Here is a 55,953-nt window from a genome sequence, read left to right as displayed (position 1 = left end):
GGCCGGCCCCGCCACCCGCGGGCCGTCCGGTCCGCAGACGCCCACGCCGCCGCCCGCGCCGTCTCCCGCGCCCGCGGCTCCGCCGGCCGCGCCCGCCGCGTCGGCTCCGCCTGTCATGCCGCCCACCGGGGCCACGCCCGCGCCGGCCTCGGCCGCTCCCAAGGCCGCCCCGGCTCCGGAGCGGAAGGCCGCCCCGCCCGCGGCGTCGCCCGGCGGGACGACCGACGAGTCGTGGCCCGACGCGCCGTCCGACGACTACGACGCGCCGTCCCCGGCCCCGCGATCCACGCCGAGCCCAGGCCTCGCGGCGGCGCGCTCGGCGGCCAGGGCCGCCGCCCAGACCGGCCCCCGGCAGGCCTGGCCGGAGACGGTGCCCGGCCGTACGGGCGGGGCCTCCCGTCCGGACGACGACGTGGACCCGCTCAACGACGACGACGCGGACGTCAGCGAGCTGTCCGGCATGGCCCTGATCCAGCGCGAGCTGGGCGGCCGTGTCATCGAGGAGATCGATCACTCCTGACCGCCTTCCCCGCTCGCGGGACGGCCGCCGCATGGACGGAGACTGGTGGGGTAACCGGTGTCCGTCCGCCCGCGACCGGCGCGGAACACGCACGCCGCGCCGGTGCGGAAACCGGGGCGGACGCCGTAGGCTCGGTCGCGACGAACATGTCGCTGGACGCTGAGGAGCGCAACCATCGTGAATCCAGGGGATGTCAACCTCCAGCAGTTGCTGGAGCAGGCTCAGCTGATGCAGCAGCAGCTCGTCACCGCGCAGCAGGAGCTCAGCGACGCCGAGGTCGAGGGCAGTGCCGGAGGCGGCCTTGTCGTCGCCACCGTGAACGGCAGCGGCGAGCTTCTCGAGCTCGAGATCAGCCCGCTTGCCATCGACGCGAGCGACCCGGAGGAGACCGCGCAGACGATCGCGGACCTCGTGCTCGCCGCCGTGCGGGACGCCGTACGCGCCGCAGGGGAGCTGCAGCAGGAGAAGCTGGGCCCGCTCGCGCAGGGACTCGGGGGCGGCCTCGGCGGCCAGCTGCCGGGGTTCTAGAGCATGTACGAAGGGGTCGTCCAGAACCTGATCGACGAGCTCGGGCTGCTGCCCGGCGTCGGTCCCAAGAGCGCGCAGCGGATCGCGTTCCACCTCCTCGCGGCCGACCCGGCCGACGTCAAGCGGCTCGCACACGCGCTGCTCGAAGTGAAGGAGAAGGTGCGCTTCTGCCGTGTGTGCGGAAACGTGGCCGAAGAGGACCAGTGCCGGATCTGCCGGGACCAGCGGCGCGATCCGCACGTCATCTGTGTGGTCGAGGAGTCGAAGGACGTGGTGGCGATCGAGCGGACCCGCGAGTTCCGCGGTCGCTACCACGTGCTCGGCGGGGCGATCAGCCCGATCGACGGCATCGGCCCGGACGACCTGAAGATCCGCGAGCTGATGACCCGGCTGGCCGACGGCCAGGTGACCGAGCTGATCCTCGCGACCGACCCGAACCTCGAGGGCGAGGCGACGGCCACCTACCTGGCCAGGCTCGTCAAGCCCCTGGGATTGAAAGTGACCCGACTGGCGAGCGGTCTGCCTGTGGGCGGTGATCTCGAGTACGCCGACGAGGTCACCTTGGGCCGCGCTTTCGAAGGACGGAGGCTGCTGGATGTCTGACGAGTGGAACGACCTGGCCGCACGCGTCGCCGGACACGCGCAGAACTTCATCGACGGCCTCACCCGCCTGGCCGGCGGTGAGGGCGGCGACGCCACGCTGCCGCTGCTCCTGGTGGAGGTGGCCCAGGTCAGCCTCGCCGGCACCCAGCTCGGGGCCGCCCAGGACGTGATCCTGCAGGGGAACGTCGAGCCCGCGCTGAGCGAGGACCCCGACATCGACCCCCTCCGTACGGCTCTCGCCGCCCGCCTCGGCCCGGTGGACGACTACGCCGAGGTGTTCGACCCCTACAAGGACACCGTGGTCACCCCCTACCGGCTGTCGGACGACCTCACGGCGGTCGCGGCCGACCTCATCCACGGCCTGCGGCACTACCAGGCGGGCCGCCCGCTCGAGGCGCTGTGGTGGTGGCAGTACTCCTACTTCAACACCTGGGGCAACCACGCCGGCGCGGCGCTGCGGGCCCTGCAGGCGCTGGTCGCGCACACCCGGCTGGACGTCGTGGAAGAGGGCACGGCGGTCTGATCAGGCGGCGGGCCGTCCACATGCTGGTCGCGTCCGGTCTCGGTTTGGGACGTCCAAGTACACTGTGAGCTCCACGTCCTGATTCGTTGGAGATTCCAGTGGCGCTCGTTGTGCAAAAGTACGGTGGTTCCTCCGTAGCCGACGCGTCCTGCATCAAGCGGGTCGCCCAGCGGATCGTCGCGACGAAAAAAGCGGGCAACGACGTCGTCGTGGTGGTCTCCGCGATGGGCGACACCACCGACGAGCTGCTCGACCTGGCCCAGCAGGTGTCGCCGCTGCCGCCCGGCCGCGAGCTCGACATGCTGCTGACCTCGGGTGAGCGGATCTCGATGGCGCTGCTCGCGATGGCGATCGCCAACCTCGGTCACGAGGCGCGCAGCTTTACCGGCTCGCAGGCCGGTGTCATCACCGACTCGACGCACGGCAAGGCGCGCATCATCGACGTGACGCCCAGCCGCATCCAGGAGGCCGTCGACGCCGGTCAGATCGCGATCGTGGCGGGGTTCCAGGGCGTCTCCCAGGACAGCAAGGACATCACGACGCTGGGCCGGGGTGGCTCCGACACCACGGCCGTCGCCCTCGCGGCGGCGCTCGGCGCGGACGTCTGTGAGATCTACACCGACGTGGACGGCATCTACACCGCCGATCCGCGCATCGTCCGTACGGCGCGGCAGATCCCGCGGATCTCCTACGACGAGGCCATGGAGATGGCGGCGTGCGGGGCGAAGATCCTGCACCTGCGCTGCGTGGAGTACGCCCGCAGGTTCGACCTGCCCATCCACGTCAGAAGCTCGTTCAGCACGAGGGAAGGCACCTGGGTCGTCTCCGACCCCTACAGCGAAGGAACCGAAGTGGAGCAGCCCATCATCTCCGGGGTCGCGCACGACCGGAGCGAGGCCAAGATCACTGTGGTCGGGGTGCCCGACAAGGTCGGCGAGGCGGCCGCCATCTTCCGCACGCTGGCGGACGCCGAGATCAACATCGACATGATCGTGCAGAACGTGTCGGCCGCGGCGACCGGTCGCACCGACATCTCCTTCACGCTCCCGGCCAACGACAGCCAGACGGCCCTCACGGCGCTGAAGAAGATCCAGAACCAGGTCGCCTTCGAGTCGCTGCTGTACGACGACCAGATCGGCAAGGTCTCCCTGATCGGCGCGGGCATGCGCTCGCACCCGGGTGTCACCGCCAAGTTCTTCGGCGCGCTGGCCGACGCCGGGGTGAACATCGAGATGATCTCGACCTCGGAGATCCGCATCTCCGTCGTCGTGGGACAGAACGAGGTGGACACCGCGGTCGCCGCCGCCCACCGCGCGTTCGACCTCGACGCCGACCAGGTCGAGGCCGTTGTGTACGGAGGTACCGGACGATGAGCCGCAAGCCCACCCTCGCCGTCGTCGGCGCGACCGGTGCCGTCGGCACCGTCATGCTGGAGATCCTGACCAACCGCACCGACCTGTCCGAGGCGTACGGCGAGATCCGGCTCATCGCCTCGCCGCGCTCTGCGGGCAAGGTGCTGAGCGTGCGCGGCGAGGACGTCGTCGTCCAGGCGCTGTCGCCGGAGGCGTTCGACGGCGTCGACATCGCGATGTTCGACGTGCCGGACGAGGTCTCCGCCGAGTGGGCGCCGATCGCCGCCTCGCGCGGCGCGGTGGCCGTGGACAACTCGGGCGCCTTCCGGATGGACCCGGACGTGCCGCTCGTGGTGCCCGAGTGCAACCCCGAGCAGGCCCGCAACCGGCCCAAGGGGATCATCTCCAACCCCAACTGCACCACGCTGTCGATGATGGCCGCGATGGGCGCGCTGCACCGCGAGTACGGCCTGCGCGAGCTGGTCGTCGCCTCCTACCAGGCGGTGTCCGGCGCCGGGGTGGCCGGGCCCGAGCGGCTGTACGCCGAGATCGAGGCCGTCGCGGGCGACCGGACGATGGGCACCGTGGCGGGTGACGTGCGCAAGGCCGTGCCCGACCTGGCCGACTCGCCGTTCCCCGCCCCGCTGGCGCTCAACGTGGTGCCGCTGGCCGGCTCCCTCAAGGACGGCGGCTGGACGTCGGAGGAGCTGAAGGTCCGCAACGAGTCGCGCAAGATCCTCGGCATCCCCGACCTGAAGGTCTCGGCGACCTGCGTCCGCGTCCCGGTGGTGACCACCCACTCGCTGGCCGTCCACGCGACGTTCGAGCGGGAGGTCACGGTCGAGAGCGCACGGGCCATCCTGGACGCCGCGCCGACCGTCGTGGTGCTCGACGACCCCGCGAACGGCGTGTTCCCCACGCCGGCGGACGTCGTGGGGACCGACCCGACCTATGTCGGCCGGATCCGCCAGGCGCTCGACTTCCCGAACACGCTCGACCTGTTCCTGTGCGGCGACAACCTGCGCAAGGGCGCCGCGCTCAACACGGCCGAGATCGCCGCGCTGGTCGCGACCGAGTTCGCGTAAGGGTCACCTGAACAGCACGTCCCAGTGGGTGGGCTCGTCCGCCCACACGTCCGACGGCGCGGCGCGGTACAGCGCCGCGCCGTCGGCGCGCGTGCGCCAGTAGCGGTAGGTCCGGGTGACGTACGCGTCGAGGCACGGGTTGTGCGCGAGGTCCACCTTGTAGCCGTTGCCGTGGCTGTAGCGGCCGTCGGCGTGCCCGGTCTCGGTGCCGCCGGTGACCGTCACCGGGCAGCCGCTGTCTCGCCGCAGGTCGATGGTGCGCATCAGCGTGCCGTATCGGATGGCCTCCAGTGACGTGCAGTAGGGCCGGCGGCGGGCGGCGCAGCCGCCGGTCGACCTCCAGCGCACCCCGGCGTCGAGCAGCAGGCCGGCCGCCCGCGCGTGGCCGATCCGCTCGTCCGCCGCCGTGGTGTCCCAGGTCTTCACCGTGGCGATGAAGGTGCCGGCCAGCAGCGGCGGAAGGGAGACCTCGCCCTTCACCTCGACGCCGGGATCGGCCGCGGGCGGCGGTGACGGCGGCGGGACGGGGTCCCTGTCGTGCTGCATGGGCAGGGAGATCAGTACGGCGGTGCCGATGCCGGCCAGCCCCCGCCATGACGGGCGGACGTCCACGTGCCTCGTTTCCTCGGTGCTTCCTCTGTCGACGACGGGGGCTGAGGTCTTCAATGCCACACGCGGGGGCCGGCCCGCCCGCTGGCACGAGGCGGTTTGCCGCGACCCGTGGATCATCTTGTCGGTTCATGACCGGACACGGGCCCGAGCCGTACAGTGACGAGCGTGGCGGAGAGTACACGGGAGCTGATCGTCGAGACGGCCCTCCGGCTGTTCAGGGATCGGGGGTACGAGGCGACCACCATGCGTGCCATCGCCGCGGAGGCGGGCGTGTCGGTGGGCAACGCCTACTACTACTTCAGGTCCAAGGAACAGCTGATCCAGGCGTACTACGACCGGGCGCAGGAGACGCACGAGGCGGCGTGCCGTGAGGTGTTCGCCGCCGAGCGGTCGTTCGCCGGACGGCTCGGAGGCGTGCTGCGGGAATGGGTGCGGATCTCCGAGCCCTACCACGAGTTCGCGGTGAAGTTCTTCAAGCACGCGGCGGAGCCCAGCAACCCCCTGAGCCCGTTCAGCGCCGAGTCGGCGCCCGCCCGCGAGTCGGCCATCGCGCTCTACCGGGAGGTGGTCGAGGGATCGGCCGGACGTATGGACGACGAACTGCGCGAGGAGCTTCCCGAGCTGCTGTGGCTGCTGTGGATGGGGGTCGTGTTGTTCTGGGTCCACGACAGCTCGCCCGGCTGCGCGCGCACCTACCGGCTGATCGACCGGGTCGTCCCGCTCGTCGACCGGCTCGTCGGCCTGTCGCACCTGCCCGGGATCAAGGGCGTGGCCAGGGAGGTCATCGAGGTGGTCCACGAACTTCGGGCGTGACCGCGACTCCATACCGTCCGGTTGGTATGGTCGGGGTCGAGACCTAGGAAGGGGTGGCCGTGGACCGCTGGGGCATGACGATTCCGTTCTTCGGGCAGACGCCGGTCGAGTCGAAGGAGCTCGTCGCGGAGTTGCCCGCGCTGGGCTACACCGACGCGTGGTCGGCCGAGGTGGGCGGCACGGACGGGTTCGTCCCGCTGGCCCTGGCGGCCGAGTGGGCGCCGTCCCTGCGCCTGGGCACCGCGATCGTCCCCGTCTACACCCGCGGCCCGGCCCTGCTGGCCATGTCGGCGGCCACGCTGGCGGACCTCGCGCCCGGCAGGTTCGTGCTCGGCATCGGCGCGTCGTCCCCGGTCATCGTGGGCAACTGGAACGCCGGCGAGTTCGACAAGCCGTACGCGCGGGTCCGCGACACCCTGCGCTTCCTGCGGGCGGCGCTGGCCGGGGAGAAGGTCGGCGAGAGCTACGAGACCTTCACCGTGAAGGGCTTCCGGCTGGAGAAGGCCCCCGCGACGCCGCCGAAGATCGTGCTCGCCGCGCTGCGGCCGGGGATGCTCCGCCTGGCCGCCCGCGAGGCCGACGGCGCGATCACCAACTGGCTGTCGCCCGGGGACGTACGGAAGGTCAGGGGCGAGCTGGGACCGGAGACCGAGCTGATCGCGCGGCTGTTCGTCGTGGTGACCGAGGACGCGGCGAAGGCGCGCGAGATCGGCCGCCGGCTGCTGGCCGCCTATCTCACCGTGCCGGTGTACGCGGCGTTCCACGAGTGGCTGGGCCGGGGAGAGCTGCTGCGGCCCATGCGGGAGGCCTGGGCGGCCGGGGACCGGAAGGCCGCGCTCAAAGCGATCCCCGACGAGGTGGTGGACGATCTCGTCGTGCACGGCGACGCGGCGACCTGCCGGGCCCGGGTGCGGGAGTACGTGGCCGCCGGGCTGGACACGCCGGTGCTGGCCCCGCTGCCGGGCGGCGACCTGCCGCTCGCGGACACCGTACGGGCGCTCGCGCCCGGCGCCTGAGGAACCGGCCGGACGCCGCCGTACGTTAACCAGAGGGCAAAGCGGGCAGAGGTGACCCCCTGGAGGTGTCCTCATGGTGAAGGCAGGACGTGCGGCGGCCACCTGGCGCGCCTACCGCGAGGTCTCCAAGCCCGGCTCGCCGGGACTCGGGGCCCGGCTGCGGGCCGTGCCCCGGATGCTCCGCGCCGCGGTGAAGGGCGACTACCCGGGCCTGACCAAGGGCAAGCTCGCCATGCTCGGCATGGCCGTGGCCTACATCGTGTCGCCCATCGACGTGGTCCCCGACTTCCTCCTCGGCCTGGGCGTGGTCGACGACTTCGGCGTGTTCCTGTGGATGGCGACCGCGCTGCTCGGCGAGAGCGGCCAGTTCGTCGAGTGGGAGCACGGCCGCAGGCCCGCCCACACCGTGCCCTCTCACATCGGCAAGGGCCGGCGTTAGAGCTGCTCCTGCCGCAGCCAGGCCCGCGAGGGCAGCGGGTGGCCGAACAGGCGGGCGGCGTTGCCGTACGAGACCCTCGCGATGTCGGCGGGCGGCAGGCTGCCGAGGTTGCGGGCCACATCGCGCTGGGTGTCGGGCCACGTGGACTCCGCGCGGGGGTAGCCGGCCTCGAGCAGCACACGCTCCATACCCACGGCGAGCCGCACCGAGCTCAGCGCGCTGTCGTCGAGCGTGCCGAAGAAGAAGTTGCGCCGCAGCACCTCGCTGGGCTTGAGGCCGCCCTCCCAGCTCGGCTCCCCGGCCACGGGGTGATCGAGCGCGTAGTCGGCCCGCTCGGCCAGCATCGGCAGCCATCCGACGCCGCCCTCCACGATGAGGATGCGCAGTTTGGGGAAGCGCAGCGCCACCCCCGACCACAGCCAGTCGGCGCAGGCGAACATCGCGCTCGCCGGGATCAGCGTGGTGATCGCCTCGACCGGGGTGTCGGGCGAGGGCACCGGCGCCCAGGAGGACGCGCCGGTGTGCAGGCACACGACCGTCCCGGTCTCCTCGCAGGCGGCGAAGAACGGATCCCAGTGGCGGCTGTGGATGGACGGCAGCCGCAGCCGGGTGGGGAACTCGGGGAACACGACGGCCTTGAAACCGCGTGACGCGTTGGCCCTGATCTCCTTCGCCGCGATCTCGGGGTCGGGGAGCCAGGGAAGCTGGAGCGCGATCATGCGCTCGGGGTAGGTGCCGGCCCACACGTCGACGTGCCAGTCGTTCCAGGCCCGTACGAGCGCGAGCCCGAGGTCCTGGTCGCGGGTGCGGCCGAACGCCACCCCCGCCTGGCTCGCCAGCATGCCGGGGAAGCACAACGCCGCCCAGATCCCGGCCCGGTCCATGTCGCCGATCCGGGCCTCGATGTCGTAGCAGCCGGGCCGCATGTCCTCGAAACGGACGGGGTCGAGCGTCCACTGTTCCTTGGGCAGGCCCGCGCCCACGTCCAGCCCGGCGCAGGGATAGGTGGCGCCGCCGTACCGCCAGACCTGGTGGCCCGAGTCGGTCTCCACGACCTTGGGCGCGAGGTCCTTGTACTTCTCCGGGAGGCGGTCCTCGAAGAGATCGGCCGGCTCGATCAGATGATCATCGACCGAGATGATCACGTAGTCCCGCCGCCTCGGCTCTGGGTCGGGATGCAGCGGCGTAGTCACGGTAGTAAACGGTAGGGCCAAGGGATAACACGGTACAAGCTGCGAGGTCTCCGGTTGGTATCCGTTCGCTCACCTTGCGGCGCGTACGGTCACACCCTGTGACCCCTGCTCCGTCCGGAGGTCACGGGCCTCCCGGCGCACCAGCAGCACCCAGCCGCCCACCGCGATCCCGATGAACAGCCACCACTGGACGGCGTACGCCAGGTTGAGCCCGCCTCCGGCGCCCACGTCGGGCGGGGGCAGGAGTTCGGGCGCGGGACGGCCCTGCGGCTGCTGCGCGGTGAGCTCCACGAACCCGCCGAAGACCGTGTACGGCAGGCCCTTCGCGATCCGGGGCGTGTCGATCAGCAAGATCTGGCCGGACGGCAGCCCGGACCGGTTCCTGATGCCGGTGTTGTCCTGCGTCTCGGCAGGGCGGAGGCGTCCGGTGACCGTCACCTCTCCCGTGGGCGGCGCTGGCACCTGCGGCGGGGTGTCGGCGGTCGCCCCGGCCGGGACCCAGCCCCGGTTCACCAGCACGGCGCCCTGCGGCGTGACGAGCGGGGTGATCACGTAGAACCCGACGCGGCTGTTGAGGGTGCGCCTGCGCACCACGAGCTCGTGGGCGGGGTCGTACCGTCCGGTGGCGGTGACGAGGCGATACCTGTCCTTCTCCGGCACGGTCGCGCCGGGCCGGTCCAGCCGGTCGAGCGGCACGGGCGCGGCGGCGAGGTTGGCGGTGATCATGGCGCTGGTGGCCGACCGCTCCTCGAACCGCCCCCACTGCCACTTCCCCAGGAAGAAGAAGGCGGGGATCAGCACGAGCACGAGCAGGTGCAGGCCGACCCAGCGGCGCGAGAGGAGGAACCGGTACACGCCACCAGCCTAGGCAGCCACCGGGGTGGTATGGATTTCAGGCTGGGGTGCCGAGGCGGGCGCCGGGGCCGGGGCGGGGGGTCACCTCGCGCGGGCCGTCGATCTCGTGGCCCTCCTCGCACGTCAGGTGCAGCGCGACGGGTGCGCCGCAGTCGCGGTGGGTCACCACGACCGGCGGCCCCTCGGGATCGGCCAGATAGCGGTCGCCCCAGTGCATGAGCGCGATCATGATCGGGTAGAGGTCGAGGCCCTTCTGGGTGAGCCGGTACTCGTCGCGCTGGCGCTGGCCGGGCTCCTGGTAGGGCACCTTGCGCAGCAGGCCCTCGTCGACGAGCCGGGACAGCCGCGCGCTCAGCACCTGCCGGGGGGCGCCGGTGCGCGTCTGAAGGTCGGCGAACCGCCGGACGCCGTTGAACGCCTCCCGGAGCACCAGGAACGTCCACTTCTCGCCGAGCACGGCGAGGGTTCGCTCGATGGAGCAGTTGTCCACCCGATAACGCCGCATGTCGCGCATCGTAACCACAACCTCCTCCCAGCATCTAAGTCTACTTGACAGACTCAGCACGTCCCGGAGAAGCTGAGTCCATGTTGGGAACTCAGGCGAGGCCCCTTGTGGACATCCGTGCCGCGCGTCCGGGCGACGACGAGGAGCGGGTGCGGCTCTTCGTGGAGGGCCTGTCGCGGGCCACGCTGACGAACCGCTTCTTCGTCGGCCCGGGCCGGCCCAGCGCGAGCCTGATCCGCGCCATGGTCGCGCGCGACGACAGGCGGGACGCGCTGCTCGCGCTGCACGGCGACGCCGTGATCGGGCACGCCATGAGTCACCTGGCAGAGGGCGAGGCGGAGATCGCGGTCGTGGTGGACGATCGGTGGCAGAACCTCGGTGTGGGCTCGCGGCTCGTGCGCACCCTCCTGCGGCGGGCGTCCGTACGCGGCGCGGTCGTCGTCGGCATGGACGTCATGACCGAGAACCGGCGGGTCCTGTCCATGGTGCGCAGGGCCTGGCCCTCTGCCACAATCGACACTCAGGGCACATCCGTCGAGATCAAAGCCGACCTCGCATTTGCAGAACAAGGTTCTGTTGGTTCACCATTGACTATGTGAAGAACGCGAAGAGCGGGCGAGACGGCAGGGCCAGGATCATCGAGGGCGCCCTGCGCAGGTTCAGCCAGAGCGGGGTGTCGGCCACGACCCTGGCCAGCCTTCGGCAGGAGAGCGGCGTCAGCGTCGGCAGCTTCTATCACCACTTCACGAGCAAGGAACACGTCTTCGGCGTGCTCTACGCCGAGATCCTGGAGATGTACCAGGACGCCTTCGTGGGTGAGCTCGTCCGCCACGAGGACGCCCGCGCCGGCATCGAGGCCATCGTCGCGATGCACATGGCCTGGTGCGGCGAGCACCCCGAGCGCGCCCGCCTGCTGATCAGCGAGCGCCCGCCCCGGCGCAACGAGCCCGGCGGGCCGGAGGTCGCCGAGTCGAGGCGGGAGTTCTTCCGGCAGGTCGCCGACTGGTGGCGGCCGCACATGAAGGACGGCGTGCTCCGTCCCGTCCCCGCCACCATGTGCTACGTGCTGTGGCTCGGCCCGGCGCAGGAGATGTGCCGCCTGTGGTTCAGCGGTGCCCACCAGCCCACCGAGGAGGAGATCCGCGAGCTGGGCGAGGCCGCCTGGAACAGCCTCAAGATGCCCTAGCCCCGCGATAGATTCGATGCGTGGACGCCCCTTCTGACCTGGTCCGGCGGCTTCGCGACAGATTCGTGGAGACCGGATACACGATCGACGGCGTGCGTGAGCGGCTGGGCGACATGGCCGCCTCCGCACTGGCCCGTGAGGAGGTCGTGCCCGCGCTGCGCGCCACCAGGGACGCCGACCCCCTCGCCACGCTGATCCGCCTGTGGTGGCTGGGCGCCCCGGTCAGCATGGCCGCCGCCGACCTCCCGGTGCAGGACCTCATCGAGGCCGGGCTGCTGGTGCGCCTGGGCGACTCCGTACAGGCCACCGTGCACCTCCAGCCCTGGGACACCGGGACGGGCGACCCGGCGTACGTGGTGTCCGACCGCAAGGTGCGGCCCGGCGACCCCTCCCTGCGGCCCGACCACGTGGTGGGGGCGGGCGGCGCCTCGGCCAACCTCGCCCAGCTCGGCTGGACCGCCCCGGTCGGCCGGGCGCTCGACCTCGGCACCGGCTGCGGCGTGCAGGTGCTGCACCTGGCGCCCAGGGCGGAGCACGTCGTCGCGACCGACGTGAACCGCAGGGCCCTGCGGCTGGCCCGCCTCAGCTGGGGCCTGTCCGGCGTGACCGGCGCCGAGGCGCGCGAGGGCTCGATGTACGACCCGGTGGACGGCGAGCGGTTCGACCTCGTGGTGTCCAATCCGCCGTTCGTCATCGCGCCCGAGGCCAGGTACACCTACCGGGAGGCCGGGCGGCGCGGCGACGAGTTCTGCCGCGACCTCGTACGGCGCACGCCCCGGCACCTCGCCCAGGGCGGCCAGGCGCGCTTCCTCGCCAACTGGCTGCACGTCAAGGGCGAGGACTGGCAGGACAGAGTGGGCGGCTGGCTCGCCGAGACCGGCTGCGACGGCTGGGCCGTGCAGCGCGACGTGCAGGACCCGGCCGAGTACGTCGAGCTGTGGCTGCGGGACTCCGCGGAACACGGCACGTCGGCCTACCGGGAGCGCTACGACGAGTGGCTCGGCTGGTTCGAGTCGATGGACGTGACCGGTGTCGGCTTCGGCTGGATCGCCCTGCACGACTCCGGCTCGCTGAGCCCGCTCGTGCGGGTGGAGGAGATGACGCAGCCGGTCGAGCCCCCGTCCGGCGCGCTGGTCGAGGAGGTCCTGCGCGCGGCGCGCACCGCCCACGAACTGTCCGACGAGGACCTGCTCGACGCGCGGCTGAAGGTGGCCGAGGGCGTCGTGGAGGAGCGCGTCGGCCCGCCCGGCGCCGACGACCCCTCCCGCATCGTCCTGCGGCAGACCCGGGGCGCGCGCCGTACGGCCGCCGTGGGGACGGTGGAGGCGGCCCTGGCGGGGGTGTGCGACGGTGATCTGCCCACGCGCCCGCTGCTCGCCGCGATCGCCGAGCTGACCGGTGAGGACCCGGCCGCGGTGCTCCGCGACGCCCCCGCGGCACTGCGTCCGCTGATCGCCGAGGGCTTCCTGACGGTTGCAAACCCCTGTTGATCGGAGTTTGAACGGCCCGCGCGACAGTGGTCCTGCGGGCTTCGGGGGGGTTCGGAGCCCGCGCAGAAGCCCGGCCGGTCGTCAACGTGAGGCGGCGAGTCGCCACGGGGCGCACCGGAAGGATCCGGGCCCCTGCGCGCCCCATTGGCGACGGGCGGCCGGCCGGGCGGTTCCAGCCCTCGCACGCGAAGATCGGTGATCGATGTGATCAACCACGTCCGGATGAGCCGGCTCGACGACGACCTGCGACTCGAGTCAGGTCTCGACCTGTTCGCGCAGGAGCGTACGGATGTCGTCGGCCTCGGGCGAGCCGAGCCGGGTGAAGATGTCGAGGGCCTTGACCAGGGCGTCCCTGCCCCGGCCGGTCTCCCCGAGGCCCGCGAGGGCCTTGCCGAGGGCGGCCAGTGACTGCGCCTCGCCGTACGGGTGGGTGATCTCGCGGCTCACGGTCAGCGCCTGCTCGGCGTGCCGGGCGGCCTCGGCGAACCGTCCGGCGGCGATGAAGGTGGCGGCGAGCCGGTAGCAGACCCGCTGCTCCCAGACCCGCTGGTTGCTCGCGCGGAAGAAGGCCAGGCACTCGGCGTGGTGGACGACGGCCTCGTTGAGCCGCCCGACATACGACAGCACGTTGCCGAGGTGGTAGCGGGCGCGGGCCACCCCCGCGCCGCTGCCGATCTCGGAGAAGACCGCCAGCCCGCGCTCGGCGGCGGCGATGGCGTCGTCCGGCCGCCCGAGGCCCAGGTGGTCGCGGGCCGAGTAGCACGACGCCAGCGCCTCGCCCGCGGGGTTGCCCGTCTCCCTGTGGACCGCCGTCGCCCGGTCGAACCATTCGAGCGCCTCGGTGTGGCGGCGCCGCCGGCCGGCGACGACCGCCAGCGCGTTGCACGTCTCGCCCAGCACGATGTGGTCGCCGGTCTCCTCGCCCAGCGTCCGCGCGGCGAGGAAATGGGCCTGGGCCTCGGCCAGCCGGTTCGCGCCGAACAGCACCCGGCCCAGCACGTAGCGGCAGCGCAACTCGCCGCGCCGCTCACCCGCCCGGCGCGTCGCCGCCAGCAGGGCCGAGGTGCGCTGCTCGAACTCGCGCTGGTTGGTGCCCGACTCCAGTAGCGGCTCCATCGCCAGCAGCAGATCGGCCGCCGCGAGCAGGTCTCCGTCCGACTCATACGCCTGGGCCACGGCCCCGAACATGTCCTCGGCCTCTGCGGACAACCAGGCCACGGCCTCGTCCGCCGAGGAGAAGGCGTGGCCGAGCGTGCCCAAGCCGGTGAGGTTGTCGGCGATCGCGCTGCCCTCGTACGCCAGCCGGTGGGCCGCGCCCGCCGACGCCAGGTAGAAGCCCAGCAGCCGCCGCAGGGCGAGCGCGCGGGCCGCGGGCTCCTCGGCGTCCTCCGCCTGCCGCCGGGCGAACAGCTTGAGCAGGTCGTGGAAGCGGTAGCGACCGGGCGCGGGCGCCTCCAGCAGGCTGGCGTCGACCAGCGACTCGATCACGTCCTCGGCCTCGGCCGGGGTGAGGTCGAGCACGGCCGCCGCCGCGAAGACCGAGATGCCCGAGCCCGCCGGCAGCGACAGCAGCCGGAACGCCCGCGCCTGCCGGGCGTCGAGCTGGCCGTACCCGAGGGCGAACGTGGCCGAGACCGCCAGATTTCCGATCTTCATCTCGTCGAGGCGGCGGCGCTCGTCGGCGAGCCGGGGGACGAGCGAGGCCACCGTCCACGACGGGCGGGAGGCGAGCCTGGCCGCGACGATCCGCACGGCCAGCGGCAGGAAGCCGCAGGCGGCGACCACGTCCATGGCGGCGGCCCGTTCCGCGGCCACCCTCTCGGGTCCCGCGACCGCCGCGAACAGCGACAGCGCCTCCTCGGGCTCCATCACGTCGAGGTCGACGAGCCGGGCCGCCGGCAGGTCGGCCAGTTTGCCCCGGCTGGTGATGATCGCGGCGCAGCCTGCCGAGCCGGGCAGCAGGTGCTCGACCTGCTCGGCGTCGCGGGCGTTGTCGAGCAGCACCAGCATCCTGCGGTCGGCGAGCAGCGAGCGGAACAGCGCGGAGCGCTCGGCCAGGCCGTCGGGGATCACGTCCATCGGGATGCCGAGAGCGCGCAGGAACGCGACCAGCGCCGTCTCGGGCGCGGTGGGCTCGGCGCCGTATCCCCGCAGGTCGGCGTAGAGCTGCCCGTCGGGGAACAGGTCGTCGGCGAGGTGGGCCACGTGGACGGCCAGGGTCGTCTTGCCCACGCCGCCGATGCCCGACATCGCCGCGATCGGCACGCCCTCTCCCGCCCCCTCTCCGCGGAGCAGCGCGAGCAGTCTCCGCACCAGGCCGGCGCGTCCGGTGAAGTCCGGCACGGCGGCCGGGAGCTGCGCCGGTCTCGGCATCTCGATCGCGGGGCCGGTCTCGGCCGTCGCGGCGTCATCGCGGACGTCCTGAGGCGAGAGCCGTACGGGAGGGGGTGTGGGGGCGAGGGAGGGGTCGGCGGCGAGGATCCGCCGGTGCAGGTCGGCCAGCTCGGCCCCGGGCTCGATGCCGAGCTCCTCCACCAGCGCCTGCCGGGTCTCGGTGAAGACCGACAGCGCCTCGGCCTGCCTGCCGCACCGGTAGTAGGCCAGCATGAGCTGGGCGCGCAACCGCTCGCGCAGCGGGTGTTCGGCGGCGAGCGCGACCAGCTCCGAGACGATCTCCGCGTGCCGGCCCAGCTCCAGGTCGAGCTCCATGAGCGTCTCGACCGCGCCCATCCGGCGCTCGGCCAGCCGGTCGCGCTGGTGCTCGGCGTACGGGCCGACCGCGCCGGCCAGCGGCTCGCCCGACCACAGGCGCAGGGCCTCGCGCAGCCGCCGGGCGGCCTCCCCGGCCCGGCCCGTACGGCGGTCGGACTCGGCGGCCGTGCACTCGCGCTCGAAGACGGCGAGGTCGAAGCGGGCGGGATCGAGCCGCAGCGCATACCCTCGGCCGACGGAGGTCAGCAGCCGCGGCGGGGTCCTCGGGGAACGGTCCGGCTCCAGGACCGTGCGCAGGCGGGAGACGTAGGTGCGCAGCGCGCCGAGCGCGCGCGGCGGCGCGTCCTCGCCCCACACGCCGTCGATCATCTCGTCCGGCGTGACCGCGTGCCCCTGCCTGAGCAGGAGCATCGCGAGAATGGAGCGTTGCAAGGGCGTGCCGAGGTCGAGCTCGACGCCGTCACACCACGCCAGGACGGGTCCCAGCACGGCAAAGCGCAGGCCGTCCGCGGCGGCGTGATCAGGCATGTGACCTGTCTCCCAATGGCAAGTTTTCCTACCAAATGATAGATCGTGTCTCGCTGCGGCAGTAGGACCGAGCGTGCCGGTTCAGTGTGCGTTCAGGTGCTTGAAAGCAGCCTGCAAACCACGGTGAGAGCGCTGAAAGCAGGTTGCAGGCGGGCGGGCCTATCACTGAGGTGCAACCCCGACAGCACCCCGCATCGGGGGATCGTCCTCGAACAGGAGAACCGAAATGCGACGCTCCATCACCCTCGGTCTCGCCGCCGCCACCGCAGTCGCCGCCCTCGGGCTGCCGGCCCTCGCGACCGCCGCCAACGCCGCCCCCTCCTCCGCCGCCTCCGCCCCCCACCACGACGACTGGGACTACGACGGCTGGTGGGGCACCTACTGGTCGTCCAACCACCTCGCCAAGGCCAGGGGCTACGTCGACGTGAACTACGACGACGAGGAGTCGAACCGGGTCCACGTCACCGGCAAGCTGTACGACAACGACAACCGCACCTACGGCGAGGGCGGCAAGTGCGCGTACATCAAGTTCCGCGTGTCGTCCTGGGACGACGATGAGGACGACTGGTCCTCCACCGTCAAGTCGTACAAGTACTGCGGCGCCGGCGGCTACAAGCAGATCAACTTCTGGCGCTACGACGTCGCCCAGGTGCAGGCGAAGGTCTGCCAGATCGGTCTGTACAGCAGCTACCCCGTCAAGTGCGGCTCCTGGCACGACATCTACAACGCCTACGAGGACGACTTCGGCTACGACGCCTGACGACCGTCCCTCTCCCGGCACCCCCGCATGACGCGGCCCGTCCCTTCCGGGACGGGCCGCTTTCTCTATGGGCTGATCCTTATGGACTGATCACGCTGCTTCCGACGCCGTTTCCAGAAGGCCCAGCCTCACGCGCAGGCGATCGCGTACGGCGGGCCACTCGGGACTCAGGATCGAGTAGTAGGCGGTATCTCGGACCGTGTCGTCGGCGCCTCGGCTGTCCGCTCGTCGCACACCGTCCAAGTGCGCGCCGAGGGCCTCGATGGCGACCCGGGATCGGGTGTTGCGTACGTCTGCCTTGAGGGTGATCCGGTGAACCTGCCAGGTCTCGAAGGCCAGGGAGAGCATCAGATACTTGCTCTCCCGGTTGACACCGGTGCCCTGGGCCGACGCGGCGAGCCAGGTGTACCCGATGTCCGCGACGGACGGGACCTCGCCCACCGCGCCCTTCGTCCCCGGCGGCCAGGGCATCGGGCCCTGCCAGTACTCCAGGTTCATCAGACGGGTGGCACCGACCACGCGGTCGGTGTGCAGCCACCGGATGGCGAAGGGCAGCGTGCGGCCCTCCGCCTGCTCAGCCAAGGCGGCCTCCACGTAGGAGACCATCTCATCCCGGCCAGCGGGAACGCGAGTGAAGGCGTACGTCGAACGGTCTTCACTCGCCGCGGCGACGAGGTCGTCGAGCACCGCGAGGCTGAGCGGTTCCAGGCGCACGGAGCGCCCGGACAGGGTGACAAAAGCGGGCATGAGCACATGATGGGGGCTGCTGACCACAGGTGATACCAAATGACACGAGACATCTTGGCGGGGTGTTGGTTAAGGGGTGTGCCCGGAGGAGAAACCGCAGGTCAGAGCCCTGATTCGGGTCGTGCGCGGCGGGCGGCGCAGGTAAAGATTTGGCCAAAGATCCACGTCGCCCGGCGAACGGTTCAGCCGAGGGCGGCGGGGACGTCCGCGGGCGTGCCGAACCAGGTCTCCAGCGCGTCCGCGAACCCCTCGGCATCGAGGTCGTGAGGGCCCTGCGCCCACGCGACGACGCCGTCCGGGCGGACGAGCATCGCCCCGGGAGCGTGCGGGTCGCGTATCGCCGCCGTGACGGTGGCGATCCGGTCTCCGTAGCCGTCCACCGCCGCGCCGACGAGTCCGGATCCGCCCTGGCGGACGAGCAGGCCGCGGCCGTCGTGGAGGTGGTCGGCGAGCCGTGAGCCGTCCTCGAACTCGTAGTCGGGCGCGCTGCGTCCCACCAGGGGATGCCCGCTGCCGCCGGGCATTTCGTACCGCTGCCAGACGCCGGAGATCTTCTTCACGAAGTAGGTGGTGCCGCTGACCGTCTCGATCAGGTCGGAGACCACCGCCCGCGCCGCACGAGCGTGGGCGTCGGGGCGCATCAGGGCGATCTGGGCGCGGGTCCAGTCGAGCACCCAGGCGCCGATCGGGTGCCGCTCCCGGGTGTAGGTGTCGAGGAGCCCTTCCGGCGCCTGCCCTCGTACGACCGCCGCGAGCTTCCAGCCGAGGTTCACGGCGTCGCCCAGCCCCAGGTTCAGCCCCTGCCCGCCGAACGGTGAGTGGACGTGCGCGGCGTCGCCGGCCAGCAGCACCCGGCCGAGCCGGTAGGTCGTCGCCTGCCGAGCGTTGTCCGTGAACCGGGTGACCGATTTGATCTCCTTGACGACCACATCGGCCCCCGTGACGTACCTGACCGCGTCCTGCAGTTCCTCCGTCGTCACCGGTGTGGTCTTGTCGCTTCTGCCGGGCGCGCCCCCGTCGAAGCGCGCGACGAGGATGCGCCCCGGCACCGGCCCATGGGAGTAGATCCCGGTCGGGGTGGCCTGCCAGCCCACGCCGAGGTGTTCGGCGCCCTCCATCTCCGCGATGGCCTGGTAGGCGGTGATCTCCGGGTCCGTCCCGGGGAACTCGAAGCCGGCCAGCTTGCGCACCGTGCTCCTGCCTCCGTCGCAGCCCACCAGCCAGCGGCCGTGCACGGGGCCTCCGGTCGTGGTGACCGTGACCTGCTCGCCGTCGTCGGCGAAGCCGGTCACCTCCACACCGCGCCGCACCTCGACCCCCAGCTCGGCCGCGCGTTCGGCGAGGATCTGCTCGAGCTGCTGCTGGGGCACCAGGCCGATCTCGGCGGCCGGTCCCCGGCCGGACAGCTCAGGGTCGTCGGCGTCCAGCCGTTCGGCGCTCAGCATCATCCCGGCGAAGTGGCCGGCGAACCTGGGCGGAGTCCGGCGCGGCCCTTCCGCGGGGGCCTGCTTGCGCATGAAGGCCTTCATGAGTTCCATCGATCGCTCCTGCACCTCCTTCAGCGCGGGCAGCAGGCCCCGCCGGTAGAGCGCCTCCACGCTGGGCGTGTTGAGCGAGCCCGCTTTGATCGTCGGGTCGATCCCGGTCAGCCGTTCGAGCACCACGACCGACGCACCGCCCAGCCGCAGCTCGCAGGCCAGCATCAGGCCCACCGGTCCTCCGCCGGCCACAACGACGTCGTACGACATTCGCCCTCCCCGTAGTTACCGTTGCTATAAACTTACTGTCGATATAAGTTTTTAGCAACTAGAGTTAGGCGGGTGACGGAGACATTGGGGCTGCGGGAGCGGAAGAAGCGGCAGACCCGCTCGCTCATCTCAGACGTGGCCTCGGGCCTGTTCATGCAGCGCGGGTTCGACAACGTCACGGTCGCCGAGGTCGCCGAGGCGGCCGGAGTCTCGACCAAGACCGTCTTCAACTACTTCCCGCGCAAGGAGGACCTGTTCCTCGACCGCTACCCCGAGGCGGTCGAGCTGGCCACCCGGGCCGTACGGGAGCGCGCCGAGGGGGAGAGCCCTCTCGCCGCGCTGCGCCGGCTGTTCCTCGGCATGCTCAGGGAAGGTCACCCGCTCGGCGGGATCGGCCCCGGATATGAGGTGTTCTGGCGGGTGGTCCAGGACTCGCCCGCGCTCAGGGGCCGGGCGAGGGAACTGGTCGAGGAGTTCGAGGGCGTGCTCGCCGGCCTGTTCGCCGAGGCGGCCGGGACCGACCCCGCCGAGCCGGCCCCGAGGCTCGCGGCCGCCCTGGTGGTCGCCGCCTACCGCGCCGTATACCTCACCAGCATCGACAGGATCCGTGCCGGTGATCCCATGCAGGACGTGCTCGCCGACCGCATCACCTTGCTCGACCGCGCCCTGCACGCCGTCGAAAGCGCTGTCGCCGCTTTCTGAGTGCCTCCTTCGGCGCTGACTGCACCCTTTTTCGGGCTGACCTGCCGCTCCAACTAATCGCTTCCGGCGGTTGCTGAGAGTGATGAGGCCTGTGAGAATTGATACAGGCATTCGAATTCGTTGAGGGGGTGCGATGGATCTGTTCGACTCTGATTCTGAGCACCTTCATCGTTCGAATAGCTCTGACAGCGCTGGCGGTTGGTGGGACCGGTTGACCTCTGGTTCGCCGTTGTGGTCGTCGGAGGGCTCGGCCGCCCGTGAGCATTTCCCGATCAACGACCCCGAGGTGCCGCAGGACGCGAGCCAGGACAGCAGCCCGGGTGTGGATGCCGCCAGTGCGGGTGATCGCCGAGTGCGGTCGTCGTGGGTGTTGGTGGGTGGTCTGCGTGAGTCGGCGCAGGCGTTGGCGCTGGCGCCGCTTCCCGACGATGCGGATATCTGCCTGGCTGAGGCCGAGGAGTTGATGTTCGTCCGGGATCGGATCACGTGTGCTCTTGCTGACCGGGTGGGGCGGGTGCATGGGGCGGGGCGGGCCAAGGAGCATGGGCATGCCTCCACCCGCAGTTGGCTGCGCACCGCCGGAGGAATGACCGTGGCAGGGGCGGGCCGCCTGCTCACCCTGGGCGTGGAGCTGGCGCGCCTGCCCCGGGTGCGGGAGAGGTTCGCCGCCGGGGGGTTGGCGGCGGGGGTGGTGGAGGCGATCTGCGCGGCCACCGCCCAGTTGAACGATGAGAACGCCGCCCTGGCCGAGTCGATCTTGCTGGAGCTGGCGGGCAAGGCGGGCGCGGCGGAGGTGGCCAAAGCCGGCCGCTACCTGCGCGCGGTGCTCGACCCCGACGGGGAAGACCGCGATGAGCAGGCCGGCTACGCGCGGCGGTTCCTGCGGGTCCGCCCGACCCGCAGCGGCGGGCTGGAGGGGGAGTTCTGCCTGCCGCGTGAGGCCGCCGCCCGGTTGCGGGCCCTGCTGGACGCCTACGCCAAACCCCGCGCCGAGGGTGATGACCGCCCGCCGAGCGTGCGCAACGCGGATGCGTTCATCGCACTGCTGGAGAAGAAGATCGCCACCGAGCTGCTGGTCCTGGTCACCGCCGAATCCCTGCCCACCGACCCCGAGGACGCGGCCCACTCGCACCCCGCCCGTCCCGACGCCGCCCCCGACCACCCCGAAGCCGCCGACACCGGCCACCCCGATCACCCAGATCAGCCAGATCAGCCAGAAGCCGCCGAGCCCGGCGAGGCCGGAAGCGCCGACGCCCCTGGCGAGGCCGACGACACCGGCGACCGCGCCCCCAGCGCCTGTGCCTCCCGCGACGCCGGAGGTACCGACGATGTGGCCGGTACCGACGCCGTCGCTCCTGTCCAGGATGAGGGCCGCTGCCGACTCGCCGATTCCAGCACTGCGGCAGATGCCGGTGCAGCCGCGGGTGCCGCTGCCGAGAGCATTGACCGTGCCGGCACCGGCCCCCGCAATGAGCAGTCTCGCGATCCCGGAGCCGATGAGCATGGGGCCTGGGAGCGCAGGGCATGGGAGCGCGGGGCCTGTGGCCAGCATGCCGGCGAACGCGGCACCGCGAGCACCGCCTCTGCCGATGGCGATGACACCGCATCCGCAGGAGATGAAGAACGCGATCACGCTGCGGTCCACACCGGAGCAACTCACGCCCGGCGCGAGCCAGCACGTGCTGCGGGTGGCGGGAGCGCGCACCCGCACACGGCGCCCCCGACCACAGCGCCTCCGCCGACAGCCCAGCCGGATCCTCCTCCCGAGGACACCTGCGGACATCACGCCCACGCTGGGTATCGGCCTGCGGGGGACCGCCGGCATGGGCAGGGCACCCCCTTGGACCAGGCCGGCGTGCGCGGTGAGCAGTGCCAGGGACCAGGGCTGTGGCTGGGGACGGCACCGGGGTTGTTGCTGGCGACCGGGCAGATGCTGCCGGTCACCAGCGTGCACCGCCTTGCCCGCACCTCCACTTTGGTGCGGCTGGTGATGGACGCCGACGGGCAGGTGCTCGACATGGGCCGCAAGGTCCGCCTGGCCACCCCCGCCCAACGCAGGGCCGTGTTCACCCGCTACGCCACCTGCTGGATCGACGGCTGCCCCCTCCCGGCAACCATGTGCCAGATCGACCACGCCGACAACTGGAGCACCGGCGGCCTCACCGACCTGAACCTGCTCGGCCCCGCCTGCCAGTTCCACAACCGCGACCGCTACCGCCACCCCGACCGCTACACCCGCCGCAAAGCCGGCACCGACCGCTGGGCCTTCACCTACCACCACCGCATAAAAGGCCGAGGGCCGCAGATCTAGGCGAGCTGTGATGTGGCTGCTCTTTGATCTGGCTGCTCTGTGATGTGGCCGGGAGGATGACTCGGAGTAAGTTGCTGTGATCGAATCGGGGTGAGGAGGCTGGCGATGTCACGGTTCATCGGGAAGTTCGCGGTGGTCACCGGCGCGGCGCGGGGGATCGGTGCGGCGATCGCACGCCGGCTGGCCGCGGAGGGCGCGGCGGTGGCCTGCGTGGACCTCACCGCGGACCGGTGCGCCTCGATCGTTGACGAGATCACCGTCACCGGGGGGAGGGCGGTCGCGTTCGGCTGTGACGTCTCCGACAGCGCTCAGGTCGAGGCGCTCGTGCCGGGGGTGATGGCAGAGTTCGGGCGGATCGACGTGCTGGTGAACAACGCCGGGCTGACCCGCGACAACCTGCTGTTCCGCATGTCGGAGGAAGACTGGGACAAGGTCGTCGACGTGAACCTCAAGAGCGTCTTCCTCGTGAGCCGGGCCGTCCAGAAGCACATGGTGGAGCAGCGGTCGGGGGCGATCGTCAACCTGTCGAGCCGGTCGGCGCTGGGCAACAGGGGGCAGGCCAACTACGCGGCGGCCAAGGCGGGCATCCAGGGGCTCACCGCGACCATGGCGATCGAGCTAGGCCCGTTCGGCGTCCGGGTGAACGCGGTCGCGCCGGGATACGTCGCGACGCCGATGACCGAGGCGACGGCCGTGCGGCTGGGGGTGACGCCGGAGGAGCACCAGGCCACCCTGGCGCAGGCGGTGCCGTTGCGGCGGGTCGGCCAGCCGACCGAGGTCGCGTCAGTGGTGGCGTTCTTCGCCTCCGACGACGCGTCGTACGTCACCGGCCAGACGCTCTACGTCAACGGCGGCCCTCGCTAGGGACGCGGCCGCAGGCATGAGGATCGGGGTCTTCCTCGTCGCGGCGGGCTTCCCGGGCATGGCGCCGGGGGACGTGCTGCGCGACACGTTGGAGGCGATCGAGGCCGCCGAACGGGCCGGGTTCGACGACGCCTGGATCGCCGAGCACCACTTCATGTCGTACGGCGTCTGTCCGTCGGCGGTGACGCTGGCGGCCGTGGCGCTCGGCCGGACCTCGCGGATCACGGTGGGGACGGCGGTCAGCGTGCTGTCCGCTCAGCACCCGGTCGCGCTGGCGGAGCAGGCGGCGATCCTCCACCACGTGTCGGACGGCAGGTTCCGGCTCGGTGTGGGGCGTGGGGGCCCATGGCGGGAACTCGAGGTCTTCGGCACCGGGACGGCGAGATTCGAGCGGGGCTTCCCCGAATCGCTCGACCTGCTGTGCACGGCACTGAACGGCGGCCCGGTGGCGGGGGACGGGGAGTTCTTCCGCTTCCGGGAGGTCACGATGGTCCCGCAGGCCCGGATGTCGCCGGTGGTCGCCTGCACGTCGGACGGCACGGTCCGGCTCGCAGCGGAACGGGGGCTGCCCATGCTCCTCGGCATGCACATCGGCGACGACGAGAAGGCGGGAATGATCGCCGCCTACGAGGCGTACGCGGCAGGCCCGGCGGCGCACATCGGCGCCGCGCTCGGTTACGTGGCGGACAGCACCGAGCAGGCCGTACGGGAGATGCGGGAGTCGTTGCCGCGCTGGCTCGGGCCGGGACTGGCCGGGTATGTCCCCGTGGACGGCCGGCCGCCGCCGCGACGGGACATTCCGGAGTACGTGGACCTGCTGTGCCGGATCCATCCGGTGGGCTCGGCGGAGCACTGCGTGGAGAAGATCACCACCACGGCGGCACGGACCGGGCTGCGGCACCTCATCCTGATGGTCGAGGGTGCCGGCGACCGCGCACGGACGCTGGAGAACATCGCACGCCTCGGCGCGGAGGTGCTTCCGGCCGTGAGACAGCGAGGGCAGGGGGCGGCGTGAACCGGAGCGCCGCCCCCAGCCGGCATGGTCAGCAGTCGACCAGTTCGGGGCTCTGGTTCAGGATCTGTGCGCGGGGGGTGACGAACTCCCGATAGGCCTCGGTGGCCTCCGGACGGAACACCGCGACCCGGTGGCAGTTCTGGAAGGCCAGCCGTACGCCGAAGTGCCTTTCGAGGGCGCCGCGCATCGCGTCGCTGGCCAGGCAGCGTAGCAACTGACCGCGAGCGGTCTCGTCGGGCGGCGGCACCTGGTTGTCGGCGAAGTCGGCGCCGGACCGGTCCCGCCGCTCGACCAGCGCGGTGATCGTCGCCCACGCGTACGGCAGCGAGTCGCGGACGCAGGCCACGAAGGCCGCGTCGTCCACCTCACCGGCGCGGGCCTGGTCGAGCAGGTCGTTGGACACGGACAGCGACATGAGCTGTTCTCCTCTCGGCGTCTGCTCAGAGAGCGGGGACGCAGTTGACGGTAAATCGAACGCCGCGGGCCTCCATCTGGCGCGGAGGCGACACGTTCATGAGGCGGCGACGGCCGGGCCGTACACGAAGCCGGGGTCGATCTGCGCGCTCAGGTCCTCTCCCGTCGCCCGGTCGGCCCACGCGCGGGCGTTCCTGATGTGGAACTCGGCCGCCTGCCTGCCGAACTTCGGCCAGTCCTTGGGCTGCGCGTCGAGCCGGTCGAGCATGGCGGCGAGGGCCAGGTGGCCGGCGGGCTCCAGGTCGTCGAGCGTGAACGGCCGGCCCTGCTCCATGCCGCGGATGGCGGGGGAGTGGCCGAACCAGGTCAGCAGGTCGTCGCCGACGTGCTCGCGGAGGAAGTCGACGTCCTCCGGCGCGTGGACCTTGTTGCCCACGACGGCGATCTCGACGTCGAACCCGGCGGCGTGGTCGCGGTACTGCCGGTAGACGCTCACGCCCTGACGGGTCGGCTCGGCGACCAGGAAGGTGAGGTCGAAGCGGGTGAACAACCCGGAGGCGAAGGAGTCCGCCCCCGCGGTCATGTCCACCACGACGTACTCGCCGGGGCCGTCGACCAGGTGGTTGAGGTAGAGCTCCACCGCGCCCAGCTTGGAGTGGTAGCAGGCGACGCCGAGGTCGTCCTCCTCGAAGGGGCCGGTGACCATGAGCGAGACGCCCTCGACGGAGCACGACGGGAAGAACGGGTCGTCCAGCCGTACCAGCCGCGAGCCGCGCCCGGGCGGGGTCGTCTTGACCATGGACGCCGCGTCGCGGATCCGCGGATTGTCGCCGCGCAGGTAGTCCTTGATCTCGGTCAGCATCCCGCCCAGTGGTGGCGGCTGCTCGGCCGCGTCCCCAGCCCGGTCCCCAGCCGGGTCCACAGCCAGGCCCAGGGCCAGGCCGAGGTGCTGGTTGATGTCGGCGTCGATCGCGACGACCGGCCCCCTCCGCGTCGCGTACCTGGCGAACAGCGAGGACAGCGTGGTCTTGCCGCTTCCGCCCTTGCCGACGAACGCCACTCGCATCATGGCCCCCGATCAGGAATGAAAACCGTTGTCACTTTCACTTGTGCGTCATCATGGCACACACGAGGAGAGCGCGGGTGGATTTCAGGCCGCGGAAGGTGTCGGGACCGTCGAAGGTGTCGGGACCGTCGAAGGTGTCGGGACCGTCGAAGGTGTCGGGACCGCGGAAGGTGCCGGGAGGAGTGACGGCGGCTCGAACAGCGCGAGGACTCTCACGAGCGTCGGCCGCAGGGCGTCCCAGCCGTCGGCGGGGGTCGTCCAGGTGAGCACGCTCGTCGTCGTGCCCGTGGAGATCACCCGGCGGTACTGGTGATACTCCACTCCCTTGGCCAGGTGGTCCCGTGCCGACGCCTTGCGGGGTGTCCAGGTGAACTCCCAGTCGGCGGAAGGGCCGTGCTCGCCGTTCACGGTCCTGAGCCGCAGTTTGCGATAGGTCGTGGCGTCTGGGCGGAGAATCTCCTCCGCCTCGCCGAGCGCGGCCAGCGGATCGGTGCCGCGCTGCGCGGTCACCTCGACCGTGAACGCCGCCTCGCCGTCCCGCGAGCGCCACGAGGTCGAGTAGGGCCCGTCCTCGCGGGTCCATCCGCGGGGCACCCCGGCCCGCCAACCGGCGCCGGAGGTGTGCCACTTCAGCTTCAGCCGCCGCGCGGGTCGCCCGGACGCCGACACCGAGGCCGACACCGAGGCCGACGCCGAGGCCGACACCGAGGTCGACACCGACACCGACGGGGAGATCTCTGCGGCCCGGCTGTCCCCGCCGGGCCGCAGCATCGCCCACCCTCCGGCAGCACAGGTGAGGAGCACGGCCACCGCGATCCCCGTGACGAGACGGGCACGGCCGGGGCCGCGGCGTACGGGCCGAGGCGGGGCGGGCGGCTCGATCGCGGCGAGCAGGCGGTCGGCGGTCTCCGCGTCGATCCGCCGCCTGGGCTCCCGGGCCAGCAGCCCGGTCAGCACCGCGCGCAGTTCGCCGGGCACCTCCTCCAGCGGTCCCTGGCCCGTGGGCGGGCTGCCGGTGACGGCCAGGTGGAGGGTCGCGCCCAGCGACCACAGGTCGGCGGCGACCGTGCGCGGCCCGCCGGCGGCCCGTTCCGGAGCGAGGTACGTCTCGGCGCCGCGGCCGAGGGGAGGGCTGCCGCTCCCGGGTGTACGGGCGAACGCCGGATCGGTGGCCAGCATCGACACGCCGAAGTCGGCGAGCAGCACCCGCCCGTCGTGCGCGAGGAGCACGTTGGCGGGCCGGACGTCGCCGTGCCGTACGCCGGCGGCGTGGGCGTGCGTGAGCGCGGACAGCACGGTGCGGGCGATCCGCGCGGCCTCGGCCGGGGGCAGCGGTCCGTCGCCGGAGACCACTCCGTCGAGCGAGCGCGAGGGGACCAGCTCCGTCACGACATAGGGGGTGTCGCCCTCGTCGGCGACGTCGTGGACGGCGGCGATGTGGGGGTGGCGCAGCCGCTCGGCCTGGCGGGCCTCACGGGAGATCCGCTGGACGAGCCGCAGCCGTGCGGTCTCGCTCAGGTTCGGGGGCAGCAGGACCTCGCGGATCGCGACGGGCCGGTCGAGCAGCGTGTCGCGGCCCTCCCACACCAGCCCGGTGCGGCCGTGGCCGAGGGCGCGGACCAGCCGGTATCGCCTGACGATGAGCTGCCCAGCAGTACCCATCCCGCCTGCCTCTACGCCACGGCACGTTCCACCTGAATGTGGAGTCTTGCACAAGTACTGGGATCAGAGTGGAGGAAGTGAACCGGTGGCGATGTGGGCGAGCGTGACCTCGGTGAGCGTGGCCTGCTCGTGGTCGCGCAGCGCCGTCCAGACGTCGCCAAGGGGCTCAGCGACCCCGTGGAACCCCTCGCTGTCCGGGGGCGCTCCCTCCATGATGAGGACGACGTCGGCGAGCGTGATCTGCTCGGCGGGCCGCGCGAGCCAGTATCCGCCCTCAGGCCCGCGCTGGCTGTGGATCAGGCCGGCCCGCCGCATCTGCAGCAGGATGTTGTCGAGGAACCGCCGGGGAATGCGTTGGGTGGCCGCGATCCGCTCGGCCGGGACCGGCCCCGGCGCGGCCGCGGCCAGTTCGGCGGCGGCGCGCAGGGCGTACTGGGTCCGTACGGAGAGCCGCATCTTCTTACACTGCGTCCGTTACAGCTGCGTCCATCACGGCTGCATCCTTCACAGCGCGAGAGCCAGGGATCGGGCGCCCGGCGCGGGCCGGACGTGCACGGTGTCGCCCGGCCCGAGACCGAGCCGGTCGGCCTGCTCCCGCGTCACCTGGACCCACGCCTCCTGCCCGCCGATCTCCACCTCTACGCGCACCTCGAAGCCGAGCCGTACGACGCGGGAGATCACGGCGGGAGAGCCGCCCTCGACGGGGTCCGGGCTGATCTCGACGTCGTGGGGGCGGACCAGGGTGCCGCCGATCTCGGTGACCGGGCCGAGGAAGCGCATCACGAACGGGTTGGCCGGGTTGTCGTATACCTCGCCGGGGCTTCCGGCCTGCACGACCTCGCCCCCGGCCAGCACCACGATCGTGTCGGCGACCTCGATGGCCTCCTCCTGGTCGTGGGTGACGAACACGGTGGTGACGTGGACCTCGTCGTGCAGCCGGCGCAGCCACGTCCGCAGCTCCTTGCGCACCTGCGCGTCCAGGGCGCCGAACGGCTCGTCCAGCAGCAGCACCTGGGGCTCCACCGCGAGGGCCCGGGCCAGGGCCATGCGCTGGCGCTGGCCGCCCGACAGCTGGGACGGGTAGCGGTCGGCCAGTTTCTCCAGGTGGACCAGCTCCAGCAGTTCCATGACGCGTTTGCGGATCTCGTCCTTGGGCCGCTTGCGGATCTCCAGTCCGAAGGCCACGTTGCGGAAGACCGTGAGGTGCTTGAAGGCGGCGTAGTGCTGGAACACGAAGCCGACGTTGCGCCGCTGCGGGGACAGCCGGGTGGCGTCGACACCGGAGATCCGTACCGTCCCGGTGTCGGGCCGCTCCAGTCCGGCGATCACCCGCAGCAGCGTCGACTTCCCCCCGCCGCTCGGGCCGAGCAGGGCGGTGAGCGACCCCGCGGCGACGTCCAGCGACACGTCGCGCAGGACGGGGGTCGTCCCGAACGACTTGTTCACGTCGCGTACCTCAATTGCCATCGATGCGATCCTTCGGGCGCAGGAGCTTGGTGAGCAGCAGGGTGACCACGGCGATCAGGGCGAGGGCCGTGGCGGCGGCGAACGCGGCCGGCTGGTCGAAGTTCTGGAACCGCTCCTCCACGAACAGCGTCAGCGTCTGGGTCTGGTCCACGAGGCGGCCGGAGACCACCGCGACCGCGCCGTACTCGCCGAGCGAACGGGCCAGGCAGAGCACGACGCCGTAGCCGAGGGCCCAGCGGATGCCGGGGAGCGTGATGCGGACGAACGTCTGGAGACGGCTCGCCCCCAGTGTGTGCGCGGCCTGCTCCTGCTCGTCTCCGAGCTCCTCAAGGACCGGCACGACGGCCCGCACGACGAGCGGCAGCGACACGAACACCGTGGCCAGCACCATGCCGGGGGTGGAGAAGATCACCTGGATCCCCCAGCTCTCCAGCAGGCCGCCGAGGGGGGAGAACCGGCCGTACACGAGGATGAGCGCGAGCCCGACGACGACCGGCGAGACGGCCATCGGCAGGTCGATGAAGGCCCCCAGCAGCCGTTTGCCGGGGAACTCGTGGCGGACGAGCAGGAGCGCGGCGCCGACCCCGAAGACCGTGTTGGCCAGGACCGCCCAGCCGGCGACCGTCAGCGTGACCGTGAAGGCGTGCAGGGCCGACGGGGAGGTCAGGGCCTCGGCGAACGGCCCGAGCCCGTCTCCGAAGGTCCGCCAGACGATCAGCGCCACGGGCAGCACCAGCAGGAACAGGACGTAGACGACGGCGACCCCGCGCAGGACGTGCTTAGCCACGGCGGCTCCCCCAGCGCTGCAGGACGTCGAGCGTGATCAGCGCGACCAGCGCCACCACGAGCAGGACCGTCGAGATCGCGGCCGCGCCGGTGGTGTTGTCGCCCTCGATCTGGCTGAAGATGTTCACCGCCGCGACCTGCGTCTTGAACGGCAGGTTGCCCGAGATGAGCACGGTCGAGCCGAACTCGGCGATCGCCCGGGTGAAGGCGAGCGCGGTGCCGGACAGCATCGCGGGAATCAGGTTCGGCAGGATGACCCGGCGGAACGTCTGGAACGGGCCCGCGCCGAGGGAGGCCGCCGCCTGCTCCATCTCCGTGTCGAGCTCCAGCAGGACCGGCTGCACCGTACGCACGACGAACGGCAGCGTCACGAACAGCAGCGCCAGCACGACCCCGGCCCTGCTGTAGGCCAGGTTGATCCCGAGGGGGGACTGCGGGCCGTACAACGCGAGCAGGACGAGACCGGCGACGATGGTCGGCAGCGCGAACGGCAGGTCGATGATCGTGTCGAGCACCGCCCGGCCGGGGAAGCGGTCGCGGACCAGCACCCAGGCGATGACCGTGCCCATGACCAGGTTGACCAGGGCGACGAGCGCCGAGGCGCCGATGGTCAGGGTGAGCGCCGCCCAGGCGTCGGGGGTGGTGACCGAGCGCCAGAAGTACCCGGGCCCCTCGTCGGCCGAGCGCCAGACGACGGCGGCCAGCGGGATCAGCACGATCAGGCTCAGGTACAGCACCGCGGTGCCGAGGCCGGCGGCGGTGCCGCCGGCCAGGCGTCGGACAGGTCTTACGGTGATGGCGGTCACTTCCGCGTCACTTCCGGCGTCACTTTTCCGTCGCCACGCCGAGCTTGCGTTCGATCTCCGCGACCTTGCCGGTCTTGGGGTCGAAGAAGTCGGTCGTGATCTTGTCCCAGCCGCCGAGGTCCTGGATCGTGAACAGCTGCGGCGGGGCGGGCCAGTCGAAGCCGGTCACGCCGTCGGCGACCGGGCGGTAGCCGTTCTTGGCGAAGATCGTCTGAGCCTCGACCGAGTAGAGGTACTTGAGGAAGGCCGCGGCCTCCTTGGGGTGGGTGCTGTTCTTCGTCACGGCCACCGGGTTCTCGATGAGGAGCGTCGAGTCCGGGACCGTGTAGTCGATCTCCTGGTTGTTCTGCTGAGCGAAGATCGCCTCGTTCTCGTACGTGAGGATCGCGTCGCCCTTGCCGCCGGTGAAGGTCTGCAGCGACTTGCGGCCGCTGTCGTCCTGGACCGGCACGTTCTTGAGCAGCGCGTCCAGGAAGGCGAGCCCGGCGGCCTGGTCGGCGCCCTTGTTCGACTTGGCGCCGTAGCCCGCGAGCAGGTTCCAGCGGGCGCCGCCGGAGGTGAAGGGGTTCGGCGTGATGACCTCGACTCCGGGCTTGACGAGGTCGTCCCAGGTCTTGATGCCCTTCGGGTTGCCCTTGCGGGTGCCGATGACGACGACGGACTTGGTGAGGATCCCCTTGGTGGGACCGGAGTTCCAGTCCGGCGCGACGATGCCGGCCTTCACGAGCCGGGTGATGTCGGTCTCCAGGGAGAACTCGACGATGTCCGCCTTGAGCCCGTTCGCCACGGCGCGGCTCTGGTCGCCGGACGCGCCGAACGACTGGGTGAAGGTGATGTTCTTGCCCTCGGGCGTCTTCTGGAACGCCTTGATGATGTCCTCGAACGCCGCCTGGGGGGTGGAGTAGGCGACCAGCGCCAACTGGACCTTGCCGCCGCCGTCGCCCCCGCCGGCGTTGTCGTCTCCCCCGCAGGCGGTGACCAGGGTGGTCGTCGCCATGACGGCGGCTGCGATGGCCCCGAGCCTGCGCACTCTCATGCCTGTCCTCTATTCCGGAAGATTCCTACCAAGTCAGTCGGTTTAGTCGATATTAAAGACCGTTCCAGGAATCCCGTCAAGCCCGATGGGTTAGCAGGGTTTGTTGCGAGAGTGACAACCCTGCTTCCAGTGATTGTTGTGAAATTTCCAGACAGGACGTGTCGACCAGTGCTAGGAACGTTCGCTATTGGGACACGACCCAAAAGCCCACCGAGGAAGGACCTTCATGCGCGACCCGGTCACCGAGGACGCCTACGAGCAGGACGGCTCGCTCCTCCGCCCGTACATCACCGGCGAAGGCCAGTACGGCGGGGAAGGAGACCGGTTCTGGTCCGAGGAGCAGGACGAACACGCTCTCGGCGGCAGGCCGGGCGAGCAGGGCGACGTGTTGTCGGAGGACTGGCGGCCGGACCAGCCCGCCCAGACCCCCGCCGACCACGCCGAGCAGGACGACTACGCCGCCGGACGCACCGCCCGGCTCCGCTCAGAGGAGCCGTTGAGCGGCGAGGGCCCGGTGGGCGACGAGGAATTCGCGAGCGACGGGGAATACGTGAGCGACGGCGACACCGATCCGCGCGGCTTCCTCGGCTCGGGCTGGCGTAACGCCCCCGACCCGGACGAGGACGACGAGGAGCGTTCGCGGCGCGGCGGGATGCTGCTGCGGACCGGGCTGATCGCCGTCGGCGTCCTGGGCGCCATCTGGGCGCTGGCGCTGTGGGTCGGGCAGCCTTCCGGAGCGGAGTGCGAGGACGGGGCGAGCTGCGCCGCCGGGGCGGGGACGGCCGCGACGGCGCCGGCCTCGCCGGCCCTTGACGACGCCACGGCAGGCGAGCCCACCGACGCGCCCACGGGTGTCCCCGTCGACGCCGTGCCCAGTGACGCCCCGACCGACGCTTCCACGGCCGACCCCACCCGGACCCGGCCCGGCACGTCGGAGACCTCGGCGCCCACGGCGTCGTCCGCGCCCACGCACGCGTCCCGGTCCCGCGCGCAGAACCCCGGCTCCGGGGACGACGACACCCCGCGCCCGTCACGGTCCCGCGTGTCGGTCGACACGCATGAGCGGTCGTCCGCCGACGACCGGTCGGACGGGCGGACCTCGGGGACGGACACCGGGAGGTCCGAGGAGCAGGCGGCCACGGCCCCCACCTCCGAGCCGGTCACCGAGCAGCCGACCAGCGCGCCCGCCCCCACCCAGGGATCCTCGGGCCGCGGCGGCGGCCTGTTCGGCTGGCTCTTCGGCTAGGAGGCCGTGCAGCTGTCCTGAGTGGCGTCGAAGCCCTCCACGTCGTCGAGCGTCCTGGGGGGCTTCATCCCCTGCCAGTCGGCCCCGATGCCCAGCACGAGGGTCTGCGTGGTCGCCGTGCGCACCAGGCGGGACCGCGACTTCTTGAGCTCGCGGAACAGCCGGGACGCCCGGCTCTCGCCGTTCTCGGAGTACGCGACGACGGTCTTGGCGTACGGCTTGGGCGCCTGCTCGACCTTGACGATGTGATAGCCGCGCTGCTCCAGCTCGGCGGCCACCTGGGTGCCGAGTCCCTGCTGCCCGCTGCCGTTGCGCACCAGGATGTGGATCTGCGACTTGGGGATCTTCTGCTCGCCACTCTTGACGTTCTTGGCGATCTGGTCGGCGGCGACCATCTTGAACAACCGCTGGGCCTGCGGCTGCACCCACTCGACCCGGCCCGGGTTGGTGATGGAGTAGCGCCACGGGGTGGTGACGAAGCGGATCTGCCCCGCGGTCAGGCCCTGCGCGCTCGTCGCGAGCTCCTTCATCACGCCGATCGTGAGGTCGGGGTCGGTGGTGATCGACTTGGTCACCGCGTCGAGGAAGCCGAACAGCGTCGTGGGATTGGTCAGCGTCTCGCCGCTCATGGCCTTCTTGGCCATCGAGGCGAGGAACATCTGCTGGCGCTGGATCCGGCCGATGTCGGAGCCGTCGCCGAGCGAGTAGCGGGCACGGACGTATCCGAGCGCCTGCTCGCCCTTGAGGATCTGCTTGCCGGCGGGCAGGTCGAGCAGCGCCTTCTTGTCGTGGACGGCCTGCGGCAGGCAGACCTGCACGCCGCCGAGCGCGTTCACCATCGCCTTGAAGCCGGTGAAGTCGACCTTCACGAAGTGGTCGATGTGGATGTCGGTGAGGCCCTCGATCGTCTTCCAGGTGCAGCCGATGCCGCCGGAGTTGAAGGACTCGTTGATCATCCCGACGTGCGGCCGCTGGCCCGGCAGGTTGCCCTTGGCCGGGCAGGCGGGGAGGCGGACGAGTGAGTCGCGCGGGAAGCTGATGAGCACCGCGCCGTCCCGGTTCGGGGAGATGTGCGCCACGATGATCGTGTCGGTGCGCTCGCCGGGGAACTTGCCGTACTTGGCGTTGGCGCCGTTGCGCTGGTCCGAGCCGACGATCAGCACGTTGAGCGCCTTGCTGATCTTCTGTGGGCGTGCCTCGCCCCCGAGATCCTTCTGGGTCACCGTCTCGTGCTTGACGTTGCCGCTCAGCTTGACGTAACCGCCGACGGCGAACGTGGCGGCACCCGTGAGCACGCCCAGCGCTCCCGACAAGGTGACCCACAGCCATGGCCGCCATTTGGGCGGCGTCCGGGGCGGCGGCGCCGGGAGGTCCTCCGCCGGGGGCGCGGGACGGACGTCGACGTGACCCACTGTCGTGCTCCTGAGGGTCGGACCAGGCGTTTCTCACCAGGTCGAAAGCCAGTAGCGGCAAACGGGGCCAAGTGTAGCGATCTCCCCTGAACGTCACCTTTCAAACGGAGTAACCACCGTGCCGGAGGCGCGCGTAAGCACTGTGCAAGCGTTGATCAAGCCCGTCCGCCTATCCCTATGACGTACGAGGATTCGGAAGGGTTGAGAGCAATGTCGCGGAACGTCTTCGTCATCGGCGCCAGCGCCGGCATCGTCCTGCTGTTCGCAGGCATCTACGGGATGGGCTCGATCTCCACCATGTCATGGGGGTTGCCCGCCTTCATCGTCGGGATGTTCCTGCTGATCGGCGACGTCGTCATCCTGGCCTCCAGGCTGGTCGGCGGCGGCGGCCCGTCGGGCGGCGTCTTCGGCCAGATGAAGAGCTTCCTGGGCACCGGCAACCAGGATCTCGTCGGCACCGGCCTGCCGGCCACCGCCCTGGTCGCGAGCATGCGGGACACGGGCACGATGGTGAACGACCAGCTCGTCGTCGCCTTCGACCTGCGGGTGCAGCCCGCCTCCGGCGCGCCGTACGCGGTCGCGCACCGGCAGATCCTTCCCCGGCTGCTGATGGGCGCCGTCCTGCCGGGCCGGACGGTCCAGGTGTGGACCGACCCCGCGGACCCGCAGCGCCTGGTGATCGACTGGTCTGCGCTCCCCGCCCAGGCGTGAAATCCAGGCGTGAAGTCCTGGCGTGAAATCTAGGCGGGAGGCGCGGTGCTGCCGCGGGTGGTCAGGCGCGGGGCCTCGTCCTCCAGCGGGCTGGCCTCCACGCCGTCGATCAGCGCGAGCAGCCGTTGCGCCGCGTGCGCGCCGTACGCCGGGATGTCGCGGGTGAGCACGGTCAGCGGCGGGCGGACGACCTGGCAGAGCGGGGAGTCGTCCCAGGCGACGACGGACAGGTCGGCCGGCACGTCGAGCCGCATCTCCTGCGCGACCGACAGGCCGGCCACGGCCATGATGTCGTTGTCGAAGACGATCGCCGTGGGCCGTTCGGGCGAGCTGAGCAGCCGCCGCGTGGCCCGCGCGCCCTCCTCGCCCGTGTAGTCGGTGTGCACGATCGGGCAGGCGTCCAGCCCGAGGCCCGCGCAGACGTCGCCGAACGCCCGATCGCGGATCGCCGTGTGCGACAGCCGGGGCAGTCCGGCGACGCGGGCGATCCGCCGGTGCCCGAGCGCGACGAGATACTCCACCGTCTCGCGTACGGCCGCGCTGTCGTCGGCCCAGACCGGCACGAGTGATCCGGCGGCCGAGGGATGCCCGAGGACGACGACGGGCATGCCCATCTCCTCCACCTGCGGCACGCGGGGGTCGTCGAGGTGGAGGTCGACGAGGATCGCGCCGTCCACCCGGCCCTCCCCCCACCAGCGGCGGTAGACGCCCATCTCGGCCTCGTGGTCGCCGACCACCTGGAGCAGCAGCGCGTAGGAGCGGGCGGAAAGCTCCGCCTCGATGCCGCTGATCAGCTCCATGAAGAACGGCTCGACGCCGAGGAAGCGGGCGGGCCGGCACAGGGCGAGGCCCACGGCGTGCGCGCGGGCGCCGTTGAGCGCCCTTGCGGCGATGTTGGGGCGCCAGCCGATCTCGTTCGCGATGGCCAGGATGCGGGCCCTGGTGGCTTCGGACACTCCCGGCTGGCCGTTCAGGGCGTACGAGACCGCGCCCTTGGAGACCCCCGCCTGCCGTGCGATGTCCGCGATGGTCGGTCTTCTCACGTGTCCCCTCGGCTGAACCGGTCCAGTGACCCTCACCTTACTACCGTTACTTTGCCTACATCTTCCCCTATTGACACCAGCGACATCCGGATTTTACGGTCTCGGTACTTATCCGGTTCAGCACCTACGGCGCGGCGAGGCGAGCGGTGCGGACCGCTGTTCATCGGGGCCTGGCAGGGAGTGCGGACCCCGCGCGGTGTCGCGTGGGGGAAGGAGAGTCGCCATGCGAAACCGAACGCGGTTTCTTATACCGGTGCTGGCAGCCGGCCTGTTAAGCGCGGCCTGCTCGGGAGGCGGGGGTTCGTCCACGCCCACCGGGCCGGCGGGAGACGGCGCGGCGGGAGGCGGCGCGGCCGCTCCCGCGGACGGCAGCGGCGGGGCCTTCCCGCGTAACCAGACCCTCTACACCAGCGGTACCCAGTGGGGACCGCCCGCGAACTGGAACCCGCTGCGCGAGTGGGACTTCGCCACCGGCACCAAGGGCCTGGTCTACGAGACGCTGTTCATGTACGACCCGAACACCGACAAGTTCTCGCCGTGGCTGGCCGAGAGCGGCGACTGGACCGGTGAACTGGAGTACACGCTCAAGCTGCGCAAGGGCATCACCTGGTCGGACGGCAAGCCGTTCACCGCCGACGACGTGATCTTCACGTTCGAGCTCGGCAAGATGGAGACCGTCCCTTACCACCCGCTCTGGGACTGGATGAAGAGCGCCGAGAAGGTCGACGACTACACGGTCAAGTTCACCTTCACCACGGCCAACCACCAGGAGTGGGCCAACCACCTCTACAGCCGGGCCATCGTCCCCAAGCACCTGTGGGAGGGGCGGTCCGAGGACGAGGTGATGAACGGGGTCAACGAGAAGCCCGTGGGCACCGGCCCGTACGCCTACCAGTCGCACGACCAGGACCGCATGGTCTGGGTCAAGCGCGACGGCTGGTGGGCCACCAAGGCCCTCGGCAAGGACGTCAAGCCCAAGTACATCGTCGACATCGTCAACTCCAGCAACGAGGTCGCGATGGGCCTGCTGCTGCAGAAGGGCCTCGACCTCAGCAACAACTTCCTGCCGGGCATCGCCAACCTGGTCAAGGGCAACTTCGGCATCGAGACCTACTACGACCAGCCGCCGTACATGCTGCCGGCGAACACCACCTGGATGTGGTTCAACACGGCGAAGAAGCCGATGGACGACAAGGAGTTCCGCAAGGCGGTCGCCTACGCCATCGACACCAAGAAGATCGTCGAGGGCGTCTACGGCAACCTGGTCAAGGCGTCCGACCCGACCGGCCTGCTGCCGCAGTGGGACAAGTACGTCGACAAGAACGTCACCTCCACGCTCGGCTTCTCCTACAACCCGGACAAGGCCAAGCAGCTGCTCGCCGACGCCGGCTACAAGGACCGCAACGGCGACGGGCTGGTGGAGTCGCCGAGCGGCGCCAAGATCTCGCTGAAGCTGATCGTGCCCGCCGGGTGGACCGACTGGATGGAGGCGGCCCGGGTCATCAGCTCCAGCGCCAAGGCCGCCGGCATCGACATCGAGGCGGACTTCCCCGACTACAACGCGCTCGTCGACGTGCGCAACCAGGGCAAGTTCGACCTCGTCCTCAACAACGACAAGCAGCTCGCGAACACCCCGTGGCTGTACTACGACTACCTGTTCCGCCTGCCGGTGCAGAAGCTGCAGAGCACGACGAACTACGGCCGGTACGAGAACAAGCGGGCGTGGGAGCTCACGCAGCAGCTCGACCAGGTCAAGCCCGAGGACGTCGAGGGCATGAAGAAGGTCACCTCGGAGCTGCAGAAGATCCAGCTCGAGGACATGCCGGTCATCCCGCTCTGGTACAACGGCCTGTGGTCCCAGACCACCAACTCGGTCTGGAAGAACTGGCCCAGCAGTGCGCCGAACACGCCGAAGTATCCGCCGACGGTGTGGCGCAACTGGCTGGAGATGGGCGGCACGCTCATGCTCACCGAACTCCAGCCGGCCTCCGGAGGCTGATCTTCTCGCGCCCCCCTTCCATCCTGCGTACGGGAGGGGGGCGCCGTTCCGCGACCGGGAGGTCGATCTTGCGCCGCTATTTCGGCAGAAAGCTTCTCATCTACGGCCTGACGTTCTTCGTGGCCGTGACCATCAACTGGATGATCCCGCGGTTCATGCCGGGTGACCCCGTGCAGAGCATGCTCTCGCGGGCCAACGTCGCACAGCCGGCGGCCGTCGAGGCCATGCGGGCGCACTACACCGCGATGTTCGGCTTCGACCTGCCGCTGTGGCGGCAGTACCTGAACTTCTGGGGCTCGCTGCTGAAGGGCGACCTCGGCATCAGCATCTGGCTGTTTCCGACGCCGGTGTCCGACGTGATCGTCCGGGCGGTCCCGTACACGCTGGGCCTGCTGATCCCGTCCATCCTGCTGAGCTGGTTCGCGGGCAACCGGTTCGGCGCCTTCGCCGCGCGGCGCAAGTGGCTCGACAACAGCGTGCTCCCCATCGGCTACGTGCTGACCGCCACGCCGTACATGTGGCTGGCGATCCTGCTGGCCTGGGCGCTCGGCATCGTCGCGGGCGTCTTCCCGGTCGCCGGGGCCTACGGCTTCGACCTGCAGCCGTCCCTGTCGTGGGAGTTCCTCGGCAGCCTCGCCCAGCACTGGTTCCTCCCGTTCGCCTCGCTGTTCCTGGTCGCGTTCGGCGGCTGGGCCATCGGCATGCGCAACATGATCATCTACGAGCTGGAGGCGGACTACGTCAACTACCTGCGGGCGCTCGGCGCGCCCATGCGGCTGGTCCGGCGCTACGCCTTCAGGAACGCGATCCTGCCCCAGGTGACCGGCCTGGCCCTGCAACTCGGCGTGCTCGTGGCCGGCGCGCTGGTCACCGAAATCGTCTTCAGCTATCCCGGGCTGGGGCACCTGATCCTCCAGGCCATCCAGAACCAGGACTTCTTCCTGCTGCAGGGCACCTTCCTGTTCATCGTCATCGGCGTGCTGATCGCCAACTTCGTCATCGACATCGCGTACGTCCTGGTGGACCCGCGCACCAGGACCGGGATGGGAGGAGCGGCATGACGGCCGTGCCCACCGCGCGGCGTGAGGCGCTGCACTTCGCGCTGCGCAACCGCAAGCTGGTCGTCGGCACGGTCATCGTCGCCGTGTTCCTCGTGGCCGGCCTGGCCGGGCCGCTGCTGTTCGACCACGGGCCGAACGACTACGTCGGGCCGCCCATGGCGGCGCCGTCCGGTGAGTTCTGGTTCGGCACCACGACGTTCGGCCAGGACGTCTTCGCCCAGTTCGTGTACGGCCTGCGCTCGACGTTCCTCGTGGGCGTGCTCGGCGGCGTGCTGGCGGCGGTCGTCGGCATGGTCGTGGGGTTCGTCGCGGGCTACCGCGGCGGGTGGGTCGACGAGCTGCTCACCATGCTCACCAACATCGTGCTCGTGCTGCCCGCGCTGGTGGTGCTGCTGATCATCAACGCCTACCTGGGCGTGCGCAGCATCGGCGTGCAGGCGCTGTTCATCGGGCTGACCTCGTGGCCGTGGGCCGCGCGGGCGATCAGGGCGCAGACGTTCTCGCTGCGCTCGCGCGACTTCGTCGACCTCGCCCGGCTGAGCGGCGTGCGCACCCCGAAGATCATCCTGCGGGAGATCGCGCCGAACATGAGCTCGTACCTATTCCTGACGTTCATCCTGCTGTTCGGCAGCGCGATCCTGATCGCCGCCTCGCTCGACTTCATCGGCCTCGGACCCACCGAGGGGGTCTCCCTCGGCCTGATGCTCAACAACGCCGCGCGGTGGAGCGCGCTCCAGCTCGGCCTGTGGTGGTGGTTCATCCCTCCGGGCGCCGGCATCACGGCGATCGTCGGCGCGCTCTACGTCATGAACGTCGGGCTGGACGAGGTGTTCAACCCGAAGCTGAGGGAGATGTGACGTGGCGCTGAATGTCACCGACCTCCGGGTCTACTACCGGACGCTGCGCGGCGAGGTGAAGGCGCTCGACGGCGTCACGTTCTCCGTCGCGGACGGCGAGATCATGGGCCTTGCGGGGGAGTCCGGCTCGGGCAAGTCCACGCTCGCCAAGAGCCTGATCCGGCTGGACGGCCGCATGCGGCACGTCGGCGGCACGGTGGAGCTGGACGGCAGGACCATGCCCCTGTCGGACGACACCGGGATGGACAGGTTCCGCTTCCGCGAGGTGTCGCTCATCCCGCAGTACTCGATGAGCGCGCTCAACCCGACCAGGAAGATCGGCAGGATGGTCGGCGAGCTGCTGGAGTCGCGCGGCGAGCGGCCGGAGCGGGCCGAGCTGGAGCGGCGGCTCGAGCTGGTCGGCCTGTCGAAGGACGTGCTCGACCGCTACCCGATCGAGCTGTCCGGCGGCATGAAGCAGCGGGTGGTCATGGTCGTCTCCACGCTGCTGAACCCCTCGCTGCTGATCGCCGACGAGGTCACCTCCGCGCTCGACGTGTCGAGCCAGAAGGCCGTGGCCACGACGCTGCTCGGGTTCCGCGACCGCGGCCTGGTCACGAGCATGATGGTGGTCACCCACGACATCTCGCTCGTCTACCAGATCGCCGACACGATCATGGTGATGTACGCCGGGCGGCTGGCCGAGAAGGCCCCGGCCGACGTGCTCGTCACCGCTCCGAGGCATCCGTACACCAAGCAGCTCATCTCCGCGCTGCCCGAGGTGGGGGTGCGCTACGAGGACCGCAGGCTGACGGGGATCCCCGGCAATCCGCCGTCCCTGCTCAAGCCGCCCGGGGGATGCCGGTTCAGGGACCGCTGCCCGCTCGCGTTCGACCAGTGCGCCGAGCAGCCGCCGTTCGCCGAGGTGGCCCCCGGCCACTTCGTCGCCTGCTGGAAGGCCGAGTGAATGCTGAAACTCGATAGCGTCTCCAAGGTCTACCGCGTCGGCGCGTTCGGCGGGCGCGAGCTGAAGGCCGTCTCCGACGTCAGCTTCGAGGTCGGCGAGGGAGAGGTGGTCTCGCTCATCGGCGAGAGCGGCAGCGGCAAGAGCACGCTCGGCCGGATGATCCTGCGCCTCGCCTCGATCAGCGGCGGCAGGATCACCCTGGACGGCAGGGACATCGCCTCGATCAAGGACCGCAAGGAGTACTACCGGCAGGTGCAGGGCGTCTTCCAGGACCCCTTCAGCTGCTACAACCCCGTCTTCCGGGCCGACCGCGTCTTCGCGATGATCAAGGAGCAGTACTTCCCCCAGGCCGGCGCGGACGAGTGGCGAAAGCGCGTCGAGGGCGCGCTGGAGAGCGTGCGGCTCGACCCCGGCAACGTCCTCGGCAAGTATCCCCACCAGCTCAGCGGCGGCCAGCTCCAGCGCATGCTGATCGCCAGGGCCGTGCTCCTCGACATCCGGCTGCTGGTCGCCGACGAGATCATCAGCATGCTCGACGCGTCCACCCGGATCGACGTGCTCAACCTGCTCGCCGACCTGCGGGCGCGCGGCCTCGGCATCCTGTTCGTCACGCACGACCTGTCGCTCGGCAACTACGTCAGCGACCGGACCGTGGTGCTGCGGCACGGGAAGATCGTCGAGATGGGCCGGACGGACCTCGTCTTCGGCAACCCGGCGCATGCCTACACGCGGTCGCTGCTGGCCTCGGTCCCCCGGCTGCACGCCAAGTGGACGGATGTCGCGGCCGAGGACATGACCGAGGACGTGCCGTGCGCGTACCACGAGGCGCCGCAGGAGAGCCGGACCCGTCCCGGGCTGGCCGAGGTGGAAGGCGGCCACTTCGTGGCCTGCTCCGGCTGCGGGGCATCGAAGATTAAGGAGAAAGCGTGAGCTCTCACCGTCCCCTGCACGACGGGTGGACCGTCACCGCCGTGTCGTCGACCGGGCAGCTCCGGCCGGTGGTCGCGGACCTGCCCGCGGCCGTTCCCGGTTGCGTCCACACCGACCTCCTCGCCGCCGGGCTGATCGAGGACCCGTACCTGGACGACAACGAGGACCGGCTGACCTGGATCGGCCGCACGGCATGGTCGTACGAGACCACCTTCACGTGGGAGCCCAAGGGGGACGGCGCCGACGACGACCGGGCGGACCTCGTCTGCGAGGGACTCGACACGGCCGCCACGCTCGTGCTCAACGGCGTCGAGATCGGCACGACGGCCAACATGCACCGGTCGTACCGCTTCCCCGTGCGGCACCTGCTGAGCGCCGGCGAGAACACGCTCAAGATCCTGTTCGACCCGCCGTACGGGTACGCGGAGGCGCAGAAGGCGGCCCTCGGCGACCGCCCGGGCGCGTACGCCGAGCCGTACCAGTTCATCAGGAAGATGGCCTGCAACTTCGGCTGGGACTGGGGGCCGACGGTGGTCACCGCCGGGATCTGGCGGCCCATCGGCATCGAGACCTGGAGCACCGCCAGGATCGCCGAGGTGCGGCCCTTCGCCTCGGCGGACGGCACCGTCGAGGTGCACGTGGCGATCGAGCGGGCTACCGAACGGCCGCTCACGCTCACGGCCTCGGCGGGAGGAGTGACCGAGACCGTCACCGTCGGCGCCGGGCGGCGGCGGGCCGTCGTCACGCTGACCGTGCCCGACCCCGACCTGTGGTGGCCGCGCGGGTACGGCGAGCAGCCGCTGTACGACCTGACCGTGCGGCTCGAGGACCAGGAGTGGACGGGCCGGATCGGGTTCCGCTCGGTCGAGCTGGACCGGACCGACGACGCGTTCACCCTTGTGATCAACGGGAAGCCGGTCTTCGTCAAGGGCTTCAACTGGATCCCCGACGACTGCTTCCCCAACCGGATCACCCGCGAGCGGCTGGCCGAGCGGTTCGCCCAGGCGACCGGCGCGGGCGCCAACTGCCTGCGGGTGTGGGGCGGCGGCATGTACGAGAGCGAGGACTTCTACGACCTCGCCGACGAGATGGGCCTGCTCGTGTGGCAGGACTTCCCGTTCGCCTGCGCGGCCTATCCCGAGGAGGGCCGCTTCGCGGCGGAGGTCGAGGCCGAGGCCCGCGAGCACGTCGCCCGCCTGGCCCGCCACGCCAGCCTCGTGCTGTGGTGCGGCAACAACGAGAACATCGAGGGCCACGCCGACTGGGGCTGGCAGGACACGCTGGAGGGCCGCAGCTGGGGCGGCGGCTTCTACTACGACCTGCTGCCCCGGGTCGTCGCCGAGCTCGACCCCACCCGGCCCTACTGGCCGGGCAGCCCCTACTCCGGGGCCCCCGACCTGCCGCCGAACGACCCGTCCAAGGGCACCGTCCACATCTGGACGGTCTGGAACCACCAGGACTACACCCACTACGCGACCTACACGCCGAGGTTCGTGGCCGAGTTCGGCTTCCAGGGCCCGCCGACGTACGCGACGCTGCGCGCCGCGGTGTCGGACGATCCGCTGACGCCGGACTCCCCGGGCGTGACCCACCACCAGAAGGCCGTCGACGGCAACCTCAAGCTGCTGCGCGGCCTCGGCGAGCACCTGCCCCAGCCGGACGGGTTCGACGACTGGCACTACTACACCCAGCTCAACCAGGCCAGGGCGATGGCGTTCGGCATCGAGCGGTTCCGGGCGCTCGCGCCCCACTGCATGGGCACGATCGTGTGGCAGCTCAACGACTGCTGGCCGGTCACCTCCTGGGCCGCGGTGGACGGCGGCGGGCGGCGCAAGCCGCTGTGGTACGCGCTGCGCCGGGCCTACGCCGACCGGTTGCTGACGTTCCAGGGCGACGCGCTGGCGGTCGTCAACGACACCGGCGAGCCGTGGTCGGGCGAGCTCGCCGTCGACCGGCTCAGCCTGGCGGGGGAGATCCTGGCCAAGGAGCGCCTCGACGTGTCGGTCCCGGCGCGCGGCACGGCGTCCGTGGAGCTGCCCGAAGGGGTCGTGCGGGCCGGGAACCCGCCGGGCGAGGTGCTGGTGGCCACCCTCGGCGACGTACGCGCGCTGCGGTTCCCGGAAGAGGACCCGGCCATGGACTACCCGCCGGCGGAGATGGACACGGTGGTCGAGGAGATCGAGGGCGGGCTGCGGGTGCGGGTGACCGCGCGGACGATCGTGCGCGAGCTGGCGATCTTCCCCGACCGGCTCGACCCCCGCGCGACCGTGGACGACCAGCTCGTCACGCTGCTGCCGGGGGAGACCGCGGTCTTCCACGTCATCGGCGGTGACCTGGACCCCGGCGCGCTCGTCCGTCACCCCGTGCTCCGGTGCGTCAACGAATCCCGTTAGTCTCGGATCGCCCCCGCCCCGACGCGCCGCGCCTGATAAGCAGAGGACTCACGTGGATCTGCTCACCAATGTCATCAAGGACTACCCCTGGGGCTCCCGGACGGCCATCGCCGAGCTGACCGGGCGGCCCGCCTCGGGTCCGGAGGCGGAGATGTGGCTGGGCGCCCACCCGGCCGCCTCCTCCCGGCTGACGAGGGACGGGGCCGAGACCACGCTCGCCGACGCGGTCGCGGCCGACCCGGCGGGGACCCTCGGTGAGGCGGTCGCCGGGCGGTTCGGCGACCGGCTGCCGTACCTGATGAAGCTGATCGCCGTGGACGCGCCGCTGTCGCTGCAGGTCCACCCCGACGCCGAGCAGGCCGCCGACGGCCACGCCCGGGGCGACGCGAACTACACCGACCCCTGGCACAAGCCGGAGCTGGTCTGCGCGCTCACGCCGTTCACCGGGCTGGCCGGGTTCAGGCCGCCGGAGCAGGCGGCGATGCTGGTCGAGCGGCTGCACGTGGAGGCGCTGAGACCGGTCGTGGCGGCCCTGCGCGCCGGCGACGTGCTCGGCGCGCTGCGGGTGCTGCTGGAGTGGCCGACCTCGCGACGGAAGCTCGTCGAGTCGGTCGTGTGGGCGGCGTCGGCGGTCCACACGCCCGACTACGCGCTGGTCACCAAGCTGGCCCGGCGCTACCCGGAGGATCCCGCCGTTCTCGCGCCGCTGCTGATGCGCCGCCACACGCTGGCGCCCGGCGAGGCGCTGTTCCTCGGGGCCGGGGTGCTGCACTGCTATCTCGACGGCTTCGCCGTGGAGATCATGGCCTGCTCCGACAACGTGCTGCGGGCGGGCCTCACCGGCAAGCGCGTCGACGTGGAGGAACTGCTGCGGATCGCCGACGCCGCCGCGCAGCCCGTGGCGGTGGAGCCGGTCGGCGGCGCGTACGTGCCGCCGGTCCCGGAGTTCCTGCTCCGCAGGATCGCGCCCGGACCGGCCGAGGCGCTCCCGGGGGGCCTGCCGAGGATCGTGCTGTGCGCCGAAGGCGTCGTCAACGTGGGCACCGCCGAGGGCTCGGAGGTCAAGCTGCGGCCCGGTGAGTCGGTGTTCGCCGCCGCGTCGGAGGGATCCGTCGAGATCGGCGGGGACGGCGTCGCCTTCTGCGCCGAACCCCACGTGTGACTCACTTAGCGTGATGTTTGTCCTACGCCACGTGATGTGAGTACGTCCCGCGGGTAGGAGCCCCTCATCGTCAAGCGCGGCCCGATGAGGGGGATCCATGGGGCGCTTCAGGGTTGCCGGCATCGCCGCGGCGTCGTTGGGCGCGGTCGCGCTCTCCGCCTGCGCCGCCGGCGGGGGCAAGCACGTCACGCACGCGAGCCCGGCCGGTCACCAGCAGAAGAACGCGGCGGCCGGGGCGGCGCTGCGCAAGTCCGAGACGGCCGCCGCCGCCCAGGTGAAGGCCAACGAGCTGGGGCAGGTTCCGGTGATCATGTATCACCGGATCGTCAAGAACCCGCCACCGGGCGACGACCGCAGCCCGAAGGACTTCCGCGACGAGCTGGAGCGGCTCGCGGCGGAGGACTACGTGCCGGTCACCGCGGCCGAGTACGTCACCGGAAAGATCGACATTCCGGCGGGCAAGCACCCGGTGGTGCTGACCTTCGACGACTCCTCGCCCTCGCAGCTCACGCTCGACGGCATGGGTAATCCGGCGCCGGACTGCGCGGTCGGCATCCTGATGGACGTCGCGAAGAAGCATCCGGGCTTCCGGCCGGTGGCGACCATGTACGTGATCAAGGACCTGTTCGGCAAGGCCCGCCAGGAGGAGCAGATCCAGGTCCTGCAGTGGCTCAAGGACCACAACTTCGACATCGGCAACCACACCCGCGACCACCTCAACCTGCTCGGCAAGCCGAAGGACCAGGTGGAGAACCAGATCGCGGCCGGGCAGACGCTGATCACCGCGCTGATCAAGACGCCGCCGGTCACGCTCGCCCTGCCGTACGGCAACCAGCCGCACGAGAAGAAGTGGGCGCTGCAGGGGGCGTCCGGCGGCACCCGCTACGACTACAAGGGCGTGTTCCTCGCGGGCTACACCCCGGCGCCGTCGCCGTACACCAAGGACTTCGACCCCGTCGGCATCCCGCGGATCAGGTCGAAGGAGAAGGTCGGCGACTGCAAGAAGTTCTGCTCGATGGCGTGGCTCGACTGGCTCAAGGCCAACCCGACCGACCGCTACACCTCGGACGGCAACCCCAACACGGTCGCCTTCCCGAAGTTCAAGGCGGCCTTCGTCGCACCGTCGTTCACGTCCCGCGCGCTGCCGTACTGACGGGATGGGTGACCGTGCGGGGGCGGCTACCCTGCCAGCATGGACGACGCCACCGCCGACGCCACCGCCCTGCGGGGTCTCACGCCGCGGCTGATCGGGCCGGAGATCATCGCGGTCTTCGCGGTCTCGCTCGGCGCCAGCGCCCTGCTGTCGCTCATCCGCCTCATCGGCGCTCTGACCGCGCCGAAGGACCTGGGCGACCAGCACGCGGTGCTCGTCGGCTCGCTGGCTCCCGGGCGCCCGTGGCTGGATCTCTCGCTGCACCTCGCGGGGATCGCGGTGAACGTGGCGCCGGTGGGGCTCGTCGCCTACCTGCTGGCGCGGTCGGGCGAGTCCATGCGCACGATCGGGGCCGACTGGCGCGAGCCGGGCCGCGACACGCTGCGCGGCGCCCTGCTCGCGGCGGTGATCGGCGGCAGCGGGCTGGTGTTCTACCTGTTCGCCTTCCGGTCCGGGTTCAACCTGAACGTCGTGCCCGACAGCCTGCCGGACACCTGGTGGCGGATCCCGGTCCTGGTCGCCGAGGCCGCCCAGAACGGCGTGCTGGAGGAGGTGCTGGTCGCCGGTTATCTGCTGCACCGGCTCCGGCAGCGCGACTGGTCGCCGTGGCGCGCGGTGGGGGTGTCGGCCGTCCTGCGCGGCTCCTACCACCTCTACCAGGGCTTCGGCGGCTTCCTCGGCAACATCGCGATGGGCGTGGTCTTCGGCCGGCTCTACCAGCGCTGGGGGCGGACCATGCCGCTGATCGTCGCGCACACGCTGATCGACGTGGTCGCCTTCGTCGGGTACGGCGTGCTGCGCGGCCGTGTCTCCTGGCTGCCCTGATGGTGCCCTGATCTGCTGTCTAATCGGGCGGAATGCGCTCTCTCCGGCGCGCCTGATTGATTTGGGCCCGATCCCGGTGCATCGTTGACGGGCCGCCGCACGTCTGGATCCCCCCGGGCAAAACCGGCCTGTCCTGGCCGCATTTCATTCGGGGAATTCGCATGAGGCGTTTATCGATACGCATTCCATATCCGTCCCGCCGTCGAGCCGTCGTCGGCCGACGGCCCGGAGGTCCCACCCGGCCGCCCGGCCGCGGACGTCCGGTCAGCCTGCCGTACCGGTGCCCGGTTGGAGGCACAGTGGGAGGGGGAGCCGCACGCCGGAGCCCCGCCGCGCCCGTCACCGAGGGTGCCGTCGCCGAGGATGCCGTCACCGAGGATGCCGTCACCACGAGTGCCGTGACCGCGCGCGCGGCCCTGCCCGTACGGCCCGCTCCCGGGAACACCGGTTCGTGGGCGGCGGTCCCGCCAAGGCGGGAGACGAGCGTCTTATTACCACCGCTGCCGAGGGCGCGGTCCGATCCGTTATGTCCCGCACGCCGGGCGCCCGCGGGGGCGCCCGGCGTGTTTTCGCGTTCGGGGTGTCTTCGCGTTCGGGGTCTGCCGGAGCTCAGGCGAGGCAGCGCAGCGCGCCCCGGATGCGGGGGTCGAGAGGATGCCCGGCGGGCAGACGGCCGACCGTCGCGTCGACGAACTCCTCGGGGGACAGGTCGGCGGTGAGACCGTCGTCCACCTGCACCTGCAACCGGCCACAGGCGTGTTCGATCCGCGCCTTGGATCCCTGCTCCTCCAGCGCGAACATGCCGACCCGCACCCGCCAGCCGAGGCGGTCGCCGGCCTCGTCGGACGTCACCGGAGCCCCCACGTCGTCGGCGTGCGTGGCGTACTCCGAGTCGTAGTGGAAGGTCTGGAGACCGGCCGGGTAGGGGCCGGCCGACGTGTGCAGCGTGCCGTCGCGGCCGAGGGCGCGCATCCGCCTTCGCGTCTCCCCGTTCTTGGTCCGCCACTCGTCGAGCACCTGCTCCACCGGCAGGCCGTGCCGCTTGCGCACGCACCACTCGTTGAAGCCGTCGAATCCGCCGCGCACGCCCTCGTGTTCGAGCAGCTCGTAGAACCCGTCGATGTCGTCGTCCAGGCACGCGTGGTTGTACGACTCCTCGCCGGCCAGGTGCGCGAGCACGTCGCGGACCGTCCAGCCGTCGCACCGGGAGGGGCGGTTCCAGCCGTCCTCGTCGAGGGAGGAGAAGAAGCGGTCGAGGCGCGCCGCCTCGGTGTCGAAGATGTCGAAGGGGTCGAGCCCCGCCAGTTCGTCCCGTGCAGAGGTCATGCCTGAGCCGTACCCTGACCCGCCTCCCCCTCACTTCGCGGCGGTACGGCGGGCGGCATCAGGCGGTGTCAGGACATTTCTCTCATAAGGCGGACATTTAAACCTCGGGCGGCCTCAACAATGCGCAGGGGAAGGGAAAGACCGGGTCTTGGCTCGTTTGTCCGGTGATTGGTGCGGAAACCCCGAGATCGGTAAGCACGGTGGTTGTGCTGTGGATGTTCTAGGGGGAAAACGAAATGGCAAAAAGCACGAGCGTCGCCGGAATCCTCGCGATCGGCGCCGTCCTCGCCGGCGGCGCCGTGATCGCGGGTGTTCCTCTCGTCGCGGCTCCGGCGGGGGCCGCCACGATGTCCGCACAGCACGGCCTCGTCCGGTTCGGTCATCCGCACTCCCGGGGCCAGCGCAACCGCCAGAAGAACGGGCACCGGCACAATCAGCGGCTGCGGGAGCAGCAGCGCCAGCACCAGTTCCTGATGCGTGACCTCACGCTGGTCCTCGTCCCGTTCCAGAAGGAGGAGACGGACGCGCGGGCGCTGCCGTACAACTGGCAGAACGACAGCGTCTCCGCCCTGCAGTGGGCCGGCCACGACCAGCTGGCCACGTTGCAGGACACGCCCGAGACGGTCGAGATCAACCGCGACGGCCAGGAGGAGAACACCAAGACGACGGTCTCCCCGCAGGTGGACAAGCAGGACCTGGACGGCTCCGTCAAGGTGGACGAGAAGAAGGACGAGAAGAAGGACGAGAAGAAGGACGAGAAGAAGGACGGCAAGCAGGACCGCCCGGCGCCCCGGCCGCATGTGGATCCCGGCAAGCCGCCCGTCATCGTGACGCCCACGCCCGCCGTGTCGAAGCCCGACCCGGCGCCGGTCGTGAAGCCGGTCGTCAAGCCCGCTCCGGCCCCGGCCCCGGCTCCCGTCGCCAAGCCCGTGGAGAAGCCGGCGCCCGCGCCCGTTGTGAAGCCGGTCGTCAAGCCCGCTCCCGCTCCGGCCCCGGCTCCCGTCGCCAAGCCCGTGGAGAAGCCGGTGCCCGCGCCCGAGGCGTGCGCTCCCGCCTGTTCGCCCGGTCTCCTCTCCTTGCCCCTGACCCTCTCCCTCACGGCCAAGGTGGCCCTCGGGGCGGACGTGAACGCGGGCACGACGGCGGCGAAGCCGGCCACCGCCACCACCGGTGTCTGCGTGCCGCTGAGCGCGAGCTGAGCCCTCAGGCGTCCCTGCGGGCCAGCAGGACGGCGGCCGCCGCGTACGGCACCGCCACCCAGGCGGCCATCACCGCGAGCGCGGCGAGCGGCGACAGGAGCGCGCCGCCGAGCGATTGAGGGTTGCCGGTGCCGGCCAGCTGGCCCGCCAGGGCGCCCGGGAGGATCGAGCCGACGCGCTCGTTCCAGGGTGCCGGGATGTTGTTGACGACGATCGGGACCACGTACCAGACCGCCACGAGTGCGGCGACGGCGGCGACGGCCGACCGGGTGATCGCGGCCAGGCACAGGCCGAGCAGCGCGAACATCGCGATGGACAGGCTCAACGAGAGGAAGAGCGGCATCTGCCGGCTCAGCGCCTCGGCCGACTGCCCCCGGATCGGACGGTCGCCGATGATGAGCCGCCCGGCGGCGTACGTCGCGAGCACGGCCGCGAGCCCCGTGCAGAAGGCGACGACCGCGACGACGCCCGCCTTGGCGGCGAGCACCCGTCCGCGCGACGGCAGCACGGTGAACGTGGTGCGGATCATTCCGGTGCCGTACTCGCCCGAGAAGGCGAGGACGCCCAGCACGGCCAGGCACAGCGAAGCGAGCCAGTTGGCGAGCTCGGGCAGCGACGACACCTCGAGGCGATCGCGCCGATCGGGCGGCAGGCCCTCCCACAGGTGGACGGCGTACCACGCCAGCAGGGCCATGAGAGCGACGACGACGCCGACCACGCCGAGGACCACGGAGGTGGACCGGAGGGTGCGGAGCTTGAGCCATTCGGTGGCGAGAGCGTCGATCATCGGTCCGCCCCCTCAGCCGTGAGCCGCATGTAGGTCTCCTCCAGCGAGGCGCCGCGCGGGGTGACCTCGTGCAGCGGGATCGCGTGCCGGGCGGCGAGGTCGCCGATCTCGGCCGGATCGAGGCCGCGCACCGACAGGCCCCCGCCGTCCTCGGCCGTGACCGTCCCGCCCGCGCCCGACAGCGCGGTGGCGAGGTCGCCGGCGCGGCTGCTGCGGACGAAGACGTCCCTCACGGCCGTCAGCTCCCGCATCGGAGTGTCCGCGATGAGCCGCCCGCGGCCGATGATGACGAGGTGGTCCGCGGTGAGCTCCATCTCGCTCATCAGGTGGCTCGACAGGAGCACCGTGCGCCCTTCGGCGGCGAGGGCGCGCAGCAGTTCGCGGATCCAGCGCACGCCGTCCGGATCGAGACCGTTGACCGGCTCGTCGAGCAGCAGCACCGCGGGATCGCCGAGGAGCGCGGCGGCGATCCCCAGGCGCTGGCGCATGCCGAGCGAGAAGCCGCCGATCCGCTTGCGGGCCACGCCGGCCAGGCCCACCTGCTCGATGACGGACACCACCCGGTCCCGGCCGATGCGGTTGGCGCGGGCCATCCAGCTCAGGTGGCCGAGGGGCGTACGGCCGCCCTGGACGGCCCCGGCGTCCAGGAGCGCGCCCACCTCCCGCATCGGGTGGCGGATGCGGTCGTAGCGGCGGCCGCTCACCAGCGCCTCGCCGCTCGCCGGGCGGTCGAGGCCGAGGATCACCCGCATGGTCGTGGACTTGCCCGCGCCGTTGGGCCCGAGGAACCCGGTCACGCGGCCTGGTTTCACGTGGAACGTCAGCCCGTCCACGGCGACCGTGCGCCCGAAGCGCTTGGTCAGCTCTCTGACTTCGATCATGTCCCGACGGTCTCGCGGACCGCCCGCCTCCCGCGTCGGAGCCACGTGCGATCTGCCGGACGCGCCTCAGACCGTGGCATGACAGACCGGGGCAGGAGGCGAGCGTGCGCGCGTATGGCTAGCGTGGGCGCGTGGACGATCCGGACGTGCGGCCGTTGTTCCCCCGGCCGCTGCGCCCCCGTGAGCTGGTCGCGCTCGACGTGCTGGCCGGGCTGGCTTACGCGTTCGTGCTGGTCGTCGGCTCCCTGGACGCGCGTCACCCGGCGGCCTGGGCCCTGATCGCCGCGATGACGGTGCCGCTCGCGGTCAGGCGGCGGTGGCCGCTGCCGGTGTTCTGCGTCGTCGCGGTCGCGTCCGCGGCGGCCATGGCGCTCGGCGTCGTCCGGGAACCGCTGGCCGCCACGGCGTACGCGCTCTATCCGGTCGCGCTCACGACGCGGCGGCGCCGGTGGGAGCCGACGGCGGCGATCGGCGCGCTGACCGTCGGGGCGCTGCTGCTGGCGGCGTTCGGCGGCGTGGCGGCCGAGCCGGAGGTCAGGCGGATCGTGGAGACCGTCGTGCTCGGCTCGCTCGCGTTGGGCGGCGCCTGGACGATCGGCCGGGCGGTGCGGGAGCGCCGGGCGTACGCCGCGCGCCGGGCCGAGCAGGCCGCCGAGCGCGCCGTCACCGAGGAGCGGCTGCGCATCGCCAGGGAGATGCACGACGTGGTCTCCCACACGCTCAGCCTCATCGGCGTCAAGGCCGGGGTCGCCGCGCACGTGGCCGACCGGCGGCCGGAGGAGGCGCTGGAGGCGCTGCGGGTCATCGAGACCACGAGCAGGCAGGCGCTGACCGAGATGCGGCACATGCTCGGCGTGCTGCGTACGGCCCCCGGAGCTGCGGCCGGCGCGCTGGCTCCGGCGCCGGGCCTCGCGGCGCTGCCGGACATCGCCGAGCGTGCGGCGGCCGCGGGCGTACGCGTGGACCTGGACGTACGGGTGACCGACGGCCTGTCCCCGGCGCTGGAGCTCGCGGTCCACCGGATCGTCCAGGAGGCCGTCACCAACGTGGTCAGGCACGCGGCCCCGGCGGCCTGCCGGGTTCTGGTGCACGACGAGGGAGGACAGGTGCGGATCGAGGTGACCGACGACGGCCCGGGCCGCCGGGTCCTGCCCGCCGGTCCGCCCGGGCACGGCCTGATCGGCATGCGCGAGCGCGTCACGGCGTACGGCGGGATCTTCACGGCCGGTCCGCTGCCCGGCGGCGGGTTCCGCGTGCTCGCCCGCCTGCCGCTGGAAGGGGAGGGGACGTGAACGAGTCCCAGCCGATCCGGGTGCTGCTCGCCGACGACCAGGAACTGCTGCGCGGCAGCCTGCGCCTGCTGGTCGACAGCACGCCGGGGCTGGTCGCGGTCGGCGAGGCGGGCACCGGGGCGCGGGCCGTCGAACTGGCCCGCGCCGAGCGTCCCGACGTCGTGCTGATGGACGTGCGGATGCCCGGCATGGACGGCATCGAGGCGACCCGGCGCATCTGCGCCGAACCTTCCGCCACCAGGGTGCTGATCCTCACCACGTTCGACCTCGACGAGTACGTCTACGCCGGGCTGCGGGCCGGGGCGAGCGGGTTCCTGCTGAAGAACACCCCGCCCGCCGACCTGCTGACGGCGATCCGCGTCATCGCCGAGGGCGAGGGACTGCTGGCGCCGAGCGTGACGCGGCGGCTGATCGCCCAGTTCGCCCAGTTCACACAGTTCGGCCGGACCGCCGCGGACCGGCCTCGATCCGGTCCCTCGCTCGACGGCCTCACCGCCCGCGAGCGTGAGGTGCTCACGCTCGTCGCGCGCGGTCTGTCCAACCTGGAGATCGCCGCGAACCTGCATGTGAGCACGGCCACCGTGAAGACCCACATCGGTCACCTGCTCGCCAAGCTCGGCGCGCGCGACCGGGCCCAGCTGGTCATCGCCGCCTATGAAGGGGGGCTCGTCGCCACGTCACGACGGCACCCGTGACAGGGTGGAGCCCGTGGAAGTCTTCGATGTGATCGTGATCGGTGCGGGTCCGACGGGCGAGGTCGCCGCGGGACGCGTGGCGGCGGCCGGCCTGAGCACCGTCATCGTGGAAAGCGAGCTGGCGGGAGGGGAGTGCTCCTACTGGGCCTGCATGCCGAGCAAGGCGCTCCTGCGGCCGGTGGACCTCGCGGGCGAGGTGAGCCGGGTCACGGGGCTGCGGCTGGACAGCACAGCCGGGGGCGGGCCGATCGACGCCGCCGCCGTGCTGGCCCGGCGTGATGCCGTGGTCTCCAACTACGACGACGCCGGGCAGGCCCGCTGGCTCGACTCGGCGGGCGTGACGCTCGTACGCGGCACGGGACGGCTCGCCGGCCCCCGGCGGGTCGAGGTCACGACGGCCGACGGCGACACCCGCACGCTCGTCGCGAACCACGCCGTCCTGCTGGCCACCGGAAGCCGCCCGGTGATCCCGCCCGTGGCCGGTCTGGCCGCGGCCGAGCCGTGGACGAACCGCGAGGCGACCGGCGTGCGTGCCGTGCCGGACCGGCTCGTGGTGATCGGCGGCGGCGTGGTCGCGTGCGAGATGGCCCAGGCCATGCGCGGGCTCGGGGCCCGGGAGGTCACGATGCTCGTCCGGGGCGGCGAACTGCTGACGAGGATGGAGCCCTTCGCCGGAGAGGCGGTCGCGCGATCGCTGACGGACCAGGGAATCGACATCCGCACGCACGAGAGCGCGGAGAAGGTCGAGCGACCGGAGCCGGGCGGCGAGGTCACGGTGCGGCTCGCGAGCGGGGGGACGGTCACGGCCGACGAGATCCTGGTCGCCGCCGGCCGCCGGTCGGCCACCCACGACCTCGGCCTGGCCTCGGTCGGGCTGCCGGAGTCCGGTCCGGTCGAGGTGGACGAGAGCATGCGGGCCACCGGCGTCGCGGACGGCTGGCTGTACGCGGCGGGGGACGTCAACGGCCTCGCGCTCCTCACGCACATGGGCAAATACCAGGCGCGGGTGGCCTCCGATGTGATCATCGCCCGTGCCCGGGGCGAGGCGGACGACCGGCCCGGCATGCGCGACCGCGCCGACCGCGCGGGGGCGCCGCAGGTGGTCTTCACCGATCCGCAGGTGTGCGCGGTGGGCCGCACGGAGGCGCAGGCCCGCGCCGAGGGCTTCGACGTGCGGGTCGTGGAGTACGACATGGAGCAGGTGGCCGGTGGCTACCTCCTCGGCGACGGCTACCGGGGCAAGGCCAAGGCGGTGGTCGACGAGCGCCGCCGGGTGCTGCTCGGCGTGACGTTCGTGGCCCCGGGGGCGGCCGAGCTGCTGCACGCCGCGACGATCGCGGTCACGTCCGGGGTGACCCTGGACGACCTGTGGCACGCCGTCCCGGCGTACCCGACCGTCAGCGAGGTGTGGCTGCGCCTGCTGGAGGCGTACGGGCTCTAGAAACCGGCTCTAGAGACTGATCACCGCGGGGTGGCGCGGGTCCTCGACGCGGACGACCACGTCGGCGGCCCGCACCGGGCCGGTCTCGCGCTCGTACCGCTCGTAGGCGGGCAGCGTCCACCGCTCCTCGGGCGGCGTGCGGCGGGCCAGCGCGGCGGCCGACATGGACAGGTGGACGGTCAGGTCGAACGGCAGGCCGCGCCCGAGCAGCAGCGCACCGTCGAGCAGCACCACCCCGCCCGGCTTCAGCGTCACGTAGTCCGCGCGGGTCGCCCGGTCGCGCTCGCTGTCCCACAGCGACGGCAGGACCCTGCCCGTACGGCCCGGCTCCAGCGGCCCGAGCACCTCGCGGGTGAGGCCGCCCACGTCCAGCCACTCGTCGTGGAACACGTCGGGGTCGGTCCGGCCGAACTCCAGCCGGAGCGAGGCCGGGCGCAGGAACCCGGCCGCGGGCACCCGCAGGGCCTCCCGGCCGCGCAGGCGCAGCGGCTCCACCAGGTCGTCGGCCAGCCGTCCCGGTTCGGCGGCGGGGGCGCCGTCCACGGCGACGCGCACCCACGCGTCGCGCGGCCGGTCGGCGATCAGGTCGGCGAGTTCCTCCACGAGCAGGGACGGGGAGACAGGACGGGCACGCACGCCCCCATCATTTCCCACCGTGCGTCATCGGTTGAGCCGGCGGCCGGAGATCTGCTCGGGGGCCATCACGATGAAATGGTCGCGGTTTCCGGGCACCCACGGCGTGAGCGGCAGCGCCGACAGACGGGCGATCTCCTCCGGTTCCGAGACCGCGCGGGCGTGCCCGACCGCGGTCACCGACCAGCCCGTACGGAACGCCGCGTCGAAGTCGTCGGCCTCGAAGGCCACGACGGCGTTCCTGGCCGCGGCGGCGAGCTTGGAACCGGGGGCGGTGCGGATGACGATGTTCCCGTCGAGCAGGCAGAAGTTGACCGGCTGTACGGCGGGGAGGGCACGATCGGTGAAGACGATCCTGCCGATGGGGGCGGAGGCCAGCAGGTCCAGGCATTCCCCTCCGCTGAGGATCTCCAGGCCGGCCGAGTCGAGCTTCATGTCTGCCAGCCTGAGGGATCGACCGCCGCGCGGGTTAGGGACGAAGGTCCCGTCGTCGACGTCGATCGGCCCCGGCTCAGCTGCCCTGCCCGGCCTTGAGGCGGGCGGCGAGCGCGGCGGCCTGGGTGCGGCGCTGCATGTCGAGCTTGCTCAGCAGGTTGGACACGTAGTTCTTGACCGTC

54 protein-coding genes and 1 pseudogene (1 of these 55 only partly in view) are annotated in these 55,953 nt (G+C 71.4%); 32 read left to right on the top strand and 23 right to left on the bottom strand.

The features are described from left to right. The 6 genes from ABZ860_RS21190 to ABZ860_RS21165 form a co-directional block, all read left to right on the top strand. On the top strand, positions 1-520 hold the final stretch of the coding sequence (locus tag ABZ860_RS21190; RefSeq protein WP_357222560.1) for a DNA polymerase III subunit gamma and tau. Its footprint begins 1,667 nt before the window's first position; 520 of the gene's 2,187 nt are visible here — the last part of the coding sequence; its start codon lies off the left edge, out of view; it ends in the stop codon at positions 518-520. Positions 521-697: 177 nt separating this feature from the next. Beyond that, a complete protein-coding gene (locus tag ABZ860_RS21185; protein WP_079320096.1) occupies positions 698-1,048 on the top strand; it encodes a YbaB/EbfC family nucleoid-associated protein in 351 nt (116 codons plus the stop codon). Positions 1,049-1,051: 3 nt separating this feature from the next. Continuing rightward, positions 1,052-1,651, top strand: coding sequence for a recombination mediator RecR (gene recR / locus ABZ860_RS21180; protein WP_142564086.1), 600 nt, complete (start codon positions 1,052-1,054; stop codon positions 1,649-1,651). Further along, the gene (locus ABZ860_RS21175; RefSeq protein WP_142573480.1) at positions 1,644-2,174 is read left to right on the top strand and encodes a DUF5063 domain-containing protein; all 531 of its coding nucleotides are present in this window, start codon (positions 1,644-1,646) and stop codon (positions 2,172-2,174) included. Before recR ends, ABZ860_RS21175 begins: the two co-directional genes overlap by 8 nt. Positions 2,175-2,272: 98 nt before the next feature. Beyond that, complete coding sequence (locus tag ABZ860_RS21170; RefSeq protein ID WP_030508661.1) at positions 2,273-3,547, top strand: aspartate kinase; 1,275 nt, start codon at positions 2,273-2,275, stop codon at positions 3,545-3,547. After that, on the top strand, positions 3,544-4,611 hold the full coding sequence (locus ABZ860_RS21165) for an aspartate-semialdehyde dehydrogenase (RefSeq protein ID WP_357222558.1): 1,068 nt from the start codon (positions 3,544-3,546) through the stop codon (positions 4,609-4,611). Before ABZ860_RS21170 ends, ABZ860_RS21165 begins: the two co-directional genes overlap by 4 nt. A 3-nt stretch (positions 4,612-4,614) precedes the next feature. Here ABZ860_RS21165 and ABZ860_RS21160 read toward each other — a convergent pair whose 3' ends face one another. Next, a complete protein-coding gene (locus ABZ860_RS21160; protein ID WP_357222556.1) occupies positions 4,615-5,223 on the bottom strand; it encodes a hypothetical protein in 609 nt (202 codons plus the stop codon). 165 nt (positions 5,224-5,388) lie between these two features. Here ABZ860_RS21160 and ABZ860_RS21155 point away from each other — a divergent pair, with 165 nt between their 5' ends. The 3 genes from ABZ860_RS21155 to ABZ860_RS21145 all read left to right on the top strand — a co-directional run bounded on the left by ABZ860_RS21155 (position 5,389) and on the right by ABZ860_RS21145 (position 7,491). After that, positions 5,389-6,036: a TetR family transcriptional regulator gene (locus tag ABZ860_RS21155; protein ID WP_357222554.1), complete on the top strand. Its 648-nt coding sequence runs from the start codon at positions 5,389-5,391 to the stop codon at positions 6,034-6,036. A gap of 74 nt (positions 6,037-6,110) precedes the next feature. Continuing rightward, the gene (locus ABZ860_RS21150; RefSeq protein ID WP_357222989.1) at positions 6,111-7,052 is read left to right on the top strand and encodes an LLM class F420-dependent oxidoreductase; all 942 of its coding nucleotides are present in this window, start codon (positions 6,111-6,113) and stop codon (positions 7,050-7,052) included. 73 nt (positions 7,053-7,125) lie between these two features. Continuing rightward, complete coding sequence (locus ABZ860_RS21145) at positions 7,126-7,491, top strand: YkvA family protein (RefSeq protein WP_357222552.1); 366 nt, start codon at positions 7,126-7,128, stop codon at positions 7,489-7,491. On the opposite strand, the gene ABZ860_RS21140 is transcribed toward ABZ860_RS21145, so the two are convergent. From ABZ860_RS21140 to ABZ860_RS21130, 3 genes are all read right to left on the bottom strand, one after another. Beyond that, positions 7,488-8,684 (bottom strand): amidohydrolase family protein, encoded by a 1,197-nt coding sequence (locus tag ABZ860_RS21140; protein WP_357222551.1) that lies wholly within the window; start codon positions 8,682-8,684, stop codon positions 7,488-7,490. The two genes, ABZ860_RS21145 and ABZ860_RS21140, sit on opposite strands and share 4 nt — an antisense overlap. Before the next feature lie 69 nt (positions 8,685-8,753). After that, positions 8,754-9,539, bottom strand: a complete 786-nt coding sequence (locus tag ABZ860_RS21135) for an SURF1 family protein (RefSeq protein WP_357222549.1) — start codon at positions 9,537-9,539, stop codon at positions 8,754-8,756. Between the two features lie 37 nt (positions 9,540-9,576). Beyond that, positions 9,577-10,044: a helix-turn-helix domain-containing protein gene (locus ABZ860_RS21130; protein WP_357222547.1), complete on the bottom strand. Its 468-nt coding sequence runs from the start codon at positions 10,042-10,044 to the stop codon at positions 9,577-9,579. 80 nt (positions 10,045-10,124) lie between these two features. Between ABZ860_RS21130 and ABZ860_RS21125 the strand changes: the two genes are divergently transcribed. Genes ABZ860_RS21125 through ABZ860_RS21115 form a run of 3 tightly spaced genes read left to right on the top strand, consistent with a single transcriptional unit; the run spans position 10,125 to position 12,720 of the window. Continuing rightward, complete coding sequence (locus tag ABZ860_RS21125; protein WP_357222545.1) at positions 10,125-10,643, top strand: GNAT family N-acetyltransferase; 519 nt, start codon at positions 10,125-10,127, stop codon at positions 10,641-10,643. Next, on the top strand, positions 10,640-11,230 hold the full coding sequence (locus tag ABZ860_RS21120; protein ID WP_357222543.1) for a TetR/AcrR family transcriptional regulator: 591 nt from the start codon (positions 10,640-10,642) through the stop codon (positions 11,228-11,230). The genes ABZ860_RS21125 and ABZ860_RS21120 overlap by 4 nt, the downstream gene beginning before the upstream one ends. Before the next feature lie 20 nt (positions 11,231-11,250). Next, a complete protein-coding gene (locus tag ABZ860_RS21115; RefSeq protein WP_357222541.1) occupies positions 11,251-12,720 on the top strand; it encodes a methyltransferase in 1,470 nt (489 codons plus the stop codon). A gap of 255 nt (positions 12,721-12,975) precedes the next feature. Here ABZ860_RS21115 and ABZ860_RS21110 read toward each other — a convergent pair whose 3' ends face one another. Beyond that, complete coding sequence (locus ABZ860_RS21110; protein WP_357222540.1) at positions 12,976-15,960, bottom strand: BTAD domain-containing putative transcriptional regulator; 2,985 nt, start codon at positions 15,958-15,960, stop codon at positions 12,976-12,978. A gap of 226 nt (positions 15,961-16,186) precedes the next feature. Here ABZ860_RS21110 and ABZ860_RS21105 point away from each other — a divergent pair, with 226 nt between their 5' ends. Further along, positions 16,187-16,720 carry a hypothetical protein gene (locus ABZ860_RS21105; RefSeq protein WP_357222538.1) on the top strand — a complete coding sequence of 178 codons (534 nt, stop codon included), beginning with the start codon at positions 16,187-16,189 and terminating at the stop codon, positions 16,718-16,720. 90 nt (positions 16,721-16,810) lie between these two features. On the opposite strand, the gene ABZ860_RS21100 is transcribed toward ABZ860_RS21105, so the two are convergent. Both ABZ860_RS21100 and ABZ860_RS21095 read right to left on the bottom strand, forming a co-directional pair. Continuing rightward, entirely contained in the window at positions 16,811-17,467 is a 657-nt protein-coding gene (locus tag ABZ860_RS21100) for a GNAT family protein (RefSeq protein ID WP_357222536.1), read from the bottom strand. Positions 17,468-17,649: 182 nt separating this feature from the next. Continuing rightward, on the bottom strand, positions 17,650-19,215 hold the full coding sequence (locus ABZ860_RS21095; RefSeq protein WP_357222534.1) for an FAD-dependent oxidoreductase: 1,566 nt from the start codon (positions 19,213-19,215) through the stop codon (positions 17,650-17,652). Positions 19,216-19,287: 72 nt separating this feature from the next. On the opposite strand from ABZ860_RS21095, the gene ABZ860_RS21090 reads away from it, so the two are divergent. From ABZ860_RS21090 to ABZ860_RS21075, 4 genes are all read left to right on the top strand, one after another. Then, a complete protein-coding gene (locus ABZ860_RS21090) occupies positions 19,288-19,917 on the top strand; it encodes a TetR family transcriptional regulator (RefSeq protein WP_357222532.1) in 630 nt (209 codons plus the stop codon). Positions 19,918-20,050: 133 nt separating this feature from the next. Then, a complete protein-coding gene (locus ABZ860_RS21085) occupies positions 20,051-22,228 on the top strand; it encodes a DUF222 domain-containing protein (protein ID WP_357222530.1) in 2,178 nt (725 codons plus the stop codon). 105 nt (positions 22,229-22,333) lie between these two features. After that, positions 22,334-23,092, top strand: a complete 759-nt coding sequence (locus ABZ860_RS21080; RefSeq protein ID WP_357222528.1) for a glucose 1-dehydrogenase — start codon at positions 22,334-22,336, stop codon at positions 23,090-23,092. A 16-nt stretch (positions 23,093-23,108) separates the two neighbouring features. Next, complete coding sequence (locus ABZ860_RS21075) at positions 23,109-24,107, top strand: LLM class flavin-dependent oxidoreductase (protein WP_357222526.1); 999 nt, start codon at positions 23,109-23,111, stop codon at positions 24,105-24,107. A gap of 28 nt (positions 24,108-24,135) precedes the next feature. On the opposite strand, the gene ABZ860_RS21070 is transcribed toward ABZ860_RS21075, so the two are convergent. The 8 genes from ABZ860_RS21070 to ABZ860_RS21035 form a co-directional block, all read right to left on the bottom strand. Next, entirely contained in the window at positions 24,136-24,522 is a 387-nt protein-coding gene (locus ABZ860_RS21070; protein WP_357222524.1) for an SCO5389 family protein, read from the bottom strand. Positions 24,523-24,618: 96 nt separating this feature from the next. After that, the gene (locus tag ABZ860_RS21065) at positions 24,619-25,587 is read right to left on the bottom strand and encodes an ATP-binding protein (RefSeq protein WP_357222987.1); all 969 of its coding nucleotides are present in this window, start codon (positions 25,585-25,587) and stop codon (positions 24,619-24,621) included. Between the two features lie 84 nt (positions 25,588-25,671). After that, on the bottom strand, positions 25,672-27,249 hold the full coding sequence (locus ABZ860_RS21060) for a protein kinase (protein WP_357222523.1): 1,578 nt from the start codon (positions 27,247-27,249) through the stop codon (positions 25,672-25,674). A gap of 63 nt (positions 27,250-27,312) precedes the next feature. After that, entirely contained in the window at positions 27,313-27,705 is a 393-nt protein-coding gene (locus tag ABZ860_RS21055) for an Rrf2 family transcriptional regulator (RefSeq protein ID WP_357222521.1), read from the bottom strand. A 48-nt stretch (positions 27,706-27,753) separates the two neighbouring features. After that, a complete protein-coding gene (locus tag ABZ860_RS21050; protein ID WP_357222519.1) occupies positions 27,754-28,716 on the bottom strand; it encodes a sulfate ABC transporter ATP-binding protein in 963 nt (320 codons plus the stop codon). Then, on the bottom strand, positions 28,706-29,503 hold the full coding sequence (locus tag ABZ860_RS21045; protein WP_357222517.1) for a sulfate ABC transporter permease subunit: 798 nt from the start codon (positions 29,501-29,503) through the stop codon (positions 28,706-28,708). The genes ABZ860_RS21050 and ABZ860_RS21045 overlap by 11 nt, the downstream gene beginning before the upstream one ends. Next, entirely contained in the window at positions 29,496-30,308 is an 813-nt protein-coding gene (gene cysT / locus ABZ860_RS21040; protein ID WP_357222515.1) for a sulfate ABC transporter permease subunit CysT, read from the bottom strand. The genes ABZ860_RS21045 and cysT overlap by 8 nt, the downstream gene beginning before the upstream one ends. Positions 30,309-30,327: 19 nt before the next feature. Next, a complete protein-coding gene (locus ABZ860_RS21035; protein WP_357222514.1) occupies positions 30,328-31,344 on the bottom strand; it encodes a sulfate ABC transporter substrate-binding protein in 1,017 nt (338 codons plus the stop codon). 226 nt (positions 31,345-31,570) lie between these two features. Here ABZ860_RS21035 and ABZ860_RS21030 point away from each other — a divergent pair, with 226 nt between their 5' ends. Further along, the gene (locus ABZ860_RS21030; protein ID WP_357222512.1) at positions 31,571-32,590 is read left to right on the top strand and encodes a hypothetical protein; all 1,020 of its coding nucleotides are present in this window, start codon (positions 31,571-31,573) and stop codon (positions 32,588-32,590) included. Here ABZ860_RS21030 and ABZ860_RS21025 read toward each other — a convergent pair. Continuing rightward, positions 32,587-34,002: an LCP family protein gene (locus ABZ860_RS21025; protein ID WP_357222510.1), complete on the bottom strand. Its 1,416-nt coding sequence runs from the start codon at positions 34,000-34,002 to the stop codon at positions 32,587-32,589. The genes ABZ860_RS21030 and ABZ860_RS21025 overlap by 4 nt on opposite strands. A 210-nt stretch (positions 34,003-34,212) precedes the next feature. On the opposite strand from ABZ860_RS21025, the gene ABZ860_RS21020 reads away from it, so the two are divergent. Continuing rightward, a complete protein-coding gene (locus tag ABZ860_RS21020; protein ID WP_357222508.1) occupies positions 34,213-34,713 on the top strand; it encodes a hypothetical protein in 501 nt (166 codons plus the stop codon). A 29-nt stretch (positions 34,714-34,742) separates the two neighbouring features. Here ABZ860_RS21020 and ABZ860_RS21015 read toward each other — a convergent pair whose 3' ends face one another. Then, entirely contained in the window at positions 34,743-35,756 is a 1,014-nt protein-coding gene (locus ABZ860_RS21015) for a LacI family DNA-binding transcriptional regulator (protein WP_357222506.1), read from the bottom strand. A 253-nt stretch (positions 35,757-36,009) separates the two neighbouring features. Between ABZ860_RS21015 and ABZ860_RS21010 the strand changes: the two genes are divergently transcribed. From ABZ860_RS21010 to ABZ860_RS20970, 9 genes are all read left to right on the top strand, one after another. Next, positions 36,010-37,755: an ABC transporter substrate-binding protein gene (locus tag ABZ860_RS21010; RefSeq protein ID WP_357222504.1), complete on the top strand. Its 1,746-nt coding sequence runs from the start codon at positions 36,010-36,012 to the stop codon at positions 37,753-37,755. Positions 37,756-37,823: 68 nt separating this feature from the next. Next, positions 37,824-38,816, top strand: coding sequence for an ABC transporter permease (locus ABZ860_RS21005; RefSeq protein ID WP_357222502.1), 993 nt, complete (start codon positions 37,824-37,826; stop codon positions 38,814-38,816). Next, entirely contained in the window at positions 38,813-39,673 is an 861-nt protein-coding gene (locus ABZ860_RS21000) for an ABC transporter permease (protein ID WP_357222500.1), read from the top strand. The genes ABZ860_RS21005 and ABZ860_RS21000 overlap by 4 nt, the downstream gene beginning before the upstream one ends. Before the next feature lies 1 nt (position 39,674). Next, entirely contained in the window at positions 39,675-40,619 is a 945-nt protein-coding gene (locus tag ABZ860_RS20995) for an ABC transporter ATP-binding protein (RefSeq protein ID WP_357222499.1), read from the top strand. After that, positions 40,620-41,549, top strand: coding sequence for an ATP-binding cassette domain-containing protein (locus tag ABZ860_RS20990; protein ID WP_357222497.1), 930 nt, complete (start codon positions 40,620-40,622; stop codon positions 41,547-41,549). It begins immediately after the preceding gene. Further along, positions 41,546-43,942, top strand: a complete 2,397-nt coding sequence (locus ABZ860_RS20985; protein ID WP_357222495.1) for a glycoside hydrolase family 2 TIM barrel-domain containing protein — start codon at positions 41,546-41,548, stop codon at positions 43,940-43,942. The genes ABZ860_RS20990 and ABZ860_RS20985 overlap by 4 nt, the downstream gene beginning before the upstream one ends. Positions 43,943-43,994: 52 nt before the next feature. Then, positions 43,995-45,104, top strand: coding sequence for a mannose-6-phosphate isomerase, class I (gene manA / locus ABZ860_RS20980; protein WP_357222493.1), 1,110 nt, complete (start codon positions 43,995-43,997; stop codon positions 45,102-45,104). Between the two features lie 97 nt (positions 45,105-45,201). Then, a complete protein-coding gene (locus ABZ860_RS20975; protein WP_357222491.1) occupies positions 45,202-46,257 on the top strand; it encodes a polysaccharide deacetylase family protein in 1,056 nt (351 codons plus the stop codon). A gap of 39 nt (positions 46,258-46,296) precedes the next feature. After that, the gene (locus ABZ860_RS20970; RefSeq protein WP_357222489.1) at positions 46,297-47,082 is read left to right on the top strand and encodes a CPBP family intramembrane glutamic endopeptidase; all 786 of its coding nucleotides are present in this window, start codon (positions 46,297-46,299) and stop codon (positions 47,080-47,082) included. A gap of 609 nt (positions 47,083-47,691) precedes the next feature. Here ABZ860_RS20970 and ABZ860_RS20965 read toward each other — a convergent pair. After that, positions 47,692-48,408 (bottom strand): maleylpyruvate isomerase family mycothiol-dependent enzyme, encoded by a 717-nt coding sequence (locus ABZ860_RS20965; protein ID WP_357222487.1) that lies wholly within the window; start codon positions 48,406-48,408, stop codon positions 47,692-47,694. 236 nt (positions 48,409-48,644) lie between these two features. Between ABZ860_RS20965 and ABZ860_RS20960 the strand changes: the two genes are divergently transcribed. Continuing rightward, positions 48,645-49,607 (top strand): hypothetical protein, encoded by a 963-nt coding sequence (locus ABZ860_RS20960; RefSeq protein WP_357222485.1) that lies wholly within the window; start codon positions 48,645-48,647, stop codon positions 49,605-49,607. A 4-nt stretch (positions 49,608-49,611) separates the two neighbouring features. On the opposite strand, the gene ABZ860_RS20955 is transcribed toward ABZ860_RS20960, so the two are convergent. Together ABZ860_RS20955 and ABZ860_RS20950 are read right to left on the bottom strand one after the other, a co-directional pair. Beyond that, a complete protein-coding gene (locus tag ABZ860_RS20955) occupies positions 49,612-50,394 on the bottom strand; it encodes an ABC transporter permease (RefSeq protein WP_357222484.1) in 783 nt (260 codons plus the stop codon). Continuing rightward, complete coding sequence (locus ABZ860_RS20950; RefSeq protein ID WP_357222482.1) at positions 50,391-51,275, bottom strand: ATP-binding cassette domain-containing protein; 885 nt, start codon at positions 51,273-51,275, stop codon at positions 50,391-50,393. Before ABZ860_RS20950 ends, ABZ860_RS20955 begins: the two co-directional genes overlap by 4 nt. A gap of 131 nt (positions 51,276-51,406) precedes the next feature. On the opposite strand from ABZ860_RS20950, the gene ABZ860_RS20945 reads away from it, so the two are divergent. The 3 genes from ABZ860_RS20945 to ABZ860_RS20935 are packed head-to-tail and all read left to right on the top strand — an operon-like array spanning position 51,407 to position 54,703. Next, on the top strand, positions 51,407-52,567 hold the full coding sequence (locus tag ABZ860_RS20945) for a sensor histidine kinase (RefSeq protein ID WP_357222480.1): 1,161 nt from the start codon (positions 51,407-51,409) through the stop codon (positions 52,565-52,567). Further along, positions 52,564-53,262, top strand: coding sequence for a response regulator transcription factor (locus tag ABZ860_RS20940; RefSeq protein WP_357222478.1), 699 nt, complete (start codon positions 52,564-52,566; stop codon positions 53,260-53,262). Before ABZ860_RS20945 ends, ABZ860_RS20940 begins: the two co-directional genes overlap by 4 nt. A gap of 13 nt (positions 53,263-53,275) precedes the next feature. After that, positions 53,276-54,703: an NAD(P)/FAD-dependent oxidoreductase gene (locus ABZ860_RS20935; protein WP_357222476.1), complete on the top strand. Its 1,428-nt coding sequence runs from the start codon at positions 53,276-53,278 to the stop codon at positions 54,701-54,703. A gap of 9 nt (positions 54,704-54,712) precedes the next feature. On the opposite strand, the gene ABZ860_RS20930 is transcribed toward ABZ860_RS20935, so the two are convergent. The 3 genes and pseudogenes from ABZ860_RS20930 to ABZ860_RS20920 form a co-directional block, all read right to left on the bottom strand. Continuing rightward, the gene (locus ABZ860_RS20930) at positions 54,713-55,339 is read right to left on the bottom strand and encodes a uridine kinase (protein WP_357222474.1); all 627 of its coding nucleotides are present in this window, start codon (positions 55,337-55,339) and stop codon (positions 54,713-54,715) included. 24 nt (positions 55,340-55,363) lie between these two features. After that, positions 55,364-55,771 carry a pyridoxamine 5'-phosphate oxidase family protein gene (locus ABZ860_RS20925; RefSeq protein WP_357222472.1) on the bottom strand — a complete coding sequence of 136 codons (408 nt, stop codon included), beginning with the start codon at positions 55,769-55,771 and terminating at the stop codon, positions 55,364-55,366. 76 nt (positions 55,772-55,847) lie between these two features. Further along, a pseudogene (locus ABZ860_RS20920) lies at positions 55,848-55,953 on the bottom strand (DNA-binding response regulator); the annotation flags it as partial.

Source organism: Microbispora sp. NPDC046973, from assembly GCF_040644495.1.
GTDB lineage: Bacteria > Actinomycetota > Actinomycetes > Streptosporangiales > Streptosporangiaceae > Microbispora.
Note: the sequence above shows the minus strand (reverse complement) of the source record. Positions and strands in the feature narration are given on the sequence as shown.

Bases quoted from the DNA above. Each gene is read 5' to 3' on its own strand.
- ABZ860_RS20990 (WP_357222497.1), top strand. From the start codon at position 40,620: ATGCTGAAACTCGATAGCGTCTCCAAGGTCTACCGCGTCGGCGCGTTC.
- ABZ860_RS21100 (WP_357222536.1), bottom strand. From the start codon at position 17,467: ATGCCCGCTTTTGTCACCCTGTCCGGGCGCTCCGTGCGCCTGGAACCG.
- ABZ860_RS21095 (WP_357222534.1), bottom strand. From the start codon at position 19,215: ATGTCGTACGACGTCGTTGTGGCCGGCGGAGGACCGGTGGGCCTGATG.
- ABZ860_RS21000 (WP_357222500.1), top strand. From the start codon at position 38,813: ATGACGGCCGTGCCCACCGCGCGGCGTGAGGCGCTGCACTTCGCGCTG.
- ABZ860_RS21125 (WP_357222545.1), top strand. From the start codon at position 10,125: ATGTTGGGAACTCAGGCGAGGCCCCTTGTGGACATCCGTGCCGCGCGT.
- ABZ860_RS21030 (WP_357222512.1), top strand. From the start codon at position 31,571: ATGCGCGACCCGGTCACCGAGGACGCCTACGAGCAGGACGGCTCGCTC.
- ABZ860_RS21130 (WP_357222547.1), bottom strand. From the start codon at position 10,044: ATGCGGCGTTATCGGGTGGACAACTGCTCCATCGAGCGAACCCTCGCC.
- ABZ860_RS20925 (WP_357222472.1), bottom strand. From the start codon at position 55,771: ATGAAGCTCGACTCGGCCGGCCTGGAGATCCTCAGCGGAGGGGAATGC.
- ABZ860_RS21175 (WP_142573480.1), top strand. From the start codon at position 1,644: ATGTCTGACGAGTGGAACGACCTGGCCGCACGCGTCGCCGGACACGCG.
- ABZ860_RS21035 (WP_357222514.1), bottom strand. From the start codon at position 31,344: ATGAGAGTGCGCAGGCTCGGGGCCATCGCAGCCGCCGTCATGGCGACG.
- ABZ860_RS21145 (WP_357222552.1), top strand. From the start codon at position 7,126: ATGGTGAAGGCAGGACGTGCGGCGGCCACCTGGCGCGCCTACCGCGAG.
- ABZ860_RS20960 (WP_357222485.1), top strand. From the start codon at position 48,645: ATGGCAAAAAGCACGAGCGTCGCCGGAATCCTCGCGATCGGCGCCGTC.
- ABZ860_RS21070 (WP_357222524.1), bottom strand. From the start codon at position 24,522: ATGTCGCTGTCCGTGTCCAACGACCTGCTCGACCAGGCCCGCGCCGGT.
- recR (WP_142564086.1), top strand. From the start codon at position 1,052: ATGTACGAAGGGGTCGTCCAGAACCTGATCGACGAGCTCGGGCTGCTG.
- ABZ860_RS20965 (WP_357222487.1), bottom strand. From the start codon at position 48,408: ATGACCTCTGCACGGGACGAACTGGCGGGGCTCGACCCCTTCGACATC.
- ABZ860_RS21165 (WP_357222558.1), top strand. From the start codon at position 3,544: ATGAGCCGCAAGCCCACCCTCGCCGTCGTCGGCGCGACCGGTGCCGTC.
- ABZ860_RS21055 (WP_357222521.1), bottom strand. From the start codon at position 27,705: ATGCGGCTCTCCGTACGGACCCAGTACGCCCTGCGCGCCGCCGCCGAA.
- ABZ860_RS20970 (WP_357222489.1), top strand. From the start codon at position 46,297: ATGGACGACGCCACCGCCGACGCCACCGCCCTGCGGGGTCTCACGCCG.
- ABZ860_RS21085 (WP_357222530.1), top strand. From the start codon at position 20,051: ATGGATCTGTTCGACTCTGATTCTGAGCACCTTCATCGTTCGAATAGC.
- ABZ860_RS21080 (WP_357222528.1), top strand. From the start codon at position 22,334: ATGTCACGGTTCATCGGGAAGTTCGCGGTGGTCACCGGCGCGGCGCGG.
- ABZ860_RS20975 (WP_357222491.1), top strand. From the start codon at position 45,202: ATGGGGCGCTTCAGGGTTGCCGGCATCGCCGCGGCGTCGTTGGGCGCG.
- ABZ860_RS21105 (WP_357222538.1), top strand. From the start codon at position 16,187: ATGCGACGCTCCATCACCCTCGGTCTCGCCGCCGCCACCGCAGTCGCC.
- ABZ860_RS21075 (WP_357222526.1), top strand. From the start codon at position 23,109: ATGAGGATCGGGGTCTTCCTCGTCGCGGCGGGCTTCCCGGGCATGGCG.
- ABZ860_RS21110 (WP_357222540.1), bottom strand. From the start codon at position 15,960: ATGCCTGATCACGCCGCCGCGGACGGCCTGCGCTTTGCCGTGCTGGGA.
- ABZ860_RS21050 (WP_357222519.1), bottom strand. From the start codon at position 28,716: ATGGCAATTGAGGTACGCGACGTGAACAAGTCGTTCGGGACGACCCCC.
- ABZ860_RS20950 (WP_357222482.1), bottom strand. From the start codon at position 51,275: ATGATCGAAGTCAGAGAGCTGACCAAGCGCTTCGGGCGCACGGTCGCC.
- ABZ860_RS20955 (WP_357222484.1), bottom strand. From the start codon at position 50,394: ATGATCGACGCTCTCGCCACCGAATGGCTCAAGCTCCGCACCCTCCGG.
- ABZ860_RS21065 (WP_357222987.1), bottom strand. From the start codon at position 25,587: ATGCGAGTGGCGTTCGTCGGCAAGGGCGGAAGCGGCAAGACCACGCTG.
- ABZ860_RS21150 (WP_357222989.1), top strand. From the start codon at position 6,111: ATGACGATTCCGTTCTTCGGGCAGACGCCGGTCGAGTCGAAGGAGCTC.
- ABZ860_RS21060 (WP_357222523.1), bottom strand. From the start codon at position 27,249: ATGGGTACTGCTGGGCAGCTCATCGTCAGGCGATACCGGCTGGTCCGC.
- ABZ860_RS21020 (WP_357222508.1), top strand. From the start codon at position 34,213: ATGTCGCGGAACGTCTTCGTCATCGGCGCCAGCGCCGGCATCGTCCTG.